The sequence below is a fragment of the Kitasatospora sp. NPDC097691 genome (assembly GCF_040302665.1).
Lineage (GTDB): Bacteria > Actinomycetota > Actinomycetes > Streptomycetales > Streptomycetaceae > Kitasatospora.
Genome location: NZ_JBEORY010000066.1, coordinates 1 through 48906 on the forward strand (window position 1 = coordinate 1; position 48906 = coordinate 48906).

Genomic DNA, 48906 nt, shown 5'->3' on the forward strand with positions numbered 1-48906 from the left:
GCCCCAAGGGGGTCCGGGTCGACCACCGCAACCTGGCCGCCGTCACCGCCGGCTGGCGCGCCGAGTACCGGCTGGACACCGAGGCCCGGGTGCACCTGCAGATGGCCGGGACCGCCTTCGACGTCTTCTCCGGCGACCTCGCCCGGGCGCTCGGCACCGGCGGCACCCTCGTCCTGGTCGACCGCGAACTGCTCTTCGACACCGCCCGGCTGCACCGGGTGATGCGCGAGGAGGCCGTGGACTGCGGAGAGTTCGTGCCCGCCGTGGCCCGCGCCCTGCTGGCCCACTGCGAACGCGACGGCCTGCGGCTGGACTTCCTCAAGCTGGTCATCGTCGGCTCCGACTCCTGGAAGGCCGCCGAGCACCGCCGGCTGCGCGCCCTGTGCGGCGAGCGGACCCGGCTGGTCAACTCCTACGGGCTGACCGAGGCCACCGTCGACAGCACCTACTACGAGGGCGCGGCCGAGGAGCTGGAACCCGGCCGGATGGTGCCGATCGGCCGCCCCTTCCCGAACTGCGCGCTGTACATCCTCGACCCGTACGGCGAGCCCGTCCCGGCCGGCGTGCCCGGCGAGCTGTGGATCGGCGGCGCGGGCGTCGCGGCCGGCTACCCCAACGACCCCGAGCAGACCGCCGAGCGCTTCACCACCCTGGAACTGGACGGCCCGCCCGTACGGCTCTACCGCACCGGCGACCTCGGGCACTGGGACACCGCCGGCACCGCGCACCTGCTCGGCCGGATCGACAACCAGGTCAAGGTCCGCGGCCACCGGATCGAGCCGGGCGAGATCGAGGCCCACCTCACCGCCCGCCCCGAACTCGCCCAGGCCTGCGTGGCGGTCCGCCAGGACTCCTCCGGCGAGGCCGTGCTGGCCGCCTACGTCGTTCCCGCCGAGGGCACCGTGCTGGACCGCCGCGAACTGCGCCGCCACCTGGCCGAGCACCTGCCCACCGTGATGATCCCCTCCTACCTCACCGAGCTGCCCGCCCTGCCGCTCACCCCGAACGGCAAGGTCGACCTCGCCGCCCTGCCGGAGCCCAAGGCCGACACCGGCGGCGCCCAGCACGAACCGCCCGTCACCCTCTACGAGACCCGGGTCGCCGAGCACTGGCGCACCCTGCTCGGCCTGGAGGAGGTCGGCCTGCAGCACGACTTCTTCGAACTCGGCGGCAGCTCGATCCGGCTCATCGAGCTGATCCACCACCTGCAGACCGAGTTCAACATCGGCATCCCGGTCGGCCTGCTGTTCAAGGTCACCACCCTGCACGGCATGGCCCGCACGATCGAGCAGATCATCACCGGCGAGGTGGCCGGCGGACAGCCCTACCTGCGGTTCAACGCCGAGGCGACCCACGGCCGTACGGTCTTCTGCTTCCCGCCGGCCGGCGGCCACGGCCTCGTCTACCGGCAGCTCGCCGCACACCTGCCCGAGCACCGGATCGCCGCCTTCAACTACCTGACCGGCGACGACAAGACCGCCCGCTACGCGGACCTGGTCGAGGAACTGGACCCGTCCGGTCCGCACGTCCTGCTCGGCTACTCGCTCGGCGGCAACCTCGCCTTCGAAGTGGCCAAGGAGCTGGAAAGCCGGGGCCGGACGGTCGGTTCGGTGCTGCTGGTGGACGCCTACCGCGTCCTGGACGCCTTCGACCTCGGCGAGGAGCACGTGGCCGTCTTCGAACGCGAACTCCACGAACACCTGCACCGCCACACCGGCTCGCGGATCGTCGCCCGGGAGACCCTCGAACAGGCCCGGGACTACCTGGAGTTCTGCAGCCGCACCCCCAACACGGGCACCGTGCACGCCCACCTCGACGTGGTCTGCGAGCGCGAGCGGCTGAGCGTGCACGTCGGCGGCGAGGACGGCTCCTGGCACGGCGCCTCCACCACCGGCACCGCCGTCTACGCCGGCCACGGCAGCCACGCCGAGATGCTCGACGGCGAGCACGCCGCCCGCAACGCCGAACTGGCGGGCGCCATCCTCGCCGGAGGCACCGCCGATGGCCGCGGCTGACCGCGGACCGGACTGGTCCACCAGGGAGCGGGCCCCCGGCGGCCCGCCCCGGGTCATCGTGATCGGGGCCGGCCTGGCCGGCCTCGCCACCGGCTGCTACGCGCAGATGAGCGGCCTGGAGACCCGGATCTTCGAGAAGCACGTCCTGCCCGGCGGCTGCTGCACCGCCTGGTCCCGGCACGGCTACCTGTTCGACTACTGCATCGACTGGCTGATCGGCACCGCCGAGGGCACCGGCGCGCACCAGGTCTGGAGCGAACTCGGCGCCCTGGACGGCAAGTCGGTGACCCGCTTCGACACCTTCAACCGGGTCGTCGACGAACACGGCCGCGCCGTCACCTTCTACGGCGACCCGGACCGGCTGGAACGCCACCTGCTGGCCATCGCCCCCGGCGACGCCAAGCCGATCCGCGCCTTCTGCCGGGACCTGCGCCGCTTCGCCGCGATCGACCTGCCCTGGGAACTCACCCCGCCGCCGCTGCGCACCACGGCGGAGCGGCTGCGCACCCTGCGGACCGTCCTGCCCGCCTTCCGGCTGTTCTGGCGCACCGCGACCACCCCGATGAGCGGTTTCGCGGAGCGCTTCCAGGACCCGCTGCTGCGCCGGGCCTTCCCCAACATGTTCCTGCAGGAGCCCGCGGGCTTCCCGCTGCTGCCGTACCTGTACACGCTGGCCGCCGCGCACAACGGCAACGCCGGCTTCCCGCAGGGCGGTTCGCTGGGGCTGGCGCGCTCGGTGGAGGAGCGGTACACCTCGCTCGGCGGGGTGATCGGCTACCGCTGCCGGGTGGAGCGGATCCTGGTCGAGGACGGACGCGCCGTCGGTGTCGAACTCCGGGACGGATCACGGCACTTCGCCGACCACGTGGTCGCCGCCTGCGACGGCCCGACGGTGCTGGACCGGCTGCTGGAGGGCCGCTACTCCAGCCCCGCCACCGACCTGCTGTACGGCGAACTGCTCGACAAGCCGGGCAACCTGTACCCGGCCGTGGTCTCCGCCTTCGTCGGCATCGACGGCGCGCTGCCCCAGGGCGAGCCGCACAGCACCACCTACCTGCTGGCGCCCGAGGACGGCGCCCGGCTGCCCGGCTCGCTCCAGCACAGCCTGGTGGTGCAACTGCGCTCGTCCTACGCGGAGGGCTTCGCACCGCCCGGCAAGTCGGTGCTGCACTGCACCTACTTCAGCGACTACCGCTCCTGGAAGGACCTGCGGCTCCGGGACCGCAAGGCGTACCGGGCGCGCAAACAGGAGGTCGCCGCCTTCGTCCGGGGCTTCCTGGAGCGGACGTACCCCGGCCTCGGCCGGAGGATCGAACTTGTCGACGTGGCCTCCCCGGTGACCACCGAGCGCTTCACCGGCAACACCTACGGCTCCATCCTCGCCTGGCAGGCCTTCTCCGAGGCCGAGGACGCCGCCAACCGACTGGTCAACCGGGACCGGATGCGACTGCCGGGCCTCGGCGGGTTCTCCATGGCCGGGCAGTGGACCGCGCTCGGCGGGCTGATCCGGGCCGCCACCAGCGGCCGGTTCGCCGCGCAGTACCTCTGCCGGGAACTCGGCCGGCCGTTCCGGGCCTGGCCCAGCGACAACCGGGAGCCCTGGCACCCGGGCAAGTGGGGCAGCCTGCCGCAACTCGACCGGGCCACCGTGGGAGCGCCGGACACGGTCGGGGCGGACACGATCGGGGCGGACGCCGTCGGGCCGGACACCGTCGGGCCGGAAGTGGAAGCGGCGGAAGTGGGAGTTGCGGAGTGAGCGGGACGACGACCGGCAGGCGGACCATGGTCATCATCGGTGGCGGGCTCGGCGGCCTGTCCACCGGCTGCTACGCGCAGATGAACGGCTACCGCACCCGGATCCTGGAGATGCACGAGATCCCCGGCGGCTGCTGCACCGGCTGGGAGCGCGGCGAGTTCACCTTCGACTGCTGCGTCAGCTGGCTGCTGGGCAGCGGACCGGGCAACGAGATGCACCGGATCTGGCTGGAGCTCGGCGCCCTGCAGGGCAAGCAGATGCGCAACTTCGACGTGTTCAACGTGGTGCGCACCCGGGACGGCCGAGCGGTCTACTTCTACTCCGACCCGGACCGGCTGGAGGCCCACCTGCTGGATCTCGCGCCCGAGGACGCCCGGCAGATCAGGCAGTTCTGCGCCGGTCTGCGCAAGTTCCGCCTGGCACTGGCCCGTTACCCCTTCCTCAAGCCGGTCGGGCTGATGGGCCGGCGGGAGCGGTGGCGGATGCTCGCCTCCTTCCTGCCGTACTTCAACGTGATCCGGCGCTCGATCACGGTGCTGATGAGCGACTACTCGGCGCGGTTCCGCAGCCCGCTGCTGCGCGAGGCGTTCAACTTCATCCTGTACGAGAAGCACCCCAACTTCCCGGTGCTGCCGACGTACTTCCAACTCGCCTCGCACGCCGGGCAGTCGGCCGGGGTGCCGGAGGGCGGATCGCTCGGCCTGGCGCACTCGGTCGAGCAGCGCTACCGGCGGCTCGGCGGCGAGATCACGTACAACGCCAAGGTCACCGAGATCCTGGTCGAGCGGGACCGGGCGGTCGGGGTGCGGCTGAGCGACGGCCGGGAGGAGCGGGCGGACATCGTGGTGGCGGCCTGCGACGGCCGGACGACGATGCTGGACCTGCTCAAGGGCCGCTACCTGAACGACACCTACCGCCGGCTGTACACCCGGACCATCACCGAGCCCGGCATGGTCTTCCCCGGGTACCTGACCGTCTTCCTCGGCCTGCGCCGCCCCTTCCCGGCCGGCGACCCGTGCACCACCTACCTGCTGGAGGACGAGGTCGCCGCCCGCCTCACCGGGATCCGGCACCCCAGCATCAACGTCCAGTTCCGCAGCCGCCACTACCCGGAGCTGTCCCCGGCCGGGACGACCGTGGTCTACGCCAGCTACTTCTGCGACATCGCTCCCTGGCGCGCGCTGAGCACCGGGGCGGAGCAGACGCCCCGGCTGCGGCGCGGCGAGGAACTGCACACCCTGCCGGTCGGCCGGGGCCGGGAGTACCAGCGGGAGAAGCGCCGGGTGCGGGACGCGGTGATCGAGTTCCTGGACGGCCACCACCCGGGCCTCAAGGACGCGGTGGCGGTCAGGGACGTCTCCACCCCGCTCACCCAGGTCCGCTACACCGGCAACTACGACGGCACGGTGCTGGGCTGGCAGCCCTTCGTGGAGAGCGGCGAGACCCTGGAGGAGGAGATCAAGCGCAACGGGCCGGGTCTGCCGGGCCTGGCGAACTTCTACCTCTCCGGTGTGTGGGCGACCACCGGCGGCCTGATCCGGGCGGCGGCGGCCGGCCGGCACGTCGTCCAGTTCGTCTGCCGGGACGACCGCAAGCCGTTCACCGCCGAGGTGGACGACAGCGCGCCGCCGCCCACCCTGCTCATCGACCCGGTCGGACCCGTCGAGCGCCAGTTTGGAGTCACCTCGTGAGGATCGAGAAGTGGACCGTCCGGGAGCACGTGGACGGCGTGCCGGACATCGATCGGATGTACCGGAAGGTCGTGGAGGAGGTGGACGTCCGGCTCGCCGAGGACGAGATGCTGCTGCGCACCCGGTACGTCTCGGTCGACCCGTACCTGCAGGGCATCGCGCTGGACACCCCGATCGGCGACCACATGGGCGCCGACTCGGTCATGGAGGTGCTGGAGGCCGGGCCGGCCGCGCCGTTCGCGGCCGGCGACCTGGTGCAGGGCTTCGGCGGCTGGCGCAGCCACGTGATCAGCAACGGCGCGCCGAGGCTCTGGCAGACCGGCACCTTCCCGATGGTCTTCCCGGCCTTCCGCCGGCTGGACCCGGGCCACTACGACGAGGTGCTGCCGCTGTCCACCGCGCTCGGCATCCTGGGCGGGCCGGGGATGACGGCCTGGGGGACGGTCGAGAAGTTCCTGGACGTGCGCCCCGGGTCGACCGTGCTGGTCAGCGGGGCCTCCGGGGCCGTGGGTTCGCTGGTGGGGCAGCTGGCCAGGCACCGGGGCGCCCGGGTGATCGGCACCACGGCGACGCCGGAGAAGGCCGAGCGGCTGTGGGAGCTGGGCTTCGACGGGGTGGTGCTGTACCGCGACGGCGACGCGCCCGAACGGCTGGCGAAGGAGCTCGCCGAGCTGGCCCCGGACGGCGTCGACCGCTACTTCGACAGCCTCGGCGGGGTGCTGACCGACGTGGTCTTCGGCATGCTCGCGGTGGAGAGCCGGGTGGCGGTCTGCTGGCAGTGGGGGAGCCAGGTCGGCGGCGACTGGGCCGGGCCCCGGCTGCTTCCGATGATCATGTACCCGCGCACGACGATCCGCGGCATCTTCTCGCTGGAGTGGTTCACCGAGGAGAACTGGACGGCGCTGCGGCGGGACTTCGGCGCGCTGGTCCGCAGTGGGGAGTTGACGTACCAGCAGACGGTGCACCGGGGCTTCGACAGCATCCCCGCCGCGTACCGCAGCCTCTACGTGGACCGCTCGGCGAACCGGGGGAAGGTGCTGGTGGAGCTCTGAGCGGCGGCCCCGGTGTTCCGGGGCGGCGGGTTCGGTCGGGTGAGCAGCGTTTCGGTGTAGTGGTTGACTAGTGTTCTACTAGACCATAACAATTCAGGGGCAGGCCTCAACGACCGAGGAGATGCCCCGTGATCGAATTCCATGTGGACCGGACGGACAGCCTCCCGGCCTACGCGCAGCTCGTGCAGCAGGTACGGGAGGCGCTCAGGCTGGGGTTGCTGAAGCCCGGCGACCGCCTCCCGGCTGTCCGGGACGTCGTCGTCTCGTGCACGGTCAACGCCAACACCGTGCTCAAGGCCTACCGCGAGCTGGAGCACGGCGGCCTGGTCGAGGCCCGGCAGGGCTCCGGCACCTTCGTCACCGGCTCGCTCGGCGCCGTCGAACCGCACGACATGGCGCGGCTGCGCACCGGGCTCGCCCGCTGGGTCGCGGACGCCCGCGAGGCCGGGCTGGAGGACGAGGACGTCAAGGCCCTGGTGACCGCCGTGCTCGCCGAGGAACCGGCCGCCGCCGAGCGCGACACGCGCCAGGGGGCCGGGGCGTGACCGCGGCCCTGGAGGCGCGCGGGCTGACGAAGCGCTACCGCGGCGTGACCGCCCTGGACGACTGCAGCTTCTCGCTCCCGCCCGGCGGGGTGGTCGCGCTGGTCGGCGCGAACGGCGCGGGCAAGTCCACCCTGCTGGGCATCGCCGGCGGCATGCTCAAGCCCACCGCCGGGGAGTACCGGGCGGATGGCCGGGTGGTGCTGCTCTCCCAGGACAAGCCGCTCTACCGCGACTTCAGCGTCACCGACATGCTGAACTTCGGCCGCCACACCAACCACGTCTGGGACCAGGCCCGCGCGCTCGCCTGGCTGGCCCGGTTCGACATCCCGACGGCGCGGCGCTGCGACAAGCTCTCCGGCGGGCAGCAGGCACAGGTCGCGCTGGCCGTCGCGCTCGGCGCCTGCCCGTCGGTGCTCCTGCTGGACGAGCCGCTGGCCAACCTCGACCCGGTCGCCCGCAAGGCCGTCACCGGCGAACTGCTCGGCGAGGTCGCCGAGACCGGGATGACGGTGCTGTTGTCCACCCACGTCGTCGCCGAACTCGCAGGCGTGGGTGACTACTTACTGCTCCTCTCGCACGGCCGGAACATCCTGGACGGCGAGGTCGAGGACCTCCTGGCCCAGCACGTGCGGCTGACCGGCCCGCGGGCCGAACGGCCGCCCGTCGAGGGGGAGGTCGTCCACGAGAACCACACCGCCAGGCAGTCCACCTTCGTGGTGCGCACCCTGCTCGGCGCGGCGACCCCGCTTCACGCCCCCGGCTGGACCGGCCACCCCGTCACCCTGGAGGACATCGTGCTCGGCTACCTGAGGACCTCGCTCGGGGAGACCGGACGGTGAGCGCCCCGGCCGCCACCCCACTGCCCGCCGCCACCCGGCCCGCACCCGCCGGTCGGGGGCACCTGTGGCGCGGCATCCTCTGGCTCAGCTGGCGCCAGCACCGCTGGCAGCTGATCGGCGTCGCCGTCACCACCCTCGCCCTTCTGGTCTGGATGGCCGTCAACGCCGCGGACCTGCAGAGCGCACTCGACCTGTGCCACGGACCGGACTGCGCCAAGGCCGTCGCGGACGACCGGCTCGCCCGGATCAGGCACGGTGCCGACATCGCCGGCTACCAGCTGAACTTCGTGGTCCTGCTGCCCGCGATGTTCGGCATGTTCATCGGGGTGCCGCTGCTGGCCCGGGAGTACGAGCAGCGCACCCTGCTGCTCGCCTGGTCCCAGGACGTCAGCCCGCAGCAGTGGCTGTTCGGCAAGTTGGCCGTGCTCGGCACCGTCGTCGGCGGGCTGGCCGCGGCGCTCGCCGCCGAGTGCCTGCACGTCGCCCAGCTCGTCCACCTCGCCGACCGGCGGAGCCTGTTCGAGGGGACGCTCTACCAGGCGGGCGGCTGGCTGCCGCTCACGCTCGCCCTCGGCTGGGGGATGTTCGGCGTGGCGCTCGGGGCGGGACTGCGCCGGCTGCTGCCCGCGTTCGTGGCGGTGCTCGGCGCCTTCGGCGCACGCACGATGCTGATGGAGCAGCTCCGGCCGCACCTGATGGACCCGGTGACCCGGACGATCGGGCTCGGGGTGGAGCGGGGCCAGGGCGTCGACCCCTTCGCGCCGGTGGCCAACGAGCTGCTGCTGGACGGCGGCAAGGCGCCCTTCGTGGACGCGGGCGGGGCCCTCCACCCGTACAACGAGGTGATGGGGCAGTGGTGCGGCAGCGTCCCCGACGGGCGGACCGAGGCGTTCACCTCCTGCCTGCAGCAGCACGGGTTGGCCGGTATCCAGCAGAGCCTGCAGCCGGCGAGTCGGCTGGGGACCTTCCACCTGATCGAGAACGGGCTGAACCTCGGGTTGTTCGCGGTGTCCCTGGCCGTGACCTGGTGGCTGGTGCGCCGGGCCCGCACCACGGTGTAGCGGGGCGGGGGCCCTCGGTGCGGACGCCGAGGGCCCCGCGGTGAAGGGCGGCCGGCGGCCGGGCGTCAGCCGGTGATCCCGGCGGCCCGCAGGCGGCGGAGGACGGCGTCCCACTCCGGGGCGACGGGCTCGGTCCGGCGGCTGCCGACACCCAGGTCCTTGAAGCCGGTGGAGGTCGACACGCACACCACCGGGCCGTCCGAGAGGTCCGGCTCGCCGAGGCTGCGCAGTCCGGCGAGGCCGGCCGCGGCGGACAGCTCGGTCCACAGGCCGGCGCGGGCCAGCTCGCGCTGGGCGTCGGCGAGGCGGCGGTCGTCCAGGGTCAGCGCCCGGCCACCGCTCTCCCGGACGGCGACCACCCCGCGGTAGCCGCTCACCGGGGAGGCGATCGAATAGGCGTTGCTAGGACCCACCGTCACCCGGGCGGCCGGGAGGCCCTGCTCGACGGCTCGGGCCAGCGGACCGGAGGCCGCCGCCTCGCAGGAGTGGATGCGCGGCACCCGGTCCGTCAGGCCCAGGCGGCGCAGTTCGGCGAAGCCCTTCCAGACGCCGAAGAGCAGCTCGCCGTACCCGGTGGGGACGAACACCGCGCTGGGCACGCCGACGTCCTGGAAGATCTCGTACGCGACGGTCTTGTAGCCCTCGGGGCCGTACGCGTGCCCGGTGTGGGTGGTGGTCAGGTTGCTGACCGGGTGCAGGCCGAGCCGGTCGACCACCTGGCGCAGCAACGGCCAGCGCGCCTCCCACGGCACCGGGAGCACCACCGCGCCGTAGGCGTTGAGGAAGGCGTCGACGTTCGGGGGGACGTCGGGGCCGGTGAACACGACGCAGCGCAGCCCGGCGCGGGCGGCGTAGGCCGCGGCCGAGGCGCCGTGGTTGCCGGAGGACGCGACCGCGATGCCGGGCGCGCCGACGCCCACGGCGGCACCGGTGGTGCAGCGGTTCAGCCGGTCCTTGTGGCTCCACGTGGGGTTGCGCGACTCGTCCTTGACGTACACCCCGGGTTCGATCTCGACCAGCGGCGTGGCGCCCTCGCCCAGGCCCGGCGCGAGCAGCGGCGGCAGCAGCGGGGCCCAGCGCTCCAGGCCGCCGCGGGTCGGGGCGGGCGCGAACAGGCTCGCCGGGTCGGCCTTGTCGTAGGCGTAGTCGACCTCGACGGGGTAGGAGACGTCCTCGGTGCCGGTGCGGGGGCAGCCCGCGGTGAGCGGGGGCCAGAGCGGGTAGTCGAGGTCGGGGTCGCCGAGGGAGCGCTGGCCGGTCGCGAGGGAGTCTGTTGTTGCCATGTCAGGAGACTAGCCGGGCGGTGGGCGACCGGTCCGGCGGTTTGCCGGGCTGCCGCCCCGAGGTCGACGGGCTCCCGGTGGTGCCGACGGGCTCCCGCGGTGGTCACTGCTTCTGGCGGACGGCGGAGATGTCGAACTCCAGGACCACCTTGTCGCCGACCAGGACGCCGCCGCCCTCCAGCGCCGCGTTCCAGGTGACGCCGTACTCCTTGCGGCTGATGGTCACCGAGCCCTCCAGGCCCACCCGCAGGTTGCCGTAGGGGTCGACGGCGTTGCCGGTGTACTCGAAGTCGATGGCGACCGGGCGGGTGGTCTCCTTGATGGTGAGGTCGCCGGTGACGCGGTACTCGGTCTCGGAGCGCGCCTCGATCGAGCTGGTACGGAAGGTGATGTCGGGGAAGTTCGGCGCGTCCAGGAAGTCGTTGGTGCGCAGGTGCTGGTCGCGCTGCTCGACGCCGGTGTCGATGCTCTCGGCCTTGATCACCAGCTGGGCGGTCGAGCGGGTCGGGTCCGCGCCGTCGAGGTGGGCGGTGCCCTCGAACTTGTGGAACGCACCGCGGACCTTGGTCACCATGGCGTGCCGGGCGACGAAGCCGATCCGGGTGTGGGTGGGATCGAGGACGTAGTCGCCGGTGAGGTCGGAGAGGTTGGCGGTCATGGTCGGTGTGCCTCCTGGTACGGGTGTCGGACCCGGCCCGGGGGTGGTCGGGCGGTCCCCGGACCACGCTAGGGGCAGTCCTCGGGCGTCGCCCGTCGGGTTGGGCGGGTCGGGCCTAAGCGGGGCGCGGGGAGGGAAGGAACCCCGGGACACGCGGGACACCGGAAGCCGAGCGCGGACAGGGAGTCGGGATGGACAGCGGGATCGGGGCCATGGTCGAGGCGGTTCGGGCGGCGAGGACGAAGATCAGGGAGGACGCGCTGCCGAAGGCCCGGGAGGGCGGGCGGGACCTGGTGCCGGCTGCGGAGGAGGCGGCGCTGCTGCGTGCGATCGCCGAACTGGTCGACACCGTGGGGGAGTTGGTCGATGGGACCGCCGGTCGGCTGACCACCAGCGCCACCCGGAGGACCTACGTGGACGCGCGCAATCGGCTGCGCCGCGAGGCGAACAACCTGAAGGGTGACGCGGAGGTCGCCGCCGCGCGGGCGAAGTGACGGCCGCCGGCGCCCCGGCGAGGGGCACCGGCGGCCGTCCGGTGGCTCAGCGGTGGCCGGGGAACTGCACCACCTGCTGGTAGGTGGGCCGGTTCTGCCAGGTGGTCTTGGCGTCCGTCACGCCGCCCAGCGGGCGCTGGATGATCGTGTCGGCGCACCACTGGTCGCCGGCCGAGCAGTCCGGGTCGCCCGGGTAGACCTGGGCCGGGGTCTGGGCTGCCGCGCGCTTGAGGGTGTCCAGCAGGACGCCCCGGCAGGCGGTGAGGTCGCCGCCGCCGCAGAACGGGCGGGCCAGCGGGCCCTTGACCTGGTCGCCGAGGACGGCGCGCAGGTCCTTGTCGAGGTAGCTCCACCAGCCGTACTGGAAGGAGGAACCCTTGTGCGGGATGCCCTCGTTGGCGCTCACCGGGCCGCCGCCGGGGCCGGTCTGCCCGCCGGAGGGTGACTCGTTGATCTGCAGGGCGCCGGTCAGCGCGGTGAACAGCTGGTCGCCGAGGCCGGGCCGCATGACGCCCTCGGCGACCAGCGGCCACCAGGCGTCGAGTACCCGAATCGCGGTCGCGTCCGCATAGGTGTGGCTGCCGGGAGTGGTCTCCTTCCGCCGGGCGCCGTCGGCGAGCCAGGCCTCCAGTTGCTGGAGGGCGGTGAGGGTGGCCGGGTCGGTGACCGGCGCGCTGCGCAGCACCCGGATCAGGTCGGGCAGCACGTCCTCGGCCCGCAGGTCGGCGAGCGCGGCGCTCTCCATGGCCTGGGTGAGGGAGACCCGGCTGACCTTGCCGCCGCCCTGCAGCAGCGCTTTGACCCGGTCGTCGAGCAGGTTGCCGCGGTGCACCGAGCCGTTGCCGAAGCCGGCCGAGGTGTAGCCGTCCGCCTGCTTGTTGTTCCAGGAGACGTAGTAGTCCTGGTCCACGGACTGCGGGTGCTCGGCGGCCGGGGTGTACCGGGCGGTGTTGGCGGCGGGGTCGAAGTCCGCCCACTCGTAGGCGGGTTCGGCGCGCACGGGCAGTCCGGCGTCGACGCCCGGGGCGCGCACCGGGTTGCTGCCGGAGTTGTAGTACGCGATGTCGCGGGAGTCGGCGTAGAACCAGTTGAAGGTGTAGTTGATGTCCTGCGCGGCCCGCTGGAAGCTTGCCGGGTCGTGCACCGCGCCGGGGTCGTTGAGCTCCTGGAAGCCGATGATGGAGTCGGCCTCGTGGCGGTAGGTGGAGCGCAGCGAGGTGAAGGCGACGGGCGCGCCGCCGACCGTGCCGCGGGCGGTCACCAGGCCGTACTTCGACCGGTACATCACCAGGGTGTAGGAGCCGGCCGCGGTGGAGTCCGCGGTGGTCGGGTTCCAGGCGTTCTTGCGCTCCAGCCGGTCGAAGGGCACGCACTGGCCGTGCCAGAGGTAGGAGTTCGCGGCCGTGGTGACCGGCGAGCCGTCGGTGGTGCAGAGCGGGACGGCGTAGCTGTCGGTGATGTCCTGGCCGGCCGAGGTGGCGCTCCAGGCGTAGTCCTGGCCGCGGCCGAGCTGCACGTAGAAGCTCAGGCCGGCGAAGGCGGCGCCGCGCGCGCTGATGCCGGGGCCCTGGATCTCCTCCAGCATCAGCAGCTGCGGGGCGAAGTAGCCGGTCTGCGGGCCGAACACGGCGACGGGGTGGCCGTCGTCGGTGTGCGCGCCGGAGACCAGCAGAGCGTTGGACATGCCGTGCTTGGCGGTGAGCAGGTTCCCGGGCAGGACGCCGTCGGCCTTGGTGGCCGCGGTGCCGGCGGACCCGGTGGCGTCGTAGATCATCCGCTCGGGCACCACCGAGCCGGGGTCTGGCAGTGCCTCGCCCTGCGGCCGGTCGGGGACGGTCGCGTACGGGAAGCTCTGCCCGTCGTGCAGGGTCTGGACGGCCTCGGGGTCGTCGGACTCGCGCAGCGACTTCCAGAGCGCGTCCCCGGCGTCCTTGCCGTAGCGGGCCTCGGCGGCCGACTTGACCTGGGCGGAGGCGAGTTCGTTGCCGCCGCCGGAGCCGAACAGGGCGCCGACCACGGAGGCGAGGGCGACCAGGTCGGTCAGTTTGAACGGCTCGATCGACCCGGCGTTGGTGATCGGGTCGATGTGCCCGGTCAGGTCGTACTCGCCGGGGAAGGTGCGGGCGTTGTAGGACTCCTTGGCGTACTGGTTGATGCCGTCGAGGTAGGCGTTGGCGTCGGTGAGGGCCTGGGTGGCCCGGCCGCCGCGGGCGGCGATGGCGTCGATCTGCTGCTGCAGCTCGGCCTCGGTGTACGGCGCGGCCTGCCAGAAGCTCTGCTCCAGCTGACGGTTGGCGGCGGCGCCGCCGGCGAAGCCGGACAGCTGGCCGCGGCCGACGTGCCGGAAGAGGTCCATCACCCAGAGCCGGTCCTGGGCGGCGGCGTAGCCCGCGCCGAACTCGGTGCCGTAGCGGGTGGTGCCGCTGATGTGCGGGACGCCGGTGGCCTTGTCGCGCACGATGGTGACGTCCGGGCGGGGGTTGGTGGTGCTCGCGACCTGGTCGGCGGGGACGCCGAAGGAGGCGTCGTTGAAGAAGTCGCGGAGCTTGGCCTCGGTGAGGCCGGGGTAGCCGGAGACGAGCGCGGCGTAGGGGCCGAGCTGGTCGTCGGTGTGGGCGGGGCGGGTGCCGAACATCCGGTTGAGCAGGATGTCGGCGAGGGTGGCGTTGCCGTTCTCGCCGGGCGGCAGGATGTCGGCGCAGTGGCCGCCGCAGTAGTCGCCGACGGCGGCGGTCGGCGCGGTCGGCGCGGTGGGGGCGGCGGCAGCGGTGGGGGCGGTGGTCAGGGCGGCGGTGGCGAGCAGGGCCGACGCGAGGGCGGCGGCTGCCTGGGACCGGAAGGGGTGTCGGAGGGGGTGGGGGCGTAGGCGCAAGGCGGACTCCTCCGTCGAAGCCACGGGAGGTCGACGGTAGGGGCGCTACTGGCCGGTTGGCTAGTGGCGTGCATGCCATTTACGGTGGCGCGCCCAGGAGTTGACGCTTCCTTGGCCGGGGCGGCGAGCGCGTTCGGGCCGGTTGTCGGTGGTGTCGGTTATGGTCGGTCGCGTCGAAGGCAAGATCGTCCGTCGGAACGGCGGGGGAGGGGGGCGGGTGGGCATGGGCGCGGAGCCGGAGGTCGTGGCGGCGGCGGAGGCGAAGGTCGGGGCGCCGGAGGGCTTCGGGCCCCGGGAGCTGCCCGCCGGGCTCACCCACGGGCCGAGCCGGGAGCGGCTGGCCGCCGGGGGCCTGCCCCGCTCGTTCGCCCACCTGGACCTGACGGCGTCGTGGCACGAGCCGCTGGCGACGGCCGCGACGTGGTACGACGGGCTTCGGGAGGAGGGCGCCGAGGGGCTGATCGTGCTGGGCGAGACGACGTACGACGACGCGTTCGGCGGGGCCCTCGCCGATGTGCTGCTCGACGGGGCCTCCGGCGATGTGTACCTGGCCTGCCGGGACGAATCCGGGGCCCTGCGGCGGGACTTGCTCGCCTGCGGCCTGGAGTCGCTGGTCGCGCTGATGATCGAGGTCGAGGCCGTCACGGCGGGCGCCGACGAGCCGTACGAGCCCGAGGAGGGCGAGGAGCTCGAGCCGCGCGGGCCGGTGGCGGTCGCCGAGGCCACCAGGATCTCCCTGGAGCGGATGTACGCCGCCGATCCGGAGCTGTTCCTGCGGACGGACGACCGGCCGGCGCACTGGGAGACGGCGGTGCGGGTCCGGGCGCTCGCCTGGGGGGCGATGCCGGGCGAGCCGGACGGCCTGCGGTACGCGGTCGACGTGTCCCTGGTCGAGGAGCTCGCGGCGCTCACCGACGGCACCGTCCGGCGCTTCGAGGAGTCGGACCTGCCCGCGGCGCTCCTGCACGCCCCCACGCGGCGGCTGCTCACCGGGCTCGGCCTGCCGCTCTCGGACCGCGGGATGTTCCGGATCGACGAGGTGGGGCCGCTCCTCACGATGGCGGAGACCTTCCCGGACTCCTACGACCCCGATGACCCCGAGTACGGCGAGGAGTACCGCCGCGACCACCAGGGCGAGTTCCTGGCCTTCGCCGACTGGATGTACGACTTCACGATCGCGCTGGACGGCGCCACCGGCCGCCTCGAACTCCCGTCCTGGTTCGACGACGGCGAGCCCGCCGCGTACCTGCACCGGGACGTCTCGGCCCTGCTCCACGTGGTCTGGACGTACGAGCGCCTGCGCGCCGAGCGGCGCCGCTGGGTGGGCCGGAAGGCTTCGGTGCCCTGGGAGGTCTTCCACCCGCGGGAGCTGCTGGACGGCGCGGCGGAAGAGGCCCTGCGCAGGCTGGACCCGGAGGCCTTCGCGTCCGCGGTCCACTTCTGGCCGATCCGGACCGACGACGGCCACATGGGGAGCCTGCTGGAGTAGCGGTGGGCGGGTGGATCAGGGGGTCTGCCGGGCGAGGAGGGCGGCGGCGGTGGCCGCGTCCGTGACCGGCAGCCGCGGGGCGAGGTCGGCGAGGTCGTGGAGCAGGTGCCGGCGGATCGGGCCCGGTGAGGTCGCCACCGAGCCGGTCAGGACGAGCGGTTCGGTGGGCACGGCGGTCGCCCGGGCCAGCGCGGTCAGGTGGTCGGCCGCGGTGCGGGCGATGGCGAGCGCGGCGGCGTCGCCGGCCTCGGCCAGCCGGGAGACCAGCGGGGCGAGTTCGGCGAGCCGACGCGGCGGGCCGGCGTAGGCCCAGCGCAGCAGCCGGTCGGGGGAGTCGGCGGCGCAGTGGGCGCGGACGGCGGTGCCGAGCGGGCCGTGCGGGTCGGCGTGGGCGTGCCGCAGCGCCTCCCGGCCGAGCCAGAAGCCGCCGCCCTCGTCGCCGAGCAGCCAGCCGAGTCCGCCGCTGCGCGCGAGCGTGCGGGTGCCGTCGAGGCGGACGCAGATCGCGCCCGTCCCGGCGATCAGCACGGTGCCCCGGCCGTCGGCGACGCCGCCGCAGGCCAGGGCGGGGACGGTGTCCGGGACGAGCCGGACCGGGCAGTGGAGGCCGAGCGCGGTGCGGACCAGACCGGCGTAGCCGTCCGGGTCGGGCAGCGCCCGGTACCCGGCGAGGCCGACCAGGCAGGCCGCGACCCGGGCCGGGTCGCGGGGCCCGAGCGCGGCCGACACGGCGGCGGCCAGGTGGTCGACGGCGCGGGCCCCGGCCTGCCCGGCGGGGTTGGCGCCGCCGCTCTCGCCCCGGCCGAGCGGCGTGCCGGCGGTGTCGAGGACGACGGCGCGGGTGCGACTGCCGCCCGCGTCGACGCCGAGGCGCAGGGTCGTCATGGGGTGGCTCCGATGGGTGGGCGTGCCCTGGGTCGATCAGCCGTCAGTCTGCCAGGTGCAGCGTCATGTCAGCCGGGCCCTGGGCGAAGCGGGTGAAGCGGACCTGCAGGCCGTCCCGCTCGGGTGAGGCGCAGAACGGCCCGGCCGCCGCCGGTGCCGCCGGCGGCAGCGGTGCCAGCCGGACCAGGCGCCAGGGGCCGTCGTCGCAGCGGGCGCGGACCGTCACGGCGTCCCCGCTGCGGCTGGCTCTGACGGTGACCTCTCTGCCGTGCCACTCGGGCACCGGGGCGAGCGACCAGTCCGAGACGCCGCGGGTGACGACCGCACCCAGGTGCGGGAGGCCGTCGCTCATCTCGACCCCGGCCTTGATCCAGGTCTGCGGGTCGACCCGGACCAGCAGTCCGGCCTGGTCGTAGAGGGCGGCGAAGTCGGCGACGAAGGTGACCTCGGTCGCGCTGCCCGGCGGGAAGCCGGTGAGCAGCGCGTGCCCGTCGTCGCGGACGAAGCCGTAGCTGGTGGTGCGCCAGAAGTCGCTGCGGCCGCGGGCGGTGACCAGGAGGTCGGTGCCGTCGGTCCGCGCCCGCTCGGGCTGGTTGAGCCAGCTGCCTTCGTGCCAGGCGATGTCGCGGGGCGGGTGCATGGGAGGCCTTCCTTCCGGTCTGCCAGCCGATGGCTGCAGGTGGCTGAAAAAGCTTTCAGAAAGGGCCATTCAACACCCGCCCGGGTGGGCTTGGGGAGGTTTGTCAGGGCAACAACACGGGAGGTATCGGGCTGTCCTCCTTACGCTTCGGAACCCCGGCCGCTCGGGCGGTCGCGGGCAGTGGGAACGTGACGCCTGCCGGGCGGGCGAGGCGGATTGACGATTCGTCAGGCTCGGCGGCCCGGGGAGCCGCGGCGTGCGGGCGGCGCGATGCGGACCCGCTCGGTGACGGGCGCCCGCTCGATGTCGTCCAGCTGGGCGAGGACGGTGGCGCGCAGGTCGTCGTCGTCCTCGAAGTGGTGGTCGTTGAAGAGGGTGTAGCCCGTCCACATCAGGTTGGCGCAGACCCGGGCCGGAACCCGCCCGGTCTGGGCGCCCATGCCGACCAGCGCGACCGACCGGACGGAGCCCGGCTCCAGCCGGTTCTGCCGGTGGACGGCCTGGAAGGCGGCGGCACAGGCCAGGGCCACGTTCAGCGTCTCGCTCACGTTCTGCGAGGAGGTCTGCATCGTCGGGGCCGAGATCAGGAACCGCGGGTTGACGGCGCCGGACGGCACGCACACCGCGCTGCCGACCGGGAGCGAGCCGGCGTGCCGCTCGCGGATCGCCCGCTGCACCCGCAGCTGGATGCCGGCGCCCAGGTGGCGCTTGATCGCGGCGTCCGTCCCGCCGTCCATCCGGCCGCGGGAGTTGGTGGGGCTGACCCAGGCGTCGACCTCGGTGGCCAGGATCGAGGCGTTGTGGATCTCCACCTCGGGGGTGTCGGCGAAGGCCGAGCGCCACGACTCGACCACCGTCGCGTTGAGGTCGGTCAACACCACCTTGAGCGGCGACTGCGTGCGGTCCGTGGTCATGCTGGGGCTCCTGTCGGTCGGGTCTGTTCCTGCTGACGTCCATGAAGCTAGCCCGCGGCACTGACAGTCCGTCGGTGCCCGCCGGCCGCCGCCGGGGTCGCCGTCCGACGGACCGGACCGTCGCCGTCGACCGGCACGGACCGCTGCCGTCGACGGGCGACGGACTGTCGGTGCCGGCTGGTAGGACTGTGGTGTCCGCCAGGGAAGCCGACTGGCCGTCACATCCCTTTCGCCTGCCATTCGTGCGGCCCCGACCGACCGGGCCGCCTCACAGTCTTGGGGCACCACCATGAGCGCTGCCGACACCCCCGCCATCCAGCCCGACCCGAGCGACCCGCTCGCCCTCGCGGAGCTGTTCACGGGCGGCGGCGAGCCCTGGCTCCCGCTGCTGAAGCCGGTCATCGAGGCCCAGCCCGGCGCGGCCTCGTTCATCGGCCCCGGCCGCGGCCCGGACGTCGTCCCCGTCCGCGAGCTGACCTTCCAGGCGCTCAAGCCGCACGCGCCGCACAAGTGGAAGGTCGTGGTCTTCGGCCAGAACCCGTACCCGCGGCCGGAGAGCGCCACCGGCATCGCGATGTTCGACAATACCTTCCACGACTGGAAGGACAGCAAGTTCGGCCGGGTGGTGAGCATCCGGTGCATCATCAAGGCGGCGGCGATGTGGAAGTACGGCATCGCCAAGAAGACGCCGATCGCCGACATACGGGCGCTGCTGAAGGAGAAGGAGACCGTCCAGCCGCCGGAGTGGTTCCAGGCGATGCTCACCCAGGGCGTGCTGCTGCTGAACGCGGCGCTGACCGCCAGCAGCGACGGCGCGATGGGGCCGGACCAGCACACCGCGTTCTGGCGGCCGGTCGCCGAGCGGATCGTCGAGGAGATCCTCCGGGCGAAGCAGCAGGGCCCGGAGGAGGACCGCTACGTGGTCTTCGCGTGGTGGGGCGCGCACGCGCGCAACCTGAAGAACGTCGTGCTGCGGCTGCAGAAGAAGTACCCCGAGGTCGAGGTCCGGCACCTCGACCACGCCAACCCGGCCGCGCAGGGCGACATCTTCTGCGACGGCGAGCACTTCGCGACGGTGAACGCCGCGCTCGCCGCACTCGGCGCCGAGCAGGTGGACTGGCTGCCCAGCACCGGCTGGAACGCGCAGTCGGCCGACGGCGGCGGCGCGGACGGCGCGGTCGCCGAGCGGATGGGCGCCTTCATCGCCTCCACCATGGAGCTGCACCAGCTCTACCTGGACCGCCTCGCGAGCGTGAAGGACGAGGGCCTCGTCCTGCCCGCCATCACCGGCGTGTTCGACACTCCGCTGATGGGCTTCCGGGAGGCCGCGGGCCCGGTCGCCGAGGTGCTGCGCGGTCTGGACCGGCACGTCGAGCTGTCGCACGAGTTCGGCAAGCGGCGGGCGGACGAGGCGGGCACCGGCCCGTCGGCCGACGAGATCGCCGCGCTGTACCTGTACACCTGCGAGTCCGCGTTCTACCGGGAGATCAACGCCGTCCTGCGCTCGCCCGACCGCACCCGGCTGGTGCCCTACCTCCCGTACCTGCGGCTGCTGTTCGCGGCGGTGTCGCGGCTGCCCGTCCGCACCGAGCCGCTCTGGCGCGGGGTCTCGCTGGACCTGCGCCGGCAGTACCCGCTCGGCAAGACGGTGACGTGGTGGGGCGTCTCCTCCTGCACGTCCAAGCTCGGCGTTGCGCAGGCCTTCCTCGGCAGCCGTGGCAAGCGGACGCTCTTCGAGGTGCGCCCGTCCAGGGCCACCGGCATCCAGAACTTCTCGGCCTTCACCGGCGAGGAGGAGTTCATCCTGCTGCCGGGCACGCAGCTGGAGGTCACGGACGTCCGGACCGAGCGTGGCGGGCTGTGCACCGTGACGCTGACCGAGCTGGCGGAGGCGCCCCTGGTGTCCTGAACCGGTCCGGGGCGCGCGCCTGCGCCCTCGCCCTCGCCCCGTCCTCGCCTGCACGCTCTCCCGCCTCCGGATTGCCTGACCGAGTCAGTGACGTCACCGAGTTCAGGGCTGCTCGTCCGCTCGGAGGGTTCGGAGGGCTCGGAGGGTTCGGAGGGTTCGGAGGGTTCGGAGGGTTCGGAGGGTTCGGAGGGTTCGGAGGGTTCGGAGGGTTCGGAGGGCTGCTCGGGCGGGCCGCTCAGCTCCCGCCGCGCCGCCGCGGCACGTGCCCGACGGCCAGGGCCGCCGCCGCGGCCGCGAAGCCGAGGACCGCGCCGGCCGCGACGTCGCCCGGGTAGTGCACGCCCGTGTGGACGCGGGAGTAGCCGACGGCGACCGCCAGCGCCCCGAGCGGCACCGCCGCCGGGGGCAGCACCACGCCGACGGCGGTGGCGAAGGCCGTCGCCGAGGCCGTGTGGCCGGACGGGAACGAGGCCGACTTCGGCATCGGCACGTGCCGGGCCGCGACCACCCGGGCCTCCTCCCGGTCGGGCCGCCGCCGGCGGACCAGCTGCTTGCCGAGCAGGTTCGACGCCGCCGAGGCCAGGGCGACGGCGGCGACCCCGACCGCGGCCGCCTGCCGGGGCCGGCCGGGCAGGAGGGCGAGGCCGGCAGCGACGGTCAGCGAGATCTTCGAGTGGTCCGCCGTACGGGACAGCCGTCGCAGTGCGGCGTCCAGGGCCGGGGTGGGGGTGGCGGCCACGGCCGCGTACAGGGCGCCGTCGATCGCGCGCAGGTCGGCGAGGACGGCCGCCGCGGAGGCGTTCCGGTCAGACACGGGACCGCCCCCTGCCGTCCCGTCCGTCGCCGTCCCCGCCCCGCGTGTCCCGTGCCCCGGGGTCCGGCGTGCCGCGGCTGAACGCGAGCGTGGCCAGCTGCCGCCAGTCCACCCGCGGCCGGGCGAGCACGACGCCGGGACGGTCACGCGGCACCAGCACCCGCAGCGCGCCCGCGCGCAGCGCGCACACCACCGGCGTGGGCATCCGCAGCGCCTCACCGTCGACGGCCACCGGGATCTCCGCCTCCTCGGACGTCACCTCGACCCGGCGCGCGGTCAGCACGGTCAACCCGGTGGCCTGCGAGCCCCGGACGGCCAGTTCCGCGGCCTGTGCCGCGCCCTCCACCCGGATGCCCGTGACGCCGAGGAGGCCGCTGTCGAGCCGGGAGCGACGGCCGCCGCTCTCGAGGTCGTCGGGGGAGCCGTACGGGTTGTTGCTGATCAGCAGCGCCTGCTGGGCGGAGAGCGTCGCGACGGTGCCGCCCTCGATCCGGGCGTCGACGCGCCGCACCCCCTCGCCGACCAGGAGGTCCGGCAGGAGGTTCAGCGCCGTTCCCGCCTTGGCGTCGCGGTACTCGGGGCGCTGCACGACGTCCGCGTACACCCCGAAGGAGACCGTGTTGACGAAGGGCCGGCCGGCGACCTCGCCGAGGTCGATCCGCAGCTCCTCGCCGTCGGTCAGCGCGTCCAGGCAGCGGGACGGGTCGGACCGGTCGAGGCCGAGGTCCATGGCGAAGTGGTTGCGGGTGCCGGCGGAGATCACCAGGAACGGCAGGCCGTGGTCGGCGGCGACGGCCGCGACCAGGGCCTGGGTGCCGTCGCCGCCCGCGACGCCGAGCAGGTCGGCGCCGTCGGCCACCGCCTCGCGGGCGAGTGCGGCGACGTCGGCGTGCACGGCGGGATCGAGCAGGACGACCCGGGCACCGAGCTGCTCGGCCCGCTCGACCAGGCCGAAGCGGCCGACCTTCCCGCCCCCCGACTTCGGGTTCATGATCAGCACCGGCCGCACCGGCCGGGCGGCGGGGACCGCCGGCTTCGCCCCGCTCGGGCGCGCGCGGCGCAGCGCCGTCCGGGCCAGGGCCAGCGCCGCGCCCCAGCAGAGGAACAGCACCAGCGCCGTCGGCCACAGGTCGTGGTAGGCGAACAGCACCACGAGGCCGACCGGCGCGGCGATCGTGAGCAGCCCCCCGACCAGCCGCGGGGCGCCGCGGTGGGCCAGGAACCACCAGGCGCCGGCCGCCCAGACGACCAGCACCAGGAAGCCGATCACCACCACTGCCAGACCGCCCTCGCCCAGTGCGATCAGCAGCACGACCACGGCACCGACCGCGGCCAGCAGCGCGCACCGCGCGAGCACCCGTGCCGTCCCGTCCCCGCCGGGGCCCACCTGCCGCGTCCCGTCGATGTCGTCCTCCCTGAGCCGTGTCCCGGGTTCGCCGACGCGGCCCGGTCCGTGCCAGCAGCCTGCGCACTCCCACCGCGGCGGGCATCCCGGCCAGGCTGTCCGGGTGAGCCACCGGGGCAGGTCGCACCAGAGGAGGCGAAGGGCGGGCGGTGCGACCGGGCCGGGGCGGGCGCGGACCAGGGTGCGCCGGGACGCGGCGTCCGCGAGGCGACGGCGGCCTGTCGGGGGTCGGGCCGGTGCCACGGGAGGGGAGTGGCGGGCGGACGGTTCGGCCTGGGGTGTGGGGTGTGGTCAGGCGTGCCGGACGAGGGCGACCGGGCAGTGGGCGTGGTGGATCGCGGCGTGGGCGACCGGGCCGAGGTGGGCGCCGAGCAGGGTGCGCCGGACGCGTCGTCCGACGACGAGCAGCCGGGCGGCTCCGGCGGCGTCCACGAGGGCCACGGCGGCACTGCCCCGGATCAGGTCGGTCGTCACGTGCAGGTCGGGGTAGCGGGCCCGCCAGGGCTCCAGCAGTTCGGTGAAGCGGGTCTGCTCGACGGAGGAGAGCTCGCTCTCCATGCCGCCGATCGCGTCGAAGGCCATGTACTCGCTGCCGACCGGCGGCGACCAGACGTGCACCACGTGCAGCCGGGCCGAGCGCCGGGCGGCCGCGTCGAAGGCGAAGGCGAGCACCTCGTCCATCGGGTGGGCGAGGTCGAGGCCGACCAGGACCGGGCCGTCCGGTTCGTCCTCGCCGAAGCGGACCAGCACCACCGGGCAGCCGGCCCGGCGCAGTACCTCGTGGCTCACCGAGCCGACCAGGAAGCCGCGGACGGCGCCCAGGCCGCGGGAGCCGAGCACGAGCAGGGCGGCGTCGCGGGCGGCGTCCTCCAGCGCCCCGGCCGGGGCGTCGGGGACCAGCGAGGAGCTGACCGGGACCTCGACGAGGGCGCGCAACTCGGCCTCGCGGGAGGCGAGTCGCTCCACGGCGTGCCGGCGCGTCCGCTCGTCGTCGGCCGCGTTCCGCTTCGGTCGGGGCCGGGCCTGGAGGAGTCGCAGCGGGCAGTCGCGGCGTTGCGCCTCGCGGGCGGCCCAGGCGGTGGCGGCGACGCTCTCGGGTGAGCCGTCGAAGCCCGCGACGACGGGCCCGGTCACGGCCCGCTCGCTGATCGGCGCAGGGTGTCGAGCGCTGCGCCCAGCCGCCGGGCCGCCTCGTCCGCGACGTTGTCCAGCCCGCCGTCCGGGCCGGCCAGCGCGATCAGTGTCTGCGGGTCGACGGCCTCCACCACGGTGGCGTCGCCGTCGGCGCGGACGACGACGTTGCAGGGCAGCAGCAGCCCGATGCGGCGGTCGGCCTCGAGCGCGCGGTGGGCGAGGGCGGGGTTGCAGGCGCCGAGGATCAGGTAGTCCTCGATCTCGGCGCCGATCTTCTCGCGCAGGGTCGCCCGGATGTCGATGGTGGTCAGGATGCCGAAGCCCTGTTCCTTGAGGGCGGCGGTGACCGCCTCCACCGTCTGCGTGAACGGCCGGTCGAGCCGTACGCCGATCCCGTAGTCCATTGGTTCCTCCCGGGGGTCGCGGCCCCAGTATCGGCGGCGGCCGGGCCCGGCGCCTTCCGGGCCCGGCCGCACGGGGCCGGTCCGGCCGGCCCGGTGCCTCCAGGCGGGCTTGAGGCCGGGCGGGCACGCTGGCTGCCCGCTGGACGGGACGCCGACAGGAGGCGGACGTGATCGCTCTGTGCTGGGTGCTGCGGGCCCTGGGCGCACTGGTGGGGTGGCTGTGGTCGGGGTTGAAGCTGCTCGGCGGGGCGGACATGTACGAGGCCGCCGCACGCGCCGCCGCGGCTCCGGCGGAGGTGCCGGAGCCGCGGCGGCTGCGCGGTCCCGCCCCGGGGCACCCCGAGCGACTCTGCCCGGAACTGCCTTTGAGCGAGGTGGAGTTGCGGTTGTTCCGGGAGCTCACCACACTCCCGGAGCCGCCCGGTCGGGGTGAGGGCCGGCGGTCGGCTGGTTGAGCGGGGTGGCGGTGGGCCGCGGTCAGTCCGCGCCCACCAGGGCGGCGGAGAGCTCCCAGAGCCGGTCGGCGCGCTCCGGGTCGAGGGCCGCGGGGAGGTAGCCCCGGGCCGGCGCCGTTCCGTGCCACGGGCCGGCGACGGCGCAGTCCTCCAGGTAGGCCCCGCCGGTCTGCGCCAGCTCCGGGGCGACCGCCGCCCACACCGAGGTGGCCGCGCCCTGGGCCGCCGTGCGCAGGCGCGGGTCGGGCGTGCCGTCCGGCCCGACCAGGCCGACCGCGAGCTTGGTCTCGGTGCTGAGGTGGCGCTGGAGTCCGGTGAGGGCGGCGCCGGGGCTGACGGTGTTGGCGAGCACGCCGTGCGCCCGGTACCGCCCGGTGAGGGCGACGGCGAACAGCGCGTTGGCGGTCTTGGACTGGGCGTAGGCGAGGTACGGGTCGTACGGGCGGCGCTCGAAGTGCGGGTCGTCGAGGTCCAGTCCGCCGAGGTGGTGCGCGCTGGAGCCCACCGCGATCACCCGGGCGTGCCCGGCCGAGCGCAGTGCGGGCAGCAGCCGGACGGCCAGCGCGAAGTGGCCGAGGTGGTTGACGCCGAGGTGGGTCTCGAAGCCGTCGGCGGTGCGGCCGAGGGGCAGGCCCATGACGCCCGCGTTGGCGACCAGCAGGTGGACGGGGTCGCCGTGGCGCAGCAGGCCGTCCGCGAACTCCCTTACCGAGCGCAGGGATCGGAGGTCCAGCGCCGCGACGGTGACGGCCGGGTTCCCGGTGCCCTTCCGCAGGTCGGCCGCGACGGCCTCGGCGGTCCGTGGGGAGCGGGCGCCGATGACCACCCGGGCGCCGGCCAGGGCGAGGGCGCGGGCGGTCTCCAGGCCGATGCCAGAGGCCCCGCCGGTGACCACCGCGGTGCGACCGGTCAGGTCGTGGCCGGAGACCACGTCCAGGGCCGTGGGGGCGGGCGCCGCCGGTCCGGGCGAGGCGACGGGGGACGCGGGCGAGGCGACGGGGGACGTGGCGGACGCGGCTGCGTGCGACGAGACGGGCGAGGCGACGGGTGAGGTGACGGGCCGCACGTCAGCCCCTCCTGGCGCCGGAGCCGACCGGCATCCGCTGGACCGCGGGCCCGTCCACCCGCAGCACCTGCTGGTGGACGCGCTGGAGCTCCGCCGACGGGTCGAGCCCCAGCTCCTCGCCGAGCAGCCGCCGCACCCGCTGGTAGGCGTTGAGGGCGTCGCCGCGCCGGCCGGAGCGGTTCAGCGCCAGGATCAGCTGGGTGTGGAACCACTCGTTGAAAGGGTAGGTGCTCACCAGGGTCTGCAGCTCGGCCACGAGCCGGCGGTGGCGCCCGAGTTCCATGTCGGTGCGGACCCTGGCCTCCAGGGCGCTGATCCGCCGCTCCTCGAGGTGGGTGGCGTAACTCGCCAGTACGGGGCCGCAGCTGACGTTGGACAGGGCCGGCCCGCGCCACATCGCCAGGGCGTCCGCCAGGAGTCCGGCGGCCCGGAGCGGTTCGCCGTCCTCGGTCAGCAGCCGGGCCTCCTCGACGAGCCGGTCGAACCGGGGCGCGTCGAGCTGCCGTTCGTCGATCCGCAGGACGTAGCCGGGGAGGACGGTGGAGATCATGTGCCCGGCCGCCTCTTCGCCGACTTCGGCGGCGAAGGCTTTTCGGAGCTGGTAGATGTACGTCTGGGCGGTGGTGACCGCGCTCCGCGGCGGGCGGTCGTCCCACAGCTCGGTGATGATGGAGTCCAGGCTCACCACCTGGTTGACCCGCAGGAGCAGCAGGGCCAGCAGCTGACGGGTCTTCGGGGGGCTGGGGGTCCGCGGGCAACCCAGGTGGCTTACTTCCAGTGGTCCCAATACCTTGAAATCCATGGGAAGCTCCTCGCCGGTCGGCTGAATCCTCATGAACGCGGGTGGCCGGCCCGTTTTGGTGGCCGGCCTGCGATCAGGACCCTAGGAGCGTTGTCGGGGAACGCTCAAGGCGAATGCTTCCAATGGGGCGCCGGACACCCACCTTCGGGGTATCCGGCGATGTCACTGAAGTGAGATGGCGCGCGGCGCGGTCGCTGTGCGATCACCCGTACGGGGGTGACGGGTGGGTGCTGGGCGGCCGCGCCGCGGCCGGCTTCTCGGGATCGACGCGTGCCGTCAGGTCTGACGATGCGTCAATCCTCCTTCGTATTCGCCCGGTTGGGCGGGCACGTCGACGGCGTCGACCTGGTGGTCGGGGTCGGGGGAGGAGCCCTCGGAGGTGGCGGAGTCGCCGCCCTCGTCGTCCTCGTCGAGGTCCAGGTGGGCGAACTCGCCCAGCGGGACGCTCTGGTCGAGGTGGACGTTCTTGAGGAAGGCGGAGATGATCAGAACCCCCACCATCACCGGGGTGAGCCAGAAGAAGACGTCGGTCAGGGCGTCGCTGAACGCGAGCCGCAGGCCGTCCCGGATCGCCGGCGGCAGGGCCTCCACCACGGTCGGCGACACCGAGCCGTCGGACGGCACGGCCGCGACCTGGGCGGCCGTCAGGTGCTTGGCCAGGCCGTGCTCGTACTGGTGGGCGAAGAGGGCGCCGAGCGCGGCGAGACCGATCGAACCGCCGATGCGCTGGGAGAACGCCGCCGTCGCGGTGCCGACGCCGAGGTCGCGGCGTTCGACGGTGACCTGGACGGCGATCACCAGGGGCTGCATCATCAGGCCGAGGCCGGCGCCGAGGATGGTGACGTAGACGGCGAGCAGCCACCAGCCGGTGTGCTCGTTCATCGTGGAGAGCAGGAACATGGTGAGCGCGCCGATCACGGCACCCACCATGGGGGACCACTTGTAGCGCTCGGTCTTGGTGATCAGGTTGCCGCCGACGACGGAGGAGAACATCAGGCCGACCATCAGCGGCAGGGTGAGCAGCCCGGTGTTGGTGGCGGTGATGCCCGTGACCAGCTGCAGGAACATCGGGATGAAGGTGGCCAGGCCGTTGACGCAGGTGAAGACCAGCATGCTGGCCAGGCAGGCGAGCACCACCGTGCGGACGGTGAACAGCCGCAGCGGGATCAGCGGATCGGGGGCGTACCGCTCGGCCGCGACGAAGGCGGCGACGAAGACCGCCATGCCCGCGAACAGTCCGAGGATCGTGGTGGAGGACCAGGCGTACTTGGTGCCGCCCCAGGAGGTGGCCAGCACCAGGCAGGTGAGCGCGCCGGCCAGCATGACGAACCCGGCGTAGTCGATCTTCCCGCCGCGGTTGCGCGCCGGCAGCTTGAGCGCGGTGCCGGCCACGGCGAGTGCGACCAGGCCGAGCGGCAGGTTGATGTAGAAGACCCAGCGCCAGGTGGTGTGGTCGACGAAGTAGCCGCCGATCAGCGGGCCGGCCACCGAGGACAGGCCGAGGACGGCGCCGTACAGGCCCATGTACTTGCCGCGTTCACGGGTGGGCACGATGTCGGCGATGATCGTCAGGGTCAGCACCATGAGGCCGCCGGCGCCCACGCCCTGGATCGCCCGGAAGGCGATGAGCTGGAAGATCGACTGGGCGGCGCCCGCGAGGGCCGAGCCGGTGAGGAACGCGACCAGGGCGAACAGGTAGAGCTTGCGCCGCCCGTAGAGGTCGGCCAGCTTCCCGTACATGGGGGTCGAGATGCCCGAGGCGAGGATGTAGGCGGTGAACAGCCACGAGGTGTACTTGAGGCCGTGCAGATCCCCGACGATCGCGGGCAGCGCGGTGGCGACCACGGTCTGGTCCAGCGCGCCGAGGGACATGGACAGTAACAGGGCCGCCATCACGACGGCCAGTTGGCGGCGGCTCAGGGGGCTCCGGGCGGCGTCGCCAGCTGTTGGTGGCACGGGTGGCTCCTTGGTGCGGCTGGTCACGGAGGACGGTGGTCTGGGGTGGTGCCGACAAGCAGTGGGGAGCGGTGCAGCTGCGGTGGGGCGCGGGTCGTGCGGGTCGTGCTGGTCCGGCGGGTCGTGCTGGTCCGGCGGGTCCGACCGGCCGTGCGGGGCCGGTGGATCCGGCGGGCTCAGAGGCCGCGTTCGAGCAGGTCGAAGGCCTCGTCGATGAGGTCGGCCGTGGTCCGGCCGTCCTCGTTGATCCAGGAGAAGCGGACCGCCCACTGGATCACCGAGAACGCCGAGGTGACCACGACGCTCGGGTAGCTGTCCTTCATCGGGTCGGTGCCGGTGCGTTCGGCGACCGCCAGGATGAGGCTCCGGAAGATCTCCTCCTCGCCCTCCGGGCTGCGCTTGGCCAGGAGTTCGGGGTGCCGGCGCCACAGTTCGCGCCAGAGCTCGGACTCCTCGCGCGCCGGGACGAACGAGTCGGCGATCTCCTTGGCCACCACGCGCATCGAGCGGAACACCGGCTCGTCGGCGGGGCGGTCCTGGAAGAGCGCCGTCAGGGACACGGCCGACCAGGACGGTCGCATCTGGAGGGCCTCGTCCTTGCTGGAGAAGTAGTTGAAGAACGTCCGGGGGCTGATGTCGGCGGCCTCGCTGATGGCCTCGACGGTCATCGCGTCGAGGCCCTTGTCGAGGACCAGTCGGACGGCCGTGAGCGTGATCGCATGTCTCTTGGCCGCCTTCTGGCGTTCTCTGCGTTGATCGGATGCACTCATCACCACTGCACTCTATGCAATCTTGGCGCATCCTGCAAGAAGTGCAGAGGTTGCACTTCCATCGGATTATGCAAATTTTGCAGTGAGTGCAATGCACGAGGGTGTGCCGGGTTCAGCCCTCCGCGGCCAGGGTGATCGCGGCGGACGCCTCGTCCGGCTGGGCGGGCCACGTCCCGTACTGGCTGCGCCAGTACATGAGCGGGGTGGACAGCCCCTGGTGCGCGGTGCCGTCGACGACCGCTCCCACCAGCACCGTGTGGTCGCCGGCCCGGACGGCGCCCGCCAGCCGGCACTCCGCGTGCGCGATCGCGTGCCGCTCGATCCACGGCAGGCCGGTCACCGGGCTCGCCCGCCACGGCGTCGCGCCGAAGCGGTCGCCGGTCCGGGAGGCGAACAGGTTGGAGACCCCCTCGCCGCGCTCGCGCAGCACGTTGACCACGAAGGCGCCGCGCGCCAGGACCGCAGTCAGCACGGTGCTGCGGTTGTCCAGGCAGGCCAGCAGCAGCGGCGGGCGGGCGGAGACGCTGCACACCGCACTGCAGGTCAGGCCCTTGGGGCGGTCCTCCTCGTCGAGCGTGGTGATGACGGTCACCCCGGTGGGCAGCGTGGCCATGATCGAGCGGAACACGCTGTCGTCCACGTGCGGTCCGCTGCCGTCGTAGTCGATCCGCAGCACCCGCCCGTCGGTGTGCCGGCTCCCGGTCTCGGTGCTCATGCTTCCTCCCAGTCCTCGGGTACGGTCCCGCGACCGGCCGTCGCGGCCGCGCGGATGGCGGCGAGGCTGGCAGAGCCGTCTCGACCCGGGTTCGAACCCCGGCGGACGCCCCGCTCGGCCGACGTCCTCGCGGGGAGGGGGTCGACCGGGTGGGCCGGTCTCGAACCGCCCTCCAGGCGGGCCGGTCAGGCTCGCGGCGGGCCGGCCCTCCGCCGGTCCTTCAGGAGCCGGCCCGGCCGGGCCGCAAGGAGGCAGCGTGGAACTCGCAGTCGCGGACCGGGTGGTCCTGGTGACCGGTGCGACCGGAGGGATCGGGCGGGAGATCGCGCGGGCCTTCGCCGCCGAGGACGCCAGGGTCCTGATCGGCTACCACAGCAAGGAGCACGAGGCCGCCGAACTCGCCGAGGAGCTGGGCGCGGCCAAGGGCCGGGCGCGGGCCGTGCGCTACGCGCTCACCGAGCCCGAGCGCACGCTCGACGAACTCGCCGCCGCCGGCGACGGCTGGGCGGACATCGACGTCCTGGTCACCAGTGCCGTACGGATGATGGGCAGCCGCCGGGCCCCGGGGGTGCGCTTCGAGGACGTCGCCGTCGAGGACTGGGAACCCGTGGTGCAGCAGAACCTCGCGCCGACGCTGCGGCTCGCCCAGCTGGTGGTGCCCGGCATGCGGCGCCGCGGCTGGGGCCGGATCGCCCTGCTCTCCTCGCACGTGGCGGTCGACGGCCACCGGGGCCAGGAGTTTTACGGCGCGGCCAAGTCCGGACTGCACGGCTTCGCCCGCAGCCTGGCCTGGGACGCCGGGGCGGACGGCATCCTGGTCAACGTGGTCTGCCCCGGGCTCACCCTGACCGAGCGGGCCCTCACCGGCCTGCCCGCCGCGGTGCGCGAGCAGGAGACCGCGCGGACCGCGAGCGGCCGGCTGAGCGCGCCCGCCGACGTCGCCAACGCCGTGCTGTTCGTCTGCTCCGGGGCCAACGGCAACATCACCGGAGAGGTGCTGACCGTCGCGGGCGGTCGCTGAGTGCCCTCGTCGAGCAGGCGGGCGGGGCGGTCGGCTCGCCCGACCGCCCCGCACGTCGCCTTCCCCTCAGCCCAGTCGCTCCCGCGTGGAGAGCACCGTCAGCTCGGTCAGGTGCACCCCGGCCGGGGCGCGCAGCACGTGCAGCACCTGCTCCGCCACCTCCGCCGGATCCAGGCCGACCGCCTCCTGCACCTTGGCCAGCGCCCCGCGCAGCGCCTCGTCCCGGATCCGCTCGCTGCCCCCGGTGTGCACCGCGCCGGGCGACACCAGGGTGACCCGGACGCCGTCCCCGGCGAGCTCGATCCGCAGTCCGTCGCTGATCGCGACCAGCGCGTGCTTGGTCGCCGCGTACACGCCCTGGATCGCGTGCGCCACCGAACGCCCGGCCGTGGAACCGATGTTGACGATCTGCGGGTGATCCCCGGAGAGCAGGGCCGGAATCGCCGCCCGGGTGACCGACAGCAGCCCGAGGACGTTCAGGTCGACCATCGCCCGCCAGTCCGCCGGATCGCCGTCCCGGACGTGGCCCAGCGGGAACACCCCCGCGTTGTTGACCAGGACGTCCAGCCCGCCGAGCTCCGCGCAGGCCGTGCCCACCGCGGCCCGGGCCGCGTCCGGGTCGGCCAGGTCCACGCCGACCGCCACCGCGCCGAGTTCGGCCGCCAGGCCGTCCAACTCCGCCGAGGGGCGGGCCAGCAGGGCGAGCCGCCCGCCGTCGGTGGCCACCGCCCGGGCGATCGCCGCCCCGATCCCGCGTGATGCTCCCGTCACCAGCACCCGTCGCCCGTTCGATCGCGTCATTCTCGGTCCCCTTCCCGACGTCCCCGGCTTCCCCGGGGTCCTTCCCCTGTTTCCCGAGCGCTCAGCAGTATCGGGCGCGGTTGGAGAACGGCTGGAAGGCGGCTCGTCGGACCGGCCCAACTCGCCCCGGCCGCAGGCCTGTCGGCAGCGGGGAGTCGGCCGGTAGGGTCGGGCGGCCGAGCTTCCGGGAGCCGGGGTGCGCAGCCGTTCACCGGCCCTGTCCCCCGGCACCGTTCACCGGCACGTTCTCCAGCACCGTTCGAGGCGGACCGGCCAGGGTGTGGGAGCGCGGGCGCGCGAGCGGCACCGGCGTCCGCGCCAGCCATTGCCCACGGTCGGACGAGGGAGAGTCATGGACGACGAAGAAGTTTCGGTGCTCGTGGTCGGGGGTGGCCTCGTCGGGCTGTCGGCGGCCGCCTTCCTGCGCGGCCACGGCATCACCACGATGGTGGTCGAACGGCATCCGGGCACCTCGGTGCTGCCCCGCGGCCGGGTGATGAACTCCCGCTCCATGGAGCTCTACCGCGCCTGCGGCCTGGAAGCGGTGATCCGGGCGGCGCCGCCGTCGGTGTTCGAGCGCTACCCGGAGCTGGCCCGGGTCGAGACGCTGGCCGGCCGGGAGGTCTACCGGGTCCGGCGCGAGGCCCCCGGCTCGGTGGCGCACCTCAGCCCGTGCGAACCCGCCTTCGTGGACCAGCAGGTGCTGGAACCGCTCGTCCTGGAGCACGGCCGCAAGCTCGGCGCCGACATCCGGTTCTCCACCCGGATGCGGGAGTTCGAGCAGGACCCGGACGGTGTGACCGCGCTGATCGAGTCCACCGGGACCGGCCGCCGCCACCGGGTCCGTGCCCGCTACCTGATCGGCGCCGACGGACACCGGTCGCCGGTCCGCCAGGCCCTCGGCATCGCGACCCACGGGCCCGGCGTGCTCCACCACGTCGCCAACATCGTCTTCGAGGCCGACCTCACCGCCCTGCTCCGCGGTCGGCGGATCTCGGTCTGCTACATCGACCGGCCCGAGGCGGGCACCCTGCTGGCCATGTTCGAACGCCAGGACCGCTGGCTGCTGATGGTGCCGTACCACCCCGAACACGGCGAGCACCTGGACGACTTCACCCCCGAGCGCTGCCTGGAACTGGTCCGCACGGCCACCGGAGACCCGACGCTCGACGCGCGGATCGTCCCCACCCTGGACGGCGCCTCCCGGCCGGTCCAGGGCTGGGAGCTGGCCGCCCGGGTGGCCGACCGGTTCCGGGACGGGCGGGTCTTCCTGGCCGGGGACGCCGCCCACGTGGTGTCCCCCGCCGGCGGCTTCGGCGCCAACACCGGCGTCCAGGACGCGCACAACCTGGTGTGGAAGCTCGCCGCCGTGCTGAACGGCTGGGCCGGCCCCGACCTGCTGGACTCCTACGAGCCGGAACGGCAGCCGGTCGCCGAGACCACCTGCGCCTTCTCCGCCGCCAAGCAGCACGAGCGCAGCCGCGCCGACGGTGCGGGCGGCGGCTACTCGCCGCTCGCCCTGACCTTCGGCTACCACTACCGCTCGACGGCGGTGATCGGCGGTCCGCCGGCGGGCAGCGACCCGTGCGAGCCCTCCGAACTGGCCGGACTCGCCGGCACCCGGGCGCCGCACGTACGGCTGCGGCGCGAAGGCACGGATCTCTCCACGCTGGACCTCTTCGGCGACCGCTTCGTCCTCCTTGCCGGCCGCGACGGCACCCCCTGGGCCGAGGCCGGCACCCGCGCCGCCGCCCGGCTGGCGGCACCGTTCGCCGCCCACCGGATCGGCACCGACCTGACGGACCCGGACGGCGACTGGGGCGCCCGCTACCACCTCGGTCACGCGGGGGCCGCCCTGGTCCGGCCGGACGGCTTCGTCGCCTGGCGCTCGGTCGACCACGGCGGGCGGGGCGGCGCCGCACTGGAGGCCGAACTGGCCCAGGTGCTGGGCCGGTTGCTCGCGCGTACCGGGCCCTGACGGGCTCGCACGCCGAAGCGGCCGGCCCGGGAGACCGGGCCGGCCGCTTCGACGTGCCTCAGCGGCCGTCGGCCGGCGCCAGGACCTCCAGGACGGCGCCGGACCAGGTGAACCCGGCGCCCACGCCCAGCAGCAGCACCCGCTGCCCCGGCGTCAGGCGGCCGTCCTGCCACAGCCGGGCGAGCCCGGCGAACTGGTCGGCGGGCCCCAGGTGGCCGACCGTCCGGCCCCACTCCCAGGTGGAGCGCTCCACGGGGATCCCGTAGCGGCGGAAGTAGCCGGAGTCCAGCCGGTGCAGGCCCAGGTTGGGCAGCACGAAGTGGTCGATGTCGGCGAGGGACGCCCCGGCCTCGGCGAGCACCGTCTCCAGGGAGGTGCGTCCGCCGCGGGACACCCGCGCGGCCGTGTACGGCATGCCGTGCCGGGCGATGAAGGCCTTCTGCCAGACGCCCATGTCGATCGGCCGGCGGTGGGTGAACGGCGCGTCGGAGAACAGGTCGTCACCCCGGTGCATGCCCTCCAGGCCGGGCTCGGAGTGCGACACCAGCGCGACGATCCGGGCGAAGCCGGGCTGGCGGGTGACCACCACGGCGGCCGCGCCGTCCGCGTAGAAGGTCCCCGGGTCGGTGCGCCAGCGGTCGAACCCGGGCGGGCAGAAGCGGTCCCCGGCGGTCAGCAGCGCGGCCCGGTCCTCGGCGGCGCCGTCCAGGTAGTGGCAGGCGAGGTCCAGCGCGGCCATGCCGCCGTTGGACATCTGCCGCACCTCCATCGCCGGGCAGTGGCTCGACCCGGCGACCTCCCGCTGCACGAAGGAGGGGGCCGGCCACTCGTCCAGCCCCTGGTAGTAGGCGGTGGCGTGCAGCAGCAGCGCGAGGTCGGCGGGATCGCGCCCGGCCGAGCGCAGCGCGGCGCGCGCCGCCCGGACGGTCATCTCGGGTGCCGAGAGCGTGTCGGAGACCCGCACCGACACCATCCGGGTGGACGACTCCAGCTCCGGCTCGCACCAGCCCGCGCGGACGGCGTCGCGCACGGCCACGGGCGGGGGCAGATGGAGGGCGGCGCCCGCGACGTACAGGCCCTCGAACCTCATCCTCACTCCGATGTCGATGTGTCGACGCGGCGATGTGTCGATGCAGTGGCGGGTCGCCGCGCCGGGGGCGGGGGTGCCGGTGGGGCGGGGTGCCGGACCGGGACGGTGGGCGCTGTCGGCCCCGCCGGTCCGGCACCGTGCCGTGGTGGTCGGCCAGGACGAGGCCGGCCGGCGGCTTGTGGCGCGCGCCCGGTGATCGTCCTCCGTCGACCGTCCCGCGGGTTCCGCCCGGGTCGGTCGGGACCCATCCTGTGCCGGGTGCTTCGACCTCGGGTGGAGCGTCGTTCGAGGCCGGACGGTGCGGGTCGAACGCCGGACGAACGCCGGTCGAGAGGGCCTCGACCCGGCGTGGTCAGCATCGGCGGACAACCTCTGGAAGGACGGAACGCGATGACGACACTCCCCGGCCGGACCACCGCCCCCGCAGCGGACCAGGGCTCCGGACCGCGTCCGGTGGTGCTGCTGCTGCCCGGCCAGGGCGCGCAGTACGAGGGGATGGCGGTGGGCCTGTACGGCGCCGAGCCGGTGTTCACCGCCGCGATGGACGAGGTCTTCGAGCTGATGGGCCCCGAGGGCCGCCGGGTGCGCGCGGACTGGCTGAGCGACCGTCCGGTGGTGCCGCTGGACGACGTGACCCGCGCCCAGGCCCTGCTGTTCGCCGTGGACCACGCGCTGGCGCGGCTCGTGCTGGGCTGGGGGGTCCGGCCGGCGGCGGTGCTCGGGCACAGCGTCGGCGAGGTGGTCGGCGCGGTCCTGACCGGGGTGCTGGACCTCCCGGACGCGGTCCGGCTGCAGACGGACCGGATCTCCCGGATCAGTACCGCCCCGCCCGGCGGGATGCTCGCGGTCGCCGCCCGGCGCGAGGAGCTGGCACCGTACCTGAGCGAGCAGGTGGTGGTGGGCGTGGTCAACGGTGCCAGGCAGTGCGTGCTGGCCGGGCCGGAGGCCGAACTCGCCGCGGTGGAGGCCGGGTTGCGGGCGGACGGGTTCCTCTGCCGGCGCACCCGGGCGGTCCAGGGCTTCCACAGCCCCAGCCTCGCGGCCGCCGCCGCGCAGTCGCTCCCGACGGTGGCCGCCCTGCGGCTGTCGGCGCCGAACCCGACCCTGTTCTCCGGGTACACGGCCGCGCCGCTCTCGCCCGAACAGGCCACCGACCCGGCGTTCTGGGCCGGGCAGCCGGCCGCGCCGGTGCTGTTCGGGCCCGCCCTCGGCCACCTGCTGGACTCCGGCCGGTACGTGCTGGTCGAGGCCGGCCCGGGGCAGGGCCTCACCGCGCTGGCCCGCCGTCGGCCGGCCGTCTCCTCGGGGCGCAGCGCCGCGGTTCCCACCCTGCCGGCCCGGCGCGGCGCGCCCGCCGACGACCGGCGGACGGTGCTGGCGGCGGCCGCGTTCCTGCGCGCGGAGGGGCACGGGTCGGTACCCGCCGCGGCGGCCCCGGCCTGACGCCGGCGCGCCGCGGCACCGGCGGGGGCGGGGGCGGAGCACGCCGGGCCCGGCCCGCCGCTCGCGGACCGGGCCCCGGCGCGGTGACGCCCGGTCAGGGCCGGACGACCAACTCGCTGCCGACGACCCCGCCCTCGGCCACCGCACGCTCCAGGAGGCCCACCAGGCGGGCCGGTGCCGGCATGGCGGCGTTCTCGTCCCGCAGCCGGGCGGCGCTCTCCCGGTGGCCGGGCACGGTGAGCAGCGCGGTGACGGCCTCCGCGACGGCGTCGACGTCCGGGCCGTCCGGGACGTCCAGGGTCAGGCCGGCGCCGACCTCGGTGATCCGCTCCGCCCAGTGGTCCTGGATCGCGGTGTGCGGGACCACCAGCTGGGGCAGCCCGGTGACCGCGCTGATCATGCCGGTGCCGACCCCGCCGTGGTGGACCACCGCGTCGCAGGTCGGCAGCAGCGTGCTCATCGGGAAGGCGCTCAACAGCCGGACGCCGTCCGGCAGGTCGGCCGCGGAGACGTCGTGGTGGCCGGCGACCGTGACGACCGCCTCGGCCCCGGCCCGTCGGACGCCCTCGGCCAGCCGCCCCACCAGTCCGGTCAGGGCGGTGGTGGTCACCCCGCCGGTGACGCAGACCCGCGGCCGCTCCGGCCGGTCCAGCAGCCACTCGGGCAGGACCAGCGGCCCGTTGTACGGCACCAGCCGCATCGGCGCCCAGGGCACCGGGTGCGGCGAGCGCAGGGTCTGCGGGCAGGGGTCGATCCAGGCCTCCGGCGCGAACCGGGGCTCGACGCCGAAGCGTTCGAAGAGCCGGGCGAAGGGCCCCCGGAGGTCCTCGTCCCGTTCGAAGTCGAAGCCGAAGGAGAACCCCCAGGTGTGGCCGAAGGCCGGGACCTTCACCGCTGCCGCGGTGACCAGTCCGGCCAGCGCGACGGTGTCGTACACGACCACGTCGGGTCGCCAGGCGCGGGCGAGGGCGACCAGGTCGTCGGTCATCGCGTCGGCGGAGGTGATCTGCCGGGTGCCGAGCAGCCGCCGGGCCTCCCGGTCGAGCCGGCCGGGGTTGCTGACCCAGCCGGAGGCCAGGTGGCGGGGGCCGCCCGTGGAGGCGAGGCCCCGGTGGGCGGACTGCGCGGTACGGATGGCGTCCTCGTCGCCGACCGGGGCGACGGTGAGCCCGGCCGCGGTGAGGAACCCGGTGGCGGCCGGACGGGAGGCCACCAGCACCTCGTGCCCGGCGACTTGGCAGGCCCAGCTGAGCGGGGTGATCCACGGCAGGTGCGCCCCTGCGGTGGCCACGAACAACACGCGCATCCGCTACTCCCATCGGTCGGTTCTGCTCGGACGTGCGCCGGTCAGCCTGGACCGGTCCGATCGCGGCCCGGTCGAGGGGGCGCGTCCGCTCGAACGGGCCTCAACCCGTGCCCCAAGGAGGCCTGCCACCGTCCCGGTACCCGGGTGCGGGTCGCACCCACCGGACGGAGGAGAAGACCTTTGACCACGTCCAGCCCACCTGCCCGCCGGGGCAGCGCCGTGGCCGGCGCCCCGCTGGCGACGATCGCGGACCGGCTCGGCGGCCCCCGGGTGGACCACCTGCTGAGCCGCGCGGCGGCCCTGGCCCCGGACCGCGCCGCGCTGCGCACCCCCGACGGGTCGGTGCTGACCTTCGGCGAGCTCGACCGGCAGGCCGACGCCTTCGCGGCCGCCCTGCACGCCCTGACGCCCGGTCCGGACGCCGTGGTGGCGGTCGCGGCCGAACTGTCCCCGGCCTTCCCGGTCGCGTACTACGGGACGGCGCGGGCCGGCCGGGTCGCCGCGCTGGTCAACCCGCTGCTGCGGGAGGACGCCCTGGTGCACGTGCTGGCCACCTCGGGGGCGCGGACGGCGGTGCTGACGCCCGAGGTGTACCGGCGGGTGCGCACCGTCCGCGACCGCCTGCCGGGGCTGGAGACGGTGCTGCTGACCTCCGGCGCGACGGGGGAGGAGGGCGTGCCGGCCCTGGCCGAGGTGCTGGCCGCCGCGGCCGGGCGCCCGCTCCCGGAGGCCGCGGCGGATCCCGGGACGGTCGCCAACCTGCTGTTCACCAGCGGCACCACCGGCGCGCCCAAGGCGGTCGAGCTGACCCACCGCAACCTGACCGTCAACGCGGCGCAGACCGCCCACGCGCACGGCCTGGACGCCGCTTCGGTGGTCTTCAACTACCTGCCGACGTACCACCTGATGCACCTCAACGCCGCGGTGCAGGCCGTCGCGACCCAGCTGCTGTGGACCGACCCGGACGTGCCCGGCTCGCTCGCCGCCGCGCGCGCGGGCGCCGTCACGCACTACTACAGCCTGCCGATGCGGCTGTCCCGCCTGGCGGCCGATCCCGCGGCGGAGGGGGCGGTCCCGACGCTGCGCGCGATCCTCTCCGGCGGCTCGGCCCTGCCGCCGGAGGCGACCCGCGGCCTGACCGCCCGCTTCGCGGTGCCGGTGGTCCAGGGCTACGGGCTGGCCGAGGCGTCCCCGCAGACGCACTTCGACCGGCTGGACGACCCGCGCGCCGGCTCCTGCGGGCCGCCGTCGGCCGGCACCGAGTCGCGGATCGTCCACGTGGACACCCGGGCGGAGCTCCCGGTGGGGGAGCGGGGCGAGATCCAGGTCCGCGGGCCGCAGCTGATGAAGGGGTACCTGGGCGCCGAGCCCGGCGCGCACCTGGACGTCGAGGGCTGGTTCTCGACCGGCGACATCGGCTACACGGACGAGGACGGCCGCCTGTTCGTCGTCGACCGGATCAAGGACGTCTTCAAGTGCGACAACTGGCTGGTGTCGCCGACCGAGGTCGAGGGGGTGCTCCGGCAGCGGCCCGAGGTCGCGGACAGCGTGGTGGTCGACCGCCCGGACCGCTTCAGCGGCTCGGTGGCGTACGCGCTGGTGGTGCTCGCGAAGCCGTACGCGGACGAGGCCGGGGCGGCGCTGGCGGCGGTGCGGGGCGCGAACGCGCGGATGCCGTACTACCAGCACCTGCGGTACGTGGAGGTGGTGGAGGGCATCCCGCGCTCGCAGAACGGCAAGGTCCAGCGGCGGGAGATCCGGGACGCGGTGCACGGCCGCGACCTGCCGGAGCCCTCCCCGGAGGGACCGCTGGAGGTGACCCGGGCGGCCGGCCGGGGGTGAGGGCGGACACGGGGCCGGCCCGGCGACCACCGTTCGGTCGCCGGGCCGGCCCCGCGCGCCCGGCCGTTCGCAACCGGCTGCCCCGGCAGCGCGTCGGCCGTCGTCGGTCCCGGGAGCGGTCAGGGCTGACGGCCCGCCGTCAGCGGGGCGCCCCGGGTGCGGGTGGGGACCGGGATCAGCGACGCGGCGACGGCCTTGTTCACCGCGTCGATCCGGGACACCGCGCCCAACTTGCCGAAGACGTTGCGCAGATGACGCTTCACGGTGCCCTCGGCGATGCCCAGCCGGGAGCCGATCTGGAAGTTCGTCAGCGCCTGGGCGGCGAGGACGAGGACTTCGAGTTCCCGGTCCGACAGCGTGACCGCCGCCTGCCGGCTGAGCTGGGCGAGGCTGTGCTGGGAGACGGCGAGGGTCGACTGGTCGCGGCTGTACACCCCGCGGATGGCCGCGAGGAGTTCGTAGCGGCTCACGCTCTTGAGCATGAAGCCGCGCACGCCGAGGTCCAGGAGGTCGCGGACGTCGGCGGGGCGGTCGCTCATGCTCAGGACGATGACCCGGGCGTCGGGGGAGACCGAGGCGATCCGCCGGACCGCCTCCGCGACTTCCGAGTCGAGCAGTTCGCCGCCCAGCAGGACGACGTCGGGTGCGGTGGTGGCGGCGAGGGTGACGGCCTCGTCGATGTCACCGGTGTCGCCGACCACCGCGAGGTCGGGTTCGGCGGAGAGGACCTGCCGCAGCGACTGCCGCAGCAGGGTGTGGTCGTCGATGAGCAGTACCCGGGCGGGCTCAAGCGGTTTCATTTCGACACCGTTCTGCCGTTGGGACGGACCGGGTTACTGGCGATCTTTGCAGCAGGTCGGCCGGGAGCGCTTCGAATACCGGTGAGTAATGATCCGCTTCGTTGGTAAAGAGAAGCCTCCGCGCATTCTGTGGTCGACATGACGGTTCTTCTCCCCCGTTCTGGGGCTCTGGGTCGATGGGTCGATCGTGCGTGGATCTTGTTGCTTGACCCTGCCACGGAGGAGTATTACCTGACAATACGAAGACTGTCTGATTGTCCGCCTGCTCAGCGAATACTCAGGGAAAAACCGACCGGTCGGCCGTTCAGTCGAGGTCGTCTCGGGTGACCCGACGGTCCACCACCACCCAGCCGTCACCGGCCGGCTCCAGCAGGTCGACGCAGACCGTCGAGCGGTGCACCGTCGCCTCGCCGCCGCGCGGCACCTCCAGGACCAGTGCGTAGCAGGTCGCCCGGAGCCGGCCCGACTCCGCCGGCTCGGTGGTCAGCATGCCCACCCAGTGGCGGTGCACCACACCCGCCCCGGCGAGCCGGCGGGAGGCCTCCCGGGCCGCCGCCGCGATGTTGCCGCGGCCGCGCACCGGCGCGGGCAGGCCGTTGGCGGCGAACACCCCGTCCTCGGCGAAGGTGGCCGCCCACTCGTCGGTGGCGCCGGTGTCGAGCAGCCGCATCTGGCGGGCGTAGAAGTGCTGGACGCGCAGGTAGGTGTCGGTGTCGGCGAGTGGGGCGACCTCGTGGGCTGTCATCGGGTTCCTCTCGGGGCGGCGGGCGGTGCCTGCGGGTGGGCGGGACGAACGGTGACCGACCCTCGCAGGTGGGCCTGGAGATCTCTTGGAGCTGCGGTCCAGCCGGGCGGCCGACGGTCCGCCGTTCCGCCGCGCCTTGAGGGTGTCTTGAACCGGTCCCGGGAGAGTCCGCCGGAGTGTGACGACGCACAGCCCCGCGCGCGACCGGCGGCGGGGACACCGGCGGGAAGGCGGAGACATGGCGGAGCAGAAGGAGCGGGTCGCGCTGGTGACCGGCGGGACGAGCGGGATCGGGCTCGCCGTGGCCGAGGAGCTGGGGCGGCGCGGCGACCGGGTGTTCGTCTGCGCGCGCACCGGGGACGACGTGGCGGCCACGGTCGAGCGGCTCCGGGACCAGGGAGTGGAGGCGGACGGCGTCGGGTGCGACGTCCGCTCCACCGAGCAGATCGCCGTCGCCGTCGCCGCGGCGGTGGAGTGCTACGGGCCGATCGGGATCCTCGTGAACAACGCCGGCCGGGGCGGTGGCGGGATTACGGCCGAGATTCCGGACGAGACCTGGTGCGACGTGATCGAGGTGAATCTCAACGGCGTATTCCGAATGACCCGCGAGGTCCTCGCCCGCGGCGGCATGCGGGACGGGAGCTGGGGGCGAATCATCAATATCGCGTCGACCGGCGGAAAACAGGGTGTCGTGCTCGGAGCTCCCTATTCCGCTTCCAAGCACGGTGTCGTCGGATTTACCAAAGCTTTGGGACTGGAACTGGCCAAAACCGGGATCACCGTGAACGCGGTGTGTCCCGGTTACGTGGAGACGCCGATGGCCGGCCGGGTCCGGCAGGGCTACGCCGCCCACTGGGGCGTGACCGAGGCCGAGGTGCTGGAGAGGTTCGAGGCGAAGATCCCGCTCGGCCGCTACAGCACCCCGCAGGAGGTCGCCGCGATGGTCGGCTACCTCACCACCGAGGCCGCCGGCCCGGTCACCGCCCAGGCGATCAACGTCTGCGGCGGGCTCGGCAACTACTGATCCCGGCGCCCCGGCCGCCCGGCGCCCAGCCGGACCCCACGGAAGGAGGGCCACCGTGCCCGCGCAGGACATCCGCCACACCGACCACCGCATCCTCGTCTCCGCGCCCGCCGAGACGCTCTACCGCCTCGTCGCCGACGTCGGCGGCTGGCCGCACCTGTTCACGCCCACCGTCCACGCCGAGCGGGTGGACGGCGACGACCGCCGGGAGCGGATCCGGATCTGGGCCTTCGCCAACGGCGAGGTGCGGACCTGGACCTCGCTGCGCGAACTCGACCCGGCCGCCCGGCGGGTGGAGTTCCGCCAGGAGGTCTCGCAGGCGCCGGTCGCGTCGATGACCGGCAACTGGACGATGAACCCCGCGGCCGACGGACGCACCGAGGTGGTGCTCGGCCACTCCTTCGCCGCCGTCGGGGACAGCGCGCCGGACCTCGCCTGGATCGACCGGGCCGTGGACCGCAACTCCCGCTCGGAGCTGGCCTGCCTCCAGGAGATCGCCGAACGCCACCCCGGACTCGACGAGCTGCTGCTCTCCTTCGAGGACACCGTGCTCGTCCGGGGCCCGCGCGCGGAGGCGTACGAGTTCATCCGCCGCTGCGAACTCTGGCCCGAGCGGCTGCCGCACGTGGCCCGGCTGGAACTGACCGAACCGGCGGACGGCATCCAGCAGATGGTGATGGACACCCGCGCGCCGGACGGGACGACGCACACCACCGAGTCGGTCCGGGTCTGCCTGCCGGACCGGATCGTCTACAAGCAGACCGTGCTGCCCCCGGTCATGGCGGCGCACACCGGCGCGTGGACCTTCGAGGAGACCGCCGAGGGCGTCGCCGCGACCTCCCACCACACCGTGGTCCTGCGGGCCGAGGCGGTCCCCGCCCTGCTCGGCCCCGACGCCACCCTGGAACAGGCCCGCGCCGCGGTGCGCGCCGCCCTCGGGGCCAACAGCCGCACCACACTGGAGCACGCCCGGGCGCTGGTCGAGAGCGGCGAGGGCCCGAAGACGGGCCCCGGCTCCGGGCCGGGCCGGTGACCGACCTGGAGGCCGAGGTCTGCGTCGTCGGCGCGGGCCCGGCCGGCCTCACCCTCGCCCTGCTGCTCGCCCGCTCCGGCGTGGACGTCGTCCTGGTCGAGCGCTCGCGCTCGTTCGAGCGGCAGTTCCGCGGCGAGATCCTCCAGCCCGGCGGGATGACCCTGCTCGACCGGCTGGGCGTGCTGGCGGGCGCGCGCGAGCGCGGCAGCCACGAGCACGACCGGTTCGTGCTCACGGAACGCGGCCGGACGCTGATCGACGGCGACTACCGGCGGCTGCCCGGCCCGTTCAACTGCCTGCTGAGCATCCCCCAGCGGCACGTCCTGGAGGAACTGCTCGACCGGTGCAGGGAGTTGTCCGGTTTCCGCTACCTGGAGGGCGCCAAGGTCGGCGCCCTGCACGCCGAGGACGGCCGGGTCCGCGGCGTGGTCGCCTCCGGCCGCGGCGGCGAGCAGGTGGTCCGGGCCCGCTGGACGGTCGGCGCCGACGGCCGCTACTCCAAGGTGCGCCGGCTCGCCGGGATCGACGCCGGCCGGCTGGACGTCTTCGACCAGGACGTCCTCTGGTTCAAACTGCCCGCCGACGCAAGGCCGTTGAACGAGGTGCGGATCTTCCGGGCCGGCGGGAACCCCGTCCTCGCGTACACCGCCGTGCCGGACGCGATCCAGGTCGGCTGGACCCTCCCGCACGGCGGCTACCGCCCGCTCGCGGCGCAGGGCACCGACGCCGTCCGGGAGATGATCTGCGCCGCGATGCCGATGTACGCCGACCAGGTCCGCGAACGGATCACCGCGCTCGGCGACCTGACCCTGCTGGACGTCTTCTCGGGCGTCGCCCGGGAGTGGGTGCGGGAGGGGCTGGTGCTGATCGGCGACGCCGCCCACACCCACAGCCCGATCGGCGCCCAGGGGATCAACCTCGCGGTGCAGGACGCGGTGGCCCTCCACCCCGCGCTGCTCGCCTCCCTGGCGGCCGGCGGCGAGAGCGGCCCGGTCCGCGGGTACGCCGCCGCCCGGCACCGCGACATCGCGCGGATCATGCGCATCCAGCGCCTGCAGAGCCGCGGCATGCTCTCCGCCGGCCGGGCGGCCGGAACGCTGCGGCCCCTGCTCGCGCCGCTGCTCTCCCGCTCGCCGATCTACCGGAAGGTGCTGGCCGAACTGGCCTTCGGCAACCGCGCCATCGACGTGACACCCTCCGCCGCCGTCCATGACTACCGAACCCAGGGGCAGTGATGCAGCTGATCGACCTCTCCTCACCCGTGGACGCGACCTTCTGGGAGCCGGACCCGGTCACCCACGTCACCATGACGCCGCGCGAAGGCGCCCTGCACATGGCCGAATCCATGCGGGAGCACTTCGGCGTCGACTTCGACGTGGACGCGCTCCCGGACGGCGAGTTCCTCAACAACGACACCTTCACCCTCACCGTCCACACCGGCACCCACATCGACGCGCCCGCCCACTACGGCACCCGCGCCTCCTACCGGGACGGCGGCCCCCGCACGATCGACCGGCTCCCGCTCGACTGGTTCCACCGGCCCGCCTTCGTCCTCGACCTCACCAAGGCCGGGACCGGGGCCGTCGGCGCCGACCTGCTCGCCGGGGAACTCGACCGGATCGGCTACACCCCGGCCCCGATGGACATCGCCCTGCTCAACACCGGCGCCGACCGCCACCTCGGCACCCCCGCCTACTTCTCCGACTTCGCCGGCCTCGACGGCCCCGCCGTCCACTTCCTGCTGGACCTCGGCGTCCGGGTCATCGGCACCGACGCCTTCAGCCTGGACGCGCCGTTCCCGTACATCCTGAACACCTACCGGGAGACCGGCGACCGCTCGGTGCTCTGGCCGGCCCACTTCGCCGGCCGCGACCGCGAGTACTGCCAGATCGAGCGGCTCGCCAACCTCGACACGCTGCCCCGCCCGTACGGCTTCACCGTCTCCTGCTTCCCGGTCAAGCTGGCGCGGGCCGGCGCCGGCTGGTCCCGCGCCGTCGCGCTGCTGGAGGACTGAACCGTGCGGACCACCTCCCTGGGCCGGTCCGGGCCCGCCGTCTCCGCACTCGGCCTCGGCGGGCTCCCCCTGGCCGGCGCCTACGGCCCGGCGGACGACCCCGCCGCGATCGTCCGGCACGCCCTCGACCTCGGCGTGACCCTCTTCGACACCGCCGACTACTACGGCCGCGGGGCCGGCGAGGAGATCCTCGGCCGCGCCCTCGGCCGTCGGCGCGACGGGGTCGTGCTCGCCACCAAGACCGGCATCCTCCACCGCGACGGCGGCCCGCCCGGCCTCGACGGCAGCCCCGAGCACCTGCGCCGGGCCTGCGAGGCCTCGCTGCGGCGTCTGGGCACCGACCGGATCGACCTCTACTACCTGGCCCGGATCGACCCCCGGGTGCCGGTCGAGGAGTCGATGGGCGCACTGGCGGAGCTGGTCGCGGCCGGCAAGGTCGGCCGGGTGGGCCTGTGCGAGGCCGCGCCCGCCACGCTGCGCCGGGCGCACGCCGTCCACCCGGTCAGCGCGCTGCAGACCGAGTACTCGCTCTGGGAACGGCACGTGGAGGCGGAGATCCTGCCCGTCTGCCGGGAGTCCGGCGTCACCCTGGTCGCCTACCGGCCGCTCGGCTCGGGCCTGCTGGCCGGCCGGCGGATCGACCCGCGGACACTGCCCCCCGGCGACTTCCGCCACCGCGACCCCCGGTTCGCTCCCGGCAACCTGGGCCCCAACCTGGCGCTGGCCGACGAGCTCACCGCACTGGCCCGGCAGGCCGGTACCGGCCCGGCCGAACTCGCCCTCGCCTGGCTGCTCTCGCACGACGGCGTCCTGCCGATCCCCGGCACCCTGGACCGCACCCACCTGGAAGCCGACCTCGGCGCCGCCGAGCTGCGGCTGGAGGAGGCCGTCGCCGAGGCGCTGGACGGCCTGCTGCCCCCGCACGGCCCGGCCGGCGAGCGCTACCCGCCGGGCCTGCTGGCCACCGTCGACCACGGCTGACGGAACGTCAACAGTGATGGCCCGAGCCGTGGTTCACGGCTCGGGCCCTCACTCCGTGGTGGGTCAGGAGGCCGGGACGGTGCTCTCGAAGCAGTGCAGGTACGGGCCGATCTGCCGCACCCCGCCGAGCTCGAGCCCGGCCTCGGCGATCAGCGCGGACAAGCCCGCCCGGGTGTGCTTCTTGCCACCCACGTTGAGCAGGAGCAGCAGGTCCATCGCCGTGGTGAACCGCATCTCCGGGCTGCCGTCCACCAGGTTCTCGATCACCACCACCCGGGCGCCGGCCGGCGCCGCGGCGCGGACGTTGCGCAGGGTGGTCACGGTGCTCTCGTCGTCCCACTCCAGGATGTTCTTCAGGAGGTAGAAGTCGGCCTTCACCGGGATGCTGTCGCGGCAGTCGCCCGGCAGCAGCGTGGCGCGCCCGGCGAGGGCGCCGCCGGGGCGCAGCCGCCCGTCCGCGCCGGCGACCACGTCGGGCAGGTCGAGCAGGGTGCCCCGCAGCTGCGGGTGGCGCTCGAGCAGCGTGGCCAGGACCAGGCCCTGGCCACCGGCGATGTCCGCGAACGTGGCGGCCCCGCCGAGGTCGAGGACATCGGCCACGGTCCTGGCGGACAGCCGGCTGGACTCGGTCATGGCGCGGTCGAAGATCTCGGCGGAGGCGGGCGCGTCCTCGTGGAGGTAGGTGAAGAACTCCTTGCCGAAGACGTCCTGGAAGACGCCCTTGCCGGTGCGCACCGACTCGTCGAGCAGGCCCCACACCGCCCAGGTCCACGGTTCGGTGGCCCACAGGACCATGTTGCGCAGGCTGCGCGGGGCGTCCTCGCGCAGCAGCCGGGACGCCTCGGTGTGGGCGAAACCGTCCGGCCCCTCGGTGAGGACGCCGTGGGCGACCAGCGCCCGCAGCAGCCGCAGCAGCGTCCCGGGTTCGGCGCCGACGGTGGCCGCGAGCTCCTCGGCGGTGGTCGGGCGCTCGCCGATCCCGTCCGCGACGCGCAGCCGGGCCGCCGCTCGGACGGTCGCCGCGTACGCGCCGCTCATGGCCAGTTCGCGAAGTCGCATCACGGCGGTGAAGCCGGCGGCCTCGGTGTCGTTCATGTGTGCTGCCTCTCCTCAACTCGGGCGGGATCCAGGGGCACCTGGACGTGCGGCGCGGCGGCCGGGAACGCGGGCTCCCGGCCGCCGCGGTGCGGTCGTCGGCTACTGGCCGGCGGGGAACGCGGGGATTTCGAGGCAGGGCTCGAACTCGGCGGTGGCGTGCTTCATCAGCAGGCCCACCCGGTCGCGGAACCCGGGGCCCTGGAGGGCCGCCGCGTGGGCCTCGCGGCTCTCCCAGGTGCCGGTCTCGATCAGGACGTTCTCGTCCTTCAGCGACTTGTACAGGGTGTGCGACACGAAGCCGGGCCGGCTCTTCATGTAGCCGGTGATCTCGCCCAGCAGCCGCTCGAACTCGGCGCGGTCACCGGTGACGGTCAGCTTGTTGACGATGGTCAGCATGGTTCCTCCTGAAGGGGTTCGGTACGGACGGGGCGTTGCGCGGCGCCGGGGTCAGTCGAGCTCCCGGTGGCCGATCGCGAGGAACTCCCGCAGTTCCTTGCTGGTGTGGTTGCGGGCCCATTCGCCGACCTCGCGCATCTTCGCCGGGGTCGGGTCGATGAAGCGGGTGGCGGGATCGGTGAAGCCGAGCGCGGGAAGCATCCAGTCGGACTCCCGGATCCGCCGCTGCATCCGCCGGGCGGCCTCCTCGCTGCCGATCCCGCCGGCCTCGACCTGCTCGCAGACCTCGACCAGTTCGGTGAACAGCTCGTGGTAGAAGTCGGTCGGGCACCACAGGCCGGGGTAGCGGTCGTCGTCGAGGGCGCGGCAGTGCGAGTCGTCGCCGGTGGCGACGGTGCGGGCGATCGCGGTGGCCAGCCGGCGGCCGCCGAGGATGCTGGCGCTGCCCCAGAGCCGGAACACGCAGTCCCACAGCCGGTGGTCGGCGAAGGCGATGAACGAGGAGTTGACCAGCTTGTCGTTGTAGTCGAGCAGCCCCTGCTCCAGGCGCTCGACGTACTCGAAGCGCTCGGGGGCGAAGTCGTCCTCGCGCAGCGCGTCCATCAGCCGCCAGGACAGGGTGTTGATGATCTCGCAGGTGTTGGCCAGACCGCGGGAGAACAGCGGGTCGAGGAACCCGGCCGCGTGCGACATCAGGCACCAGCGGTCGCCGACGGTACGGCTGGAGGAGTACTGCATCCGGCCGGTGCGCACCCACTCGCGCACCGGGCGGGCGCCGGCCAGGTGGCGTTCGACCGCCGGGAAGCGCCGCACGTGCAGCCAGAACTCCTCCTCCGGGGTGAGGTCGGAGCGCTCGGGGTAGGTGCGCGGGTCGATCTGGATGCCCACGCTGCACAGCTGGTTGGTGGCGTTCTCGTGGTTGTCGAACGGGATGACCCACATCCAGCCGCGGTCGAAGATGTGGTGCATCGTCCCGTCGTTCCAGCGCTCCGGGGGGCGCTGACCGGCGGGCACGTCGATGTGGTCGTCGTACGGCTGCACGCCGATGAAGTGCGTGAAGATGGACCGCGCCTGGTGCTTGAGCCGGGTCGGCACCTCGCGCAGGTCCTCCTGGTGGGCCAGCGGGGAGCGGAAGCCGCTGGCGTCCACGAGGTAGCGGCCCTCGTACACCGTGCCGTCGGCCCCGGCGACCGAGACGCCGTCCTTGCGCAGGTCCAGACGCTCCACCCGGAAGTTCTGCCGGGCGTCGCAGCCGTAGCGGACGGCGGTGTGGAACATGTAGGCGTCGGTGTCCTGGCGGAAGTAGTGCGCGGCGTAGCCGATGACCTCCGGGATGCGCAGCTGGTTGCTCTGGGCCGGGTCCGGCTCCGTGCCCTCCTGGTGGATCTGGAAGCCGAAGTTGGTCTTCTGGCCGTGGGAGCTGCCGACGTGCTTGATGGTGTCCGGGAAGCTCGCCAGGTACCCGATCTCCGGGACGTCGTAGCGCTGGGCGATCAGCCGCAGCAGGGCCAGGGTCTGGCCGATCGTCGACTCGCCGATGGCGAAGCGCGGGTGCTGGGCGCCGTCCAGCAGCAGGGTGCGGAATCCGTGCCGCGCGAGGATCGAGCCCAGCATCGTGCCGGACAGCCCGGTGCCGACGATGATCACGTCGTACGGTTCGGAGGTTCCGGCGGTTCCGGTGGTCCCGGTGGTTCCGGCGGTTCCGGCGGG

Annotated in this window: 43 protein-coding genes; 20 read left to right on the forward strand and 23 right to left on the reverse strand. The window is 74.0% G+C overall.

What is annotated here, in order from left to right; genetic code table 11:
- From ABTY56_RS32535 to ABTY56_RS32565, 7 genes are all read left to right on the forward strand, one after another.
- Positions 1–2015 (forward strand): AMP-binding protein (locus tag ABTY56_RS32535; RefSeq protein ID WP_350632965.1); only part of this gene is annotated, 2015 nt, incomplete at its 5' end.
- Positions 2002–3771, forward strand: coding sequence for a phytoene desaturase family protein (locus ABTY56_RS32540; protein ID WP_350632966.1), 1770 nt, complete (start codon positions 2002–2004; stop codon positions 3769–3771). The genes ABTY56_RS32535 and ABTY56_RS32540, both read left to right, overlap by 14 nt.
- 26 nt (positions 3772–3797) lie before the next feature.
- On the forward strand, positions 3798–5462 hold the full coding sequence (locus tag ABTY56_RS32545) for a phytoene desaturase family protein (protein ID WP_350633007.1): 1665 nt from the start codon (positions 3798–3800) through the stop codon (positions 5460–5462).
- Positions 5459–6514 carry an MDR family NADP-dependent oxidoreductase gene (locus ABTY56_RS32550; RefSeq protein ID WP_350632967.1) on the forward strand — a complete coding sequence of 352 codons (1056 nt, stop codon included), beginning with the start codon at positions 5459–5461 and terminating at the stop codon, positions 6512–6514. Before ABTY56_RS32545 ends, ABTY56_RS32550 begins: the two co-directional genes overlap by 4 nt.
- A gap of 128 nt (positions 6515–6642) precedes the next feature.
- A complete protein-coding gene (locus ABTY56_RS32555; protein ID WP_350632968.1) occupies positions 6643–7059 on the forward strand; it encodes a GntR family transcriptional regulator in 417 nt (138 codons plus the stop codon).
- Positions 7056–7898 (forward strand): ABC transporter ATP-binding protein, encoded by an 843-nt coding sequence (locus ABTY56_RS32560; protein ID WP_350632969.1) that lies wholly within the window; start codon positions 7056–7058, stop codon positions 7896–7898. The genes ABTY56_RS32555 and ABTY56_RS32560 overlap by 4 nt, the downstream gene beginning before the upstream one ends.
- On the forward strand, positions 7895–8959 hold the full coding sequence (locus tag ABTY56_RS32565; RefSeq protein WP_350632970.1) for an ABC-2 membrane transporter-related protein: 1065 nt from the start codon (positions 7895–7897) through the stop codon (positions 8957–8959). The genes ABTY56_RS32560 and ABTY56_RS32565 overlap by 4 nt, the downstream gene beginning before the upstream one ends.
- 65 nt (positions 8960–9024) lie before the next feature.
- Here the strand turns inward: ABTY56_RS32565 and ABTY56_RS32570 are convergent, their stop codons facing one another.
- Both ABTY56_RS32570 and ABTY56_RS32575 read right to left on the reverse strand, forming a co-directional pair.
- A complete protein-coding gene (locus ABTY56_RS32570; RefSeq protein WP_350632971.1) occupies positions 9025–10242 on the reverse strand; it encodes a threonine synthase in 1218 nt (405 codons plus the stop codon).
- A gap of 103 nt (positions 10243–10345) precedes the next feature.
- Positions 10346–10900, reverse strand: coding sequence for a YceI family protein (locus ABTY56_RS32575; protein WP_350632972.1), 555 nt, complete (start codon positions 10898–10900; stop codon positions 10346–10348).
- A 191-nt stretch (positions 10901–11091) separates the two neighbouring features.
- On the opposite strand from ABTY56_RS32575, the gene ABTY56_RS32580 reads away from it, so the two are divergent.
- Positions 11092–11394 (forward strand): hypothetical protein, encoded by a 303-nt coding sequence (locus ABTY56_RS32580; RefSeq protein WP_350632973.1) that lies wholly within the window; start codon positions 11092–11094, stop codon positions 11392–11394.
- Positions 11395–11440: 46 nt separating this feature from the next.
- On the opposite strand, the gene ABTY56_RS32585 is transcribed toward ABTY56_RS32580, so the two are convergent.
- Positions 11441–14266, reverse strand: coding sequence for a penicillin acylase family protein (locus ABTY56_RS32585; protein ID WP_502893233.1), 2826 nt, complete (start codon positions 14264–14266; stop codon positions 11441–11443).
- Between the two features lie 223 nt (positions 14267–14489).
- Here ABTY56_RS32585 and ABTY56_RS32590 point away from each other — a divergent pair, with 223 nt between their 5' ends.
- Entirely contained in the window at positions 14490–15755 is a 1266-nt protein-coding gene (locus ABTY56_RS32590) for an SUKH-4 family immunity protein (RefSeq protein ID WP_350632974.1), read from the forward strand.
- Positions 15756–15770: 15 nt separating this feature from the next.
- Here the strand turns inward: ABTY56_RS32590 and ABTY56_RS32595 are convergent, their stop codons facing one another.
- The 3 genes from ABTY56_RS32595 to ABTY56_RS32605 all read right to left on the reverse strand — a co-directional run bounded on the left by ABTY56_RS32595 (position 15771) and on the right by ABTY56_RS32605 (position 18194).
- Entirely contained in the window at positions 15771–16640 is an 870-nt protein-coding gene (locus tag ABTY56_RS32595; protein ID WP_350632975.1) for an N-acetylglucosamine kinase, read from the reverse strand.
- A 43-nt stretch (positions 16641–16683) separates the two neighbouring features.
- A complete protein-coding gene (locus tag ABTY56_RS32600) occupies positions 16684–17280 on the reverse strand; it encodes a DUF1349 domain-containing protein (protein ID WP_350632977.1) in 597 nt (198 codons plus the stop codon).
- 227 nt (positions 17281–17507) lie between these two features.
- A complete protein-coding gene (locus tag ABTY56_RS32605; RefSeq protein ID WP_350632978.1) occupies positions 17508–18194 on the reverse strand; it encodes a macro domain-containing protein in 687 nt (228 codons plus the stop codon).
- 289 nt (positions 18195–18483) lie between these two features.
- On the opposite strand from ABTY56_RS32605, the gene ABTY56_RS32610 reads away from it, so the two are divergent.
- Positions 18484–20103 carry an ADP-ribosyltransferase domain-containing protein gene (locus ABTY56_RS32610; protein WP_350632979.1) on the forward strand — a complete coding sequence of 540 codons (1620 nt, stop codon included), beginning with the start codon at positions 18484–18486 and terminating at the stop codon, positions 20101–20103.
- Positions 20104–20338: 235 nt separating this feature from the next.
- Here the strand turns inward: ABTY56_RS32610 and ABTY56_RS32615 are convergent, their stop codons facing one another.
- The 4 genes from ABTY56_RS32615 to ABTY56_RS32630 all read right to left on the reverse strand — a co-directional run bounded on the left by ABTY56_RS32615 (position 20339) and on the right by ABTY56_RS32630 (position 23860).
- Complete coding sequence (locus tag ABTY56_RS32615) at positions 20339–20917, reverse strand: phosphatase PAP2 family protein (protein ID WP_350632980.1); 579 nt, start codon at positions 20915–20917, stop codon at positions 20339–20341.
- Positions 20910–22274 (reverse strand): diacylglycerol/lipid kinase family protein, encoded by a 1365-nt coding sequence (locus ABTY56_RS32620; protein ID WP_350632981.1) that lies wholly within the window; start codon positions 22272–22274, stop codon positions 20910–20912. Before ABTY56_RS32620 ends, ABTY56_RS32615 begins: the two co-directional genes overlap by 8 nt.
- 339 nt (positions 22275–22613) lie before the next feature.
- Positions 22614–23456 (reverse strand): universal stress protein, encoded by an 843-nt coding sequence (locus ABTY56_RS32625; RefSeq protein WP_350632982.1) that lies wholly within the window; start codon positions 23454–23456, stop codon positions 22614–22616.
- On the reverse strand, positions 23453–23860 hold the full coding sequence (locus tag ABTY56_RS32630) for a DUF302 domain-containing protein (RefSeq protein WP_350632983.1): 408 nt from the start codon (positions 23858–23860) through the stop codon (positions 23453–23455). The genes ABTY56_RS32625 and ABTY56_RS32630 overlap by 4 nt, the downstream gene beginning before the upstream one ends.
- Positions 23861–24027: 167 nt before the next feature.
- Here ABTY56_RS32630 and ABTY56_RS32635 point away from each other — a divergent pair, with 167 nt between their 5' ends.
- On the forward strand, positions 24028–24315 hold the full coding sequence (locus tag ABTY56_RS32635; protein ID WP_350632984.1) for a DUF6059 family protein: 288 nt from the start codon (positions 24028–24030) through the stop codon (positions 24313–24315).
- Between the two features lie 22 nt (positions 24316–24337).
- On the opposite strand, the gene ABTY56_RS32640 is transcribed toward ABTY56_RS32635, so the two are convergent.
- The 5 genes from ABTY56_RS32640 to ABTY56_RS32660 all read right to left on the reverse strand — a co-directional run bounded on the left by ABTY56_RS32640 (position 24338) and on the right by ABTY56_RS32660 (position 29624).
- On the reverse strand, positions 24338–25381 hold the full coding sequence (locus ABTY56_RS32640) for an SDR family NAD(P)-dependent oxidoreductase (RefSeq protein WP_350632985.1): 1044 nt from the start codon (positions 25379–25381) through the stop codon (positions 24338–24340).
- A gap of 1 nt (position 25382) precedes the next feature.
- Complete coding sequence (locus ABTY56_RS32645; protein ID WP_350632986.1) at positions 25383–26183, reverse strand: AfsR/SARP family transcriptional regulator; 801 nt, start codon at positions 26181–26183, stop codon at positions 25383–25385.
- A gap of 276 nt (positions 26184–26459) precedes the next feature.
- Positions 26460–28139 carry an MDR family MFS transporter gene (locus ABTY56_RS32650; RefSeq protein WP_350632987.1) on the reverse strand — a complete coding sequence of 560 codons (1680 nt, stop codon included), beginning with the start codon at positions 28137–28139 and terminating at the stop codon, positions 26460–26462.
- Between the two features lie 176 nt (positions 28140–28315).
- Positions 28316–28909 (reverse strand): TetR/AcrR family transcriptional regulator, encoded by a 594-nt coding sequence (locus ABTY56_RS32655; RefSeq protein ID WP_350632988.1) that lies wholly within the window; start codon positions 28907–28909, stop codon positions 28316–28318.
- A 112-nt stretch (positions 28910–29021) separates the two neighbouring features.
- The gene (locus ABTY56_RS32660) at positions 29022–29624 is read right to left on the reverse strand and encodes a flavin reductase family protein (RefSeq protein ID WP_350632989.1); all 603 of its coding nucleotides are present in this window, start codon (positions 29622–29624) and stop codon (positions 29022–29024) included.
- 256 nt (positions 29625–29880) lie between these two features.
- Between ABTY56_RS32660 and ABTY56_RS32665 the strand changes: the two genes are divergently transcribed.
- Positions 29881–30645 (forward strand): SDR family NAD(P)-dependent oxidoreductase, encoded by a 765-nt coding sequence (locus tag ABTY56_RS32665; RefSeq protein WP_350632990.1) that lies wholly within the window; start codon positions 29881–29883, stop codon positions 30643–30645.
- Between the two features lie 66 nt (positions 30646–30711).
- Here ABTY56_RS32665 and ABTY56_RS32670 read toward each other — a convergent pair whose 3' ends face one another.
- Positions 30712–31446 carry an SDR family oxidoreductase gene (locus ABTY56_RS32670; protein WP_350632991.1) on the reverse strand — a complete coding sequence of 245 codons (735 nt, stop codon included), beginning with the start codon at positions 31444–31446 and terminating at the stop codon, positions 30712–30714.
- Positions 31447–31798: 352 nt separating this feature from the next.
- On the opposite strand from ABTY56_RS32670, the gene ABTY56_RS32675 reads away from it, so the two are divergent.
- Positions 31799–33424, forward strand: coding sequence for an FAD-dependent monooxygenase (locus ABTY56_RS32675; protein WP_350632992.1), 1626 nt, complete (start codon positions 31799–31801; stop codon positions 33422–33424).
- 58 nt (positions 33425–33482) lie between these two features.
- Here the strand turns inward: ABTY56_RS32675 and ABTY56_RS32680 are convergent, their stop codons facing one another.
- The gene (locus ABTY56_RS32680) at positions 33483–34514 is read right to left on the reverse strand and encodes a ketoacyl-ACP synthase III family protein (RefSeq protein ID WP_350632993.1); all 1032 of its coding nucleotides are present in this window, start codon (positions 34512–34514) and stop codon (positions 33483–33485) included.
- Between the two features lie 390 nt (positions 34515–34904).
- Between ABTY56_RS32680 and ABTY56_RS32685 the strand changes: the two genes are divergently transcribed.
- Positions 34905–35957, forward strand: coding sequence for an acyltransferase domain-containing protein (locus ABTY56_RS32685; protein ID WP_350632994.1), 1053 nt, complete (start codon positions 34905–34907; stop codon positions 35955–35957).
- Between the two features lie 94 nt (positions 35958–36051).
- On the opposite strand, the gene ABTY56_RS32690 is transcribed toward ABTY56_RS32685, so the two are convergent.
- Entirely contained in the window at positions 36052–37263 is a 1212-nt protein-coding gene (locus ABTY56_RS32690; protein WP_350632995.1) for a nucleotide disphospho-sugar-binding domain-containing protein, read from the reverse strand.
- Positions 37264–37443: 180 nt separating this feature from the next.
- Here ABTY56_RS32690 and ABTY56_RS32695 point away from each other — a divergent pair, with 180 nt between their 5' ends.
- The gene (locus ABTY56_RS32695; protein ID WP_350632996.1) at positions 37444–39105 is read left to right on the forward strand and encodes a class I adenylate-forming enzyme family protein; all 1662 of its coding nucleotides are present in this window, start codon (positions 37444–37446) and stop codon (positions 39103–39105) included.
- A 119-nt stretch (positions 39106–39224) separates the two neighbouring features.
- On the opposite strand, the gene ABTY56_RS32700 is transcribed toward ABTY56_RS32695, so the two are convergent.
- Both ABTY56_RS32700 and ABTY56_RS32705 read right to left on the reverse strand, forming a co-directional pair.
- Positions 39225–39905: a response regulator gene (locus ABTY56_RS32700; RefSeq protein WP_350632997.1), complete on the reverse strand. Its 681-nt coding sequence runs from the start codon at positions 39903–39905 to the stop codon at positions 39225–39227.
- Positions 39906–40209: 304 nt separating this feature from the next.
- Entirely contained in the window at positions 40210–40650 is a 441-nt protein-coding gene (locus tag ABTY56_RS32705) for a nuclear transport factor 2 family protein (RefSeq protein ID WP_350632998.1), read from the reverse strand.
- Positions 40651–40888: 238 nt separating this feature from the next.
- On the opposite strand from ABTY56_RS32705, the gene ABTY56_RS32710 reads away from it, so the two are divergent.
- Genes ABTY56_RS32710 through ABTY56_RS32730 form a run of 5 tightly spaced genes read left to right on the forward strand, consistent with a single transcriptional unit; the run spans position 40889 to position 45702 of the window.
- Positions 40889–41674 carry an SDR family NAD(P)-dependent oxidoreductase gene (locus ABTY56_RS32710; RefSeq protein ID WP_350632999.1) on the forward strand — a complete coding sequence of 262 codons (786 nt, stop codon included), beginning with the start codon at positions 40889–40891 and terminating at the stop codon, positions 41672–41674.
- A 55-nt stretch (positions 41675–41729) separates the two neighbouring features.
- Positions 41730–42707: an aromatase/cyclase gene (locus tag ABTY56_RS32715; protein WP_350633000.1), complete on the forward strand. Its 978-nt coding sequence runs from the start codon at positions 41730–41732 to the stop codon at positions 42705–42707.
- Complete coding sequence (locus ABTY56_RS32720) at positions 42704–43942, forward strand: FAD-dependent monooxygenase (protein ID WP_350633001.1); 1239 nt, start codon at positions 42704–42706, stop codon at positions 43940–43942. Before ABTY56_RS32715 ends, ABTY56_RS32720 begins: the two co-directional genes overlap by 4 nt.
- Positions 43942–44721 (forward strand): cyclase family protein, encoded by a 780-nt coding sequence (locus ABTY56_RS32725; RefSeq protein ID WP_350633002.1) that lies wholly within the window; start codon positions 43942–43944, stop codon positions 44719–44721. Before ABTY56_RS32720 ends, ABTY56_RS32725 begins: the two co-directional genes overlap by 1 nt.
- Positions 44722–44724: 3 nt before the next feature.
- The gene (locus ABTY56_RS32730; RefSeq protein WP_350633003.1) at positions 44725–45702 is read left to right on the forward strand and encodes an aldo/keto reductase; all 978 of its coding nucleotides are present in this window, start codon (positions 44725–44727) and stop codon (positions 45700–45702) included.
- Between the two features lie 63 nt (positions 45703–45765).
- Here the strand turns inward: ABTY56_RS32730 and ABTY56_RS32735 are convergent, their stop codons facing one another.
- The 3 genes from ABTY56_RS32735 to ABTY56_RS32745 all read right to left on the reverse strand — a co-directional run.
- The gene (locus ABTY56_RS32735) at positions 45766–46797 is read right to left on the reverse strand and encodes a methyltransferase (RefSeq protein ID WP_350633004.1); all 1032 of its coding nucleotides are present in this window, start codon (positions 46795–46797) and stop codon (positions 45766–45768) included.
- A 102-nt stretch (positions 46798–46899) separates the two neighbouring features.
- A complete protein-coding gene (locus ABTY56_RS32740; RefSeq protein WP_350633005.1) occupies positions 46900–47196 on the reverse strand; it encodes an antibiotic biosynthesis monooxygenase family protein in 297 nt (98 codons plus the stop codon).
- A 51-nt stretch (positions 47197–47247) separates the two neighbouring features.
- Positions 47248–48906: NAD(P)/FAD-dependent oxidoreductase (locus ABTY56_RS32745; RefSeq protein WP_350633006.1), on the reverse strand; the 1659-nt coding region annotated here is incomplete at its 5' end.

Bases quoted from the DNA above. Each gene is read 5' to 3' on its own strand.
- ABTY56_RS32540 (WP_350632966.1), top strand. From the start codon at position 2,002: ATGGCCGCGGCTGACCGCGGACCGGACTGGTCCACCAGGGAGCGGGCC.
- ABTY56_RS32545 (WP_350633007.1), top strand. From the start codon at position 3,798: ATGGTCATCATCGGTGGCGGGCTCGGCGGCCTGTCCACCGGCTGCTAC.
- ABTY56_RS32570 (WP_350632971.1), bottom strand. From the start codon at position 10,242: ATGGCAACAACAGACTCCCTCGCGACCGGCCAGCGCTCCCTCGGCGAC.
- ABTY56_RS32575 (WP_350632972.1), bottom strand. From the start codon at position 10,900: ATGACCGCCAACCTCTCCGACCTCACCGGCGACTACGTCCTCGATCCC.
- ABTY56_RS32580 (WP_350632973.1), top strand. From the start codon at position 11,092: ATGGACAGCGGGATCGGGGCCATGGTCGAGGCGGTTCGGGCGGCGAGG.
- ABTY56_RS32590 (WP_350632974.1), top strand. From the start codon at position 14,490: ATGGGCGCGGAGCCGGAGGTCGTGGCGGCGGCGGAGGCGAAGGTCGGG.
- ABTY56_RS32595 (WP_350632975.1), bottom strand. From the start codon at position 16,640: ATGACGACCCTGCGCCTCGGCGTCGACGCGGGCGGCAGTCGCACCCGC.
- ABTY56_RS32600 (WP_350632977.1), bottom strand. From the start codon at position 17,280: ATGCACCCGCCCCGCGACATCGCCTGGCACGAAGGCAGCTGGCTCAAC.
- ABTY56_RS32605 (WP_350632978.1), bottom strand. From the start codon at position 18,194: ATGACCACGGACCGCACGCAGTCGCCGCTCAAGGTGGTGTTGACCGAC.
- ABTY56_RS32610 (WP_350632979.1), top strand. From the start codon at position 18,484: ATGAGCGCTGCCGACACCCCCGCCATCCAGCCCGACCCGAGCGACCCG.
- ABTY56_RS32630 (WP_350632983.1), bottom strand. From the start codon at position 23,860: ATGGACTACGGGATCGGCGTACGGCTCGACCGGCCGTTCACGCAGACG.
- ABTY56_RS32645 (WP_350632986.1), bottom strand. From the start codon at position 26,183: ATGGATTTCAAGGTATTGGGACCACTGGAAGTAAGCCACCTGGGTTGC.
- ABTY56_RS32655 (WP_350632988.1), bottom strand. From the start codon at position 28,909: ATGAGTGCATCCGATCAACGCAGAGAACGCCAGAAGGCGGCCAAGAGA.
- ABTY56_RS32660 (WP_350632989.1), bottom strand. From the start codon at position 29,624: ATGAGCACCGAGACCGGGAGCCGGCACACCGACGGGCGGGTGCTGCGG.
- ABTY56_RS32670 (WP_350632991.1), bottom strand. From the start codon at position 31,446: ATGACGCGATCGAACGGGCGACGGGTGCTGGTGACGGGAGCATCACGC.
- ABTY56_RS32675 (WP_350632992.1), top strand. From the start codon at position 31,799: ATGGACGACGAAGAAGTTTCGGTGCTCGTGGTCGGGGGTGGCCTCGTC.
- ABTY56_RS32680 (WP_350632993.1), bottom strand. From the start codon at position 34,514: ATGAGGTTCGAGGGCCTGTACGTCGCGGGCGCCGCCCTCCATCTGCCC.
- ABTY56_RS32685 (WP_350632994.1), top strand. From the start codon at position 34,905: ATGACGACACTCCCCGGCCGGACCACCGCCCCCGCAGCGGACCAGGGC.
- ABTY56_RS32690 (WP_350632995.1), bottom strand. From the start codon at position 37,263: ATGCGCGTGTTGTTCGTGGCCACCGCAGGGGCGCACCTGCCGTGGATC.
- ABTY56_RS32700 (WP_350632997.1), bottom strand. From the start codon at position 39,905: ATGAAACCGCTTGAGCCCGCCCGGGTACTGCTCATCGACGACCACACC.
- ABTY56_RS32705 (WP_350632998.1), bottom strand. From the start codon at position 40,650: ATGACAGCCCACGAGGTCGCCCCACTCGCCGACACCGACACCTACCTG.
- ABTY56_RS32710 (WP_350632999.1), top strand. From the start codon at position 40,889: ATGGCGGAGCAGAAGGAGCGGGTCGCGCTGGTGACCGGCGGGACGAGC.
- ABTY56_RS32725 (WP_350633002.1), top strand. From the start codon at position 43,942: ATGCAGCTGATCGACCTCTCCTCACCCGTGGACGCGACCTTCTGGGAG.
- ABTY56_RS32735 (WP_350633004.1), bottom strand. From the start codon at position 46,797: ATGAACGACACCGAGGCCGCCGGCTTCACCGCCGTGATGCGACTTCGC.
- ABTY56_RS32740 (WP_350633005.1), bottom strand. From the start codon at position 47,196: ATGCTGACCATCGTCAACAAGCTGACCGTCACCGGTGACCGCGCCGAG.